Annotated in this window: 53 protein-coding genes and 2 pseudogenes; 29 read left to right on the top strand and 26 right to left on the bottom strand. The window is 42.1% G+C overall.

The genetic code is table 11. From position 1 onward, the window contains the following. Nucleotides 1–310: 310 nt before the first annotated feature. From RMY31_RS22640 to RMY31_RS22630, 3 genes are all read right to left on the bottom strand, one after another. Nucleotides 311–772, bottom strand: coding sequence for a tRNA (cytidine(34)-2'-O)-methyltransferase (locus RMY31_RS22640; protein ID WP_322660820.1), 462 nt, complete (start codon nucleotides 770–772; stop codon nucleotides 311–313). A 372-nt stretch (nucleotides 773–1,144) separates the two neighbouring features. Continuing rightward, nucleotides 1,145–2,284 (bottom strand): glutamate--cysteine ligase, encoded by a 1,140-nt coding sequence (gene gshA, locus RMY31_RS22635; RefSeq protein ID WP_322660822.1) that lies wholly within the window; start codon nucleotides 2,282–2,284, stop codon nucleotides 1,145–1,147. 204 nt (nucleotides 2,285–2,488) lie between these two features. Continuing rightward, a complete protein-coding gene (locus RMY31_RS22630) occupies nucleotides 2,489–3,406 on the bottom strand; it encodes a histone deacetylase (RefSeq protein WP_322660824.1) in 918 nt (305 codons plus the stop codon). Between the two features lie 362 nt (nucleotides 3,407–3,768). Between RMY31_RS22630 and RMY31_RS22625 the strand changes: the two genes are divergently transcribed. Beyond that, nucleotides 3,769–4,809: a mechanosensitive ion channel family protein gene (locus RMY31_RS22625; RefSeq protein WP_322660825.1), complete on the top strand. Its 1,041-nt coding sequence runs from the start codon at nucleotides 3,769–3,771 to the stop codon at nucleotides 4,807–4,809. A 287-nt stretch (nucleotides 4,810–5,096) separates the two neighbouring features. On the opposite strand, the gene RMY31_RS22620 is transcribed toward RMY31_RS22625, so the two are convergent. Beyond that, nucleotides 5,097–7,103 (bottom strand): S-layer homology domain-containing protein, encoded by a 2,007-nt coding sequence (locus RMY31_RS22620; RefSeq protein WP_322660827.1) that lies wholly within the window; start codon nucleotides 7,101–7,103, stop codon nucleotides 5,097–5,099. A gap of 274 nt (nucleotides 7,104–7,377) precedes the next feature. On the opposite strand from RMY31_RS22620, the gene RMY31_RS22615 reads away from it, so the two are divergent. Continuing rightward, nucleotides 7,378–8,262 (top strand): TIR domain-containing protein, encoded by an 885-nt coding sequence (locus RMY31_RS22615; protein WP_322660829.1) that lies wholly within the window; start codon nucleotides 7,378–7,380, stop codon nucleotides 8,260–8,262. Between the two features lie 71 nt (nucleotides 8,263–8,333). On the opposite strand, the gene RMY31_RS22610 is transcribed toward RMY31_RS22615, so the two are convergent. From RMY31_RS22610 to cysS, 4 genes are all read right to left on the bottom strand, one after another. Continuing rightward, a complete protein-coding gene (locus RMY31_RS22610) occupies nucleotides 8,334–9,680 on the bottom strand; it encodes a TldD/PmbA family protein (RefSeq protein ID WP_322660831.1) in 1,347 nt (448 codons plus the stop codon). 129 nt (nucleotides 9,681–9,809) lie between these two features. After that, nucleotides 9,810–11,249, bottom strand: a complete 1,440-nt coding sequence (locus tag RMY31_RS22605; RefSeq protein WP_322660833.1) for a TldD/PmbA family protein — start codon at nucleotides 11,247–11,249, stop codon at nucleotides 9,810–9,812. A 141-nt stretch (nucleotides 11,250–11,390) separates the two neighbouring features. Then, on the bottom strand, nucleotides 11,391–12,536 hold the full coding sequence (locus RMY31_RS22600) for an AI-2E family transporter (protein WP_322660835.1): 1,146 nt from the start codon (nucleotides 12,534–12,536) through the stop codon (nucleotides 11,391–11,393). 66 nt (nucleotides 12,537–12,602) lie between these two features. Further along, nucleotides 12,603–14,075 (bottom strand): cysteine--tRNA ligase, encoded by a 1,473-nt coding sequence (gene cysS / locus RMY31_RS22595; protein ID WP_322660838.1) that lies wholly within the window; start codon nucleotides 14,073–14,075, stop codon nucleotides 12,603–12,605. Between the two features lie 191 nt (nucleotides 14,076–14,266). Between cysS and RMY31_RS22590 the strand changes: the two genes are divergently transcribed. Then, nucleotides 14,267–15,385: a GTP-binding protein gene (locus tag RMY31_RS22590; RefSeq protein WP_322660841.1), complete on the top strand. Its 1,119-nt coding sequence runs from the start codon at nucleotides 14,267–14,269 to the stop codon at nucleotides 15,383–15,385. A 203-nt stretch (nucleotides 15,386–15,588) separates the two neighbouring features. Here the strand turns inward: RMY31_RS22590 and RMY31_RS22585 are convergent. Continuing rightward, nucleotides 15,589–15,780: pseudogene (locus RMY31_RS22585) on the bottom strand (hypothetical protein); the annotation flags it as partial. Between RMY31_RS22585 and dtd the strand changes: the two are divergent. The 3 genes from dtd (at nucleotide 15,763) to RMY31_RS22570 (ending at nucleotide 17,222) form a co-directional block, all read left to right on the top strand. Beyond that, a complete protein-coding gene (gene dtd / locus RMY31_RS22580; protein WP_322660845.1) occupies nucleotides 15,763–16,215 on the top strand; it encodes a D-aminoacyl-tRNA deacylase in 453 nt (150 codons plus the stop codon). The pseudogene RMY31_RS22585 and the gene dtd sit on opposite strands and share 18 nt — an antisense overlap. Nucleotides 16,216–16,319: 104 nt before the next feature. Next, entirely contained in the window at nucleotides 16,320–16,661 is a 342-nt protein-coding gene (gene psb28, locus RMY31_RS22575; protein ID WP_322660847.1) for a photosystem II reaction center protein Psb28, read from the top strand. A 54-nt stretch (nucleotides 16,662–16,715) separates the two neighbouring features. After that, a complete protein-coding gene (locus tag RMY31_RS22570) occupies nucleotides 16,716–17,222 on the top strand; it encodes a MogA/MoaB family molybdenum cofactor biosynthesis protein (RefSeq protein ID WP_322660849.1) in 507 nt (168 codons plus the stop codon). Between the two features lie 356 nt (nucleotides 17,223–17,578). Here the strand turns inward: RMY31_RS22570 and mraY are convergent, their stop codons facing one another. Then, nucleotides 17,579–18,682, bottom strand: coding sequence for a phospho-N-acetylmuramoyl-pentapeptide-transferase (mraY, locus tag RMY31_RS22565; protein ID WP_322660851.1), 1,104 nt, complete (start codon nucleotides 18,680–18,682; stop codon nucleotides 17,579–17,581). Between the two features lie 79 nt (nucleotides 18,683–18,761). After that, complete coding sequence (locus tag RMY31_RS22560) at nucleotides 18,762–18,998, bottom strand: DUF3134 domain-containing protein (protein WP_322660853.1); 237 nt, start codon at nucleotides 18,996–18,998, stop codon at nucleotides 18,762–18,764. Nucleotides 18,999–19,244: 246 nt separating this feature from the next. Between RMY31_RS22560 and RMY31_RS22555 the strand changes: the two genes are divergently transcribed. The 5 genes from RMY31_RS22555 to mdh all read left to right on the top strand — a co-directional run bounded on the left by RMY31_RS22555 (nucleotide 19,245) and on the right by mdh (nucleotide 23,322). Continuing rightward, entirely contained in the window at nucleotides 19,245–19,829 is a 585-nt protein-coding gene (locus RMY31_RS22555) for a PAP/fibrillin family protein (RefSeq protein ID WP_322660855.1), read from the top strand. Between the two features lie 486 nt (nucleotides 19,830–20,315). Beyond that, nucleotides 20,316–20,528, top strand: a complete 213-nt coding sequence (locus RMY31_RS22550; protein WP_322660857.1) for a photosystem I reaction center subunit IV — start codon at nucleotides 20,316–20,318, stop codon at nucleotides 20,526–20,528. A gap of 251 nt (nucleotides 20,529–20,779) precedes the next feature. Then, the gene (locus tag RMY31_RS22545) at nucleotides 20,780–21,664 is read left to right on the top strand and encodes a DNA-formamidopyrimidine glycosylase (protein WP_322660859.1); all 885 of its coding nucleotides are present in this window, start codon (nucleotides 20,780–20,782) and stop codon (nucleotides 21,662–21,664) included. 65 nt (nucleotides 21,665–21,729) lie between these two features. Next, a complete protein-coding gene (locus RMY31_RS22540; protein WP_322660861.1) occupies nucleotides 21,730–21,945 on the top strand; it encodes an NAD(P)H-quinone oxidoreductase subunit O in 216 nt (71 codons plus the stop codon). A 393-nt stretch (nucleotides 21,946–22,338) separates the two neighbouring features. Then, nucleotides 22,339–23,322 carry a malate dehydrogenase gene (gene mdh, locus RMY31_RS22535; RefSeq protein ID WP_322660863.1) on the top strand — a complete coding sequence of 328 codons (984 nt, stop codon included), beginning with the start codon at nucleotides 22,339–22,341 and terminating at the stop codon, nucleotides 23,320–23,322. 144 nt (nucleotides 23,323–23,466) lie between these two features. Here the strand turns inward: mdh and RMY31_RS22530 are convergent, their stop codons facing one another. Together RMY31_RS22530 and RMY31_RS22525 are read right to left on the bottom strand one after the other, a co-directional pair. Then, nucleotides 23,467–23,847: a translation initiation factor gene (locus tag RMY31_RS22530; RefSeq protein WP_322660865.1), complete on the bottom strand. Its 381-nt coding sequence runs from the start codon at nucleotides 23,845–23,847 to the stop codon at nucleotides 23,467–23,469. A 93-nt stretch (nucleotides 23,848–23,940) separates the two neighbouring features. After that, entirely contained in the window at nucleotides 23,941–24,438 is a 498-nt protein-coding gene (locus tag RMY31_RS22525) for a hypothetical protein (RefSeq protein ID WP_322660867.1), read from the bottom strand. A gap of 559 nt (nucleotides 24,439–24,997) precedes the next feature. Here RMY31_RS22525 and RMY31_RS22520 point away from each other — a divergent pair. From RMY31_RS22520 to RMY31_RS22505, 4 genes are all read left to right on the top strand, one after another. Beyond that, a complete protein-coding gene (locus tag RMY31_RS22520) occupies nucleotides 24,998–25,687 on the top strand; it encodes a hypothetical protein (RefSeq protein WP_322660871.1) in 690 nt (229 codons plus the stop codon). Between the two features lie 63 nt (nucleotides 25,688–25,750). Further along, entirely contained in the window at nucleotides 25,751–27,658 is a 1,908-nt protein-coding gene (locus RMY31_RS22515) for a P-loop NTPase fold protein (RefSeq protein WP_322660873.1), read from the top strand. Next, nucleotides 27,655–29,127 carry a DUF1802 family protein gene (locus tag RMY31_RS22510; protein ID WP_322660875.1) on the top strand — a complete coding sequence of 491 codons (1,473 nt, stop codon included), beginning with the start codon at nucleotides 27,655–27,657 and terminating at the stop codon, nucleotides 29,125–29,127. The genes RMY31_RS22515 and RMY31_RS22510 overlap by 4 nt, the downstream gene beginning before the upstream one ends. Before the next feature lie 744 nt (nucleotides 29,128–29,871). Beyond that, nucleotides 29,872–30,567 (top strand): Nif11-like leader peptide family natural product precursor, encoded by a 696-nt coding sequence (locus tag RMY31_RS22505; protein ID WP_322660877.1) that lies wholly within the window; start codon nucleotides 29,872–29,874, stop codon nucleotides 30,565–30,567. A 194-nt stretch (nucleotides 30,568–30,761) separates the two neighbouring features. Here the strand turns inward: RMY31_RS22505 and RMY31_RS22500 are convergent, their stop codons facing one another. The 3 genes from RMY31_RS22500 to RMY31_RS22490 all read right to left on the bottom strand — a co-directional run bounded on the left by RMY31_RS22500 (nucleotide 30,762) and on the right by RMY31_RS22490 (nucleotide 33,128). Further along, nucleotides 30,762–32,348: a glucose-6-phosphate isomerase gene (locus RMY31_RS22500; protein ID WP_322660879.1), complete on the bottom strand. Its 1,587-nt coding sequence runs from the start codon at nucleotides 32,346–32,348 to the stop codon at nucleotides 30,762–30,764. A 113-nt stretch (nucleotides 32,349–32,461) separates the two neighbouring features. Beyond that, nucleotides 32,462–32,713: a cytotoxic translational repressor of toxin-antitoxin stability system gene (locus tag RMY31_RS22495; protein WP_322660931.1), complete on the bottom strand. Its 252-nt coding sequence runs from the start codon at nucleotides 32,711–32,713 to the stop codon at nucleotides 32,462–32,464. Between the two features lie 217 nt (nucleotides 32,714–32,930). After that, on the bottom strand, nucleotides 32,931–33,128 hold the full coding sequence (locus RMY31_RS22490) for a hypothetical protein (RefSeq protein ID WP_322660881.1): 198 nt from the start codon (nucleotides 33,126–33,128) through the stop codon (nucleotides 32,931–32,933). 324 nt (nucleotides 33,129–33,452) lie between these two features. On the opposite strand from RMY31_RS22490, the gene RMY31_RS22485 reads away from it, so the two are divergent. Together RMY31_RS22485 and RMY31_RS22480 are read left to right on the top strand one after the other, a co-directional pair. Next, nucleotides 33,453–34,589 carry a branched-chain amino acid ABC transporter permease gene (locus tag RMY31_RS22485; RefSeq protein ID WP_322660883.1) on the top strand — a complete coding sequence of 379 codons (1,137 nt, stop codon included), beginning with the start codon at nucleotides 33,453–33,455 and terminating at the stop codon, nucleotides 34,587–34,589. After that, nucleotides 34,579–35,352, top strand: coding sequence for an ABC transporter ATP-binding protein (locus RMY31_RS22480; RefSeq protein ID WP_322660885.1), 774 nt, complete (start codon nucleotides 34,579–34,581; stop codon nucleotides 35,350–35,352). Before RMY31_RS22485 ends, RMY31_RS22480 begins: the two co-directional genes overlap by 11 nt. An 87-nt stretch (nucleotides 35,353–35,439) precedes the next feature. On the opposite strand, the gene RMY31_RS22475 is transcribed toward RMY31_RS22480, so the two are convergent. Together RMY31_RS22475 and RMY31_RS22470 are read right to left on the bottom strand one after the other, a co-directional pair. After that, the gene (locus RMY31_RS22475; RefSeq protein WP_322660887.1) at nucleotides 35,440–36,027 is read right to left on the bottom strand and encodes a metalloregulator ArsR/SmtB family transcription factor; all 588 of its coding nucleotides are present in this window, start codon (nucleotides 36,025–36,027) and stop codon (nucleotides 35,440–35,442) included. Nucleotides 36,028–36,323: 296 nt separating this feature from the next. After that, nucleotides 36,324–36,557 (bottom strand): hypothetical protein, encoded by a 234-nt coding sequence (locus RMY31_RS22470; RefSeq protein WP_322660892.1) that lies wholly within the window; start codon nucleotides 36,555–36,557, stop codon nucleotides 36,324–36,326. 428 nt (nucleotides 36,558–36,985) lie between these two features. On the opposite strand from RMY31_RS22470, the gene RMY31_RS22465 reads away from it, so the two are divergent. Then, nucleotides 36,986–37,600, top strand: a complete 615-nt coding sequence (locus RMY31_RS22465; RefSeq protein ID WP_322660894.1) for an alpha-ketoglutarate-dependent dioxygenase AlkB — start codon at nucleotides 36,986–36,988, stop codon at nucleotides 37,598–37,600. A gap of 250 nt (nucleotides 37,601–37,850) precedes the next feature. Here RMY31_RS22465 and RMY31_RS22460 read toward each other — a convergent pair whose 3' ends face one another. Together RMY31_RS22460 and glpX are read right to left on the bottom strand one after the other, a co-directional pair. Then, entirely contained in the window at nucleotides 37,851–39,137 is a 1,287-nt protein-coding gene (locus tag RMY31_RS22460; protein WP_322660897.1) for a glutamyl-tRNA reductase, read from the bottom strand. A 108-nt stretch (nucleotides 39,138–39,245) separates the two neighbouring features. Then, entirely contained in the window at nucleotides 39,246–40,286 is a 1,041-nt protein-coding gene (gene glpX, locus RMY31_RS22455; protein WP_322660899.1) for a class II fructose-bisphosphatase, read from the bottom strand. 281 nt (nucleotides 40,287–40,567) lie between these two features. On the opposite strand from glpX, the gene RMY31_RS22450 reads away from it, so the two are divergent. Together RMY31_RS22450 and grxC are read left to right on the top strand one after the other, a co-directional pair. Then, nucleotides 40,568–41,140 carry a DUF981 domain-containing protein gene (locus tag RMY31_RS22450; protein WP_322660901.1) on the top strand — a complete coding sequence of 191 codons (573 nt, stop codon included), beginning with the start codon at nucleotides 40,568–40,570 and terminating at the stop codon, nucleotides 41,138–41,140. A 58-nt stretch (nucleotides 41,141–41,198) separates the two neighbouring features. Continuing rightward, a complete protein-coding gene (gene grxC, locus RMY31_RS22445) occupies nucleotides 41,199–41,513 on the top strand; it encodes a glutaredoxin 3 (protein ID WP_322660903.1) in 315 nt (104 codons plus the stop codon). Nucleotides 41,514–41,655: 142 nt separating this feature from the next. Here grxC and RMY31_RS22440 read toward each other — a convergent pair whose 3' ends face one another. Then, the gene (locus RMY31_RS22440; protein ID WP_322660905.1) at nucleotides 41,656–42,114 is read right to left on the bottom strand and encodes a hypothetical protein; all 459 of its coding nucleotides are present in this window, start codon (nucleotides 42,112–42,114) and stop codon (nucleotides 41,656–41,658) included. 9 nt (nucleotides 42,115–42,123) lie between these two features. Beyond that, complete coding sequence (locus RMY31_RS22435) at nucleotides 42,124–42,750, bottom strand: hypothetical protein (protein ID WP_322660907.1); 627 nt, start codon at nucleotides 42,748–42,750, stop codon at nucleotides 42,124–42,126. Nucleotides 42,751–43,575: 825 nt separating this feature from the next. Between RMY31_RS22435 and tadA the strand changes: the two genes are divergently transcribed. Next, nucleotides 43,576–44,124, top strand: coding sequence for a tRNA adenosine(34) deaminase TadA (gene tadA / locus RMY31_RS22430; protein ID WP_322660909.1), 549 nt, complete (start codon nucleotides 43,576–43,578; stop codon nucleotides 44,122–44,124). A gap of 49 nt (nucleotides 44,125–44,173) precedes the next feature. After that, on the top strand, nucleotides 44,174–44,941 hold the full coding sequence (locus tag RMY31_RS22425; protein WP_322660911.1) for a 1-acyl-sn-glycerol-3-phosphate acyltransferase: 768 nt from the start codon (nucleotides 44,174–44,176) through the stop codon (nucleotides 44,939–44,941). 109 nt (nucleotides 44,942–45,050) lie between these two features. On the opposite strand, the gene RMY31_RS22420 is transcribed toward RMY31_RS22425, so the two are convergent. After that, complete coding sequence (locus RMY31_RS22420) at nucleotides 45,051–47,153, bottom strand: S8 family serine peptidase (protein ID WP_322660913.1); 2,103 nt, start codon at nucleotides 47,151–47,153, stop codon at nucleotides 45,051–45,053. 167 nt (nucleotides 47,154–47,320) lie between these two features. Between RMY31_RS22420 and RMY31_RS22415 the strand changes: the two genes are divergently transcribed. From RMY31_RS22415 to grxD, 3 genes are all read left to right on the top strand, one after another. Then, nucleotides 47,321–47,923: a hypothetical protein gene (locus tag RMY31_RS22415; RefSeq protein ID WP_322660917.1), complete on the top strand. Its 603-nt coding sequence runs from the start codon at nucleotides 47,321–47,323 to the stop codon at nucleotides 47,921–47,923. Between the two features lie 294 nt (nucleotides 47,924–48,217). Then, complete coding sequence (locus tag RMY31_RS22410; protein ID WP_322660919.1) at nucleotides 48,218–48,475, top strand: BolA family protein; 258 nt, start codon at nucleotides 48,218–48,220, stop codon at nucleotides 48,473–48,475. A gap of 157 nt (nucleotides 48,476–48,632) precedes the next feature. Further along, on the top strand, nucleotides 48,633–48,956 hold the full coding sequence (gene grxD / locus RMY31_RS22405) for a Grx4 family monothiol glutaredoxin (protein WP_322660921.1): 324 nt from the start codon (nucleotides 48,633–48,635) through the stop codon (nucleotides 48,954–48,956). Nucleotides 48,957–49,159: 203 nt separating this feature from the next. On the opposite strand, the gene RMY31_RS22400 is transcribed toward grxD, so the two are convergent. Together RMY31_RS22400 and ctpB are read right to left on the bottom strand one after the other, a co-directional pair. Further along, nucleotides 49,160–50,155, bottom strand: a complete 996-nt coding sequence (locus RMY31_RS22400; protein WP_322660923.1) for a glycosyltransferase — start codon at nucleotides 50,153–50,155, stop codon at nucleotides 49,160–49,162. A 107-nt stretch (nucleotides 50,156–50,262) separates the two neighbouring features. After that, a complete protein-coding gene (gene ctpB / locus RMY31_RS22395) occupies nucleotides 50,263–51,600 on the bottom strand; it encodes a carboxyl-terminal processing protease CtpB (protein WP_322660925.1) in 1,338 nt (445 codons plus the stop codon). Nucleotides 51,601–51,932: 332 nt separating this feature from the next. On the opposite strand from ctpB, the gene RMY31_RS22390 reads away from it, so the two are divergent. Together RMY31_RS22390 and RMY31_RS22385 are read left to right on the top strand one after the other, a co-directional pair. After that, nucleotides 51,933–52,631, top strand: a complete 699-nt coding sequence (locus tag RMY31_RS22390) for a YdcF family protein (RefSeq protein WP_322660927.1) — start codon at nucleotides 51,933–51,935, stop codon at nucleotides 52,629–52,631. Nucleotides 52,632–52,880: 249 nt separating this feature from the next. After that, the gene (locus RMY31_RS22385) at nucleotides 52,881–54,560 is read left to right on the top strand and encodes a tetratricopeptide repeat protein (RefSeq protein WP_409878194.1); all 1,680 of its coding nucleotides are present in this window, start codon (nucleotides 52,881–52,883) and stop codon (nucleotides 54,558–54,560) included. A 144-nt stretch (nucleotides 54,561–54,704) separates the two neighbouring features. Here RMY31_RS22385 and RMY31_RS22380 read toward each other — a convergent pair whose 3' ends face one another. After that, nucleotides 54,705–54,998 carry a hypothetical protein gene (locus tag RMY31_RS22380; RefSeq protein ID WP_409878190.1) on the bottom strand — a complete coding sequence of 98 codons (294 nt, stop codon included), beginning with the start codon at nucleotides 54,996–54,998 and terminating at the stop codon, nucleotides 54,705–54,707. A 401-nt stretch (nucleotides 54,999–55,399) separates the two neighbouring features. Between RMY31_RS22380 and RMY31_RS22375 the strand changes: the two genes are divergently transcribed. Further along, nucleotides 55,400–57,202 carry a WD40 repeat domain-containing protein gene (locus RMY31_RS22375; RefSeq protein ID WP_409878189.1) on the top strand — a complete coding sequence of 601 codons (1,803 nt, stop codon included), beginning with the start codon at nucleotides 55,400–55,402 and terminating at the stop codon, nucleotides 57,200–57,202. A gap of 51 nt (nucleotides 57,203–57,253) precedes the next feature. Further along, a pseudogene (locus RMY31_RS22370) lies at nucleotides 57,254–57,484 on the top strand (Tn3 family transposase); the annotation flags it as partial. Nucleotides 57,485–57,671 lie beyond the last annotated feature (187 nt).

Raw genomic sequence — 57,671 nt, 5'->3', positions numbered from 1 at the left:
AAAAAGCTCAAATGCTTCATAAGACTAAGTCTTAGTGTTTTTGTTCCTCCAGCCAAAACAATTCAAATTCATCAAAATCTATCATTCAAATTTGTTATACCCAGATATTCCCTATACAAATTTCTTATATCAACGCACTTTGATTAGTGAGTATTTTTCACTATAATCACAGAAAACAGTAATTTTAAAGTATAAATAACAACAATGTATTTTAGATAACAACGGAGCTAATTTCTTCAATCAATAAAGTTTTTGAATTTATATTTTAGATTTTACAGGTATTCATACTTATAAAATTTACAAATAAAGATTACAGTAAATAACCCAATTGACGACGGGCTTCAAACAAACCTACTGCTACACTTACGGAAAGATTCAAACTGCGAACCTGAGGTTGTGCCATAGGAATATGAAGAGTAGCATCACAAGCTGACAAAATTACTGGTGATAAGCCAGTGGTTTCACTACCGAAAAGCAACCAATCATCAGCTTGAAATTGGAAATCGACGTAATTAAAACTGCCCTTGACACTGAACCCCAACCATCTGCCCCCACGCACTTGATGCATGTTTTTAAAGGCTTCTAGTGTTTCGTGATAGTGCAGCTTGACGTAAGGCCAGTAATCTAAACCGGCTCTTTTAAGGTAGCGATCGCTAATTTCAAATCCTAAAGGCCCCACTAAATGTAATTCTGTACCCGTAGCAGCGCACGTACGTGCAATATTGCCTGTATTAGGGGGAATTTGCGGATTAACTAAAACTACCTGAGGCATTGTCCGTATATCTACTAGTTTGTATAAAATGATATTTTACAATTTAAAAATCTACCATAAGATAGAGGTTATATATAGGTTTTGTTAATAAATATCACGCAATTTCTATCTATTAGATTTTTAAAACAAAATTATAAATTATCCCAAAATAGGATCTAAGGTCTTTTTAACTAAAATCAGACAATATCCTTTTTTAAAAGAAAATATATTTTGTGGAGTTGCCCAGAGTTGTTGTGTCTCCAGGAAACTCTAACATTTGTATGAAGACAGGGGATGCAGTGTTAAACCACTAAGAGGGAGTGCGTAGTGGAGGAGTAGGGAAAGACTTGTAACAGATTATCCTCTGCCCCTCCATTTCTTGCCTCCGTAGTGTTAAGCCACGAGGGACGAACACAATTTGTTTTCTAGTTCCAGTTCCCGTTCTTGCGTAGCAACAATAGCCTGGGTGATGACGCGCTGACAGTCAAAACCAACTGCGTGCAGTTGCAGCCACTGTTGGGCTTCATTACCTTCGCGGAGGAGTTTTTGGAGAGGAGACAGGAAACAACTAAAGCCTTGTTGTTTAGCGATCGCCCAAACTTCTTGATACATTTGGGCAATCCAATCTCTGGCTAGGATGTTTGTGCCATCTTGCCAATGCTTTAGTTGAGCATCAAGACTAGCACTAGCCGCCGCTGCTTCGTTACTAACAGTGAGGGCAACGAGTTCTTCAGGAGAAAAATTGCTTTGGGTTAAAGGATCGAGGTGAGGGTTATCTATGACCTGCAACAACCGTGCTTCCAACAGGGCAGTAATTGCTAGTAAAGCAATCGGATCTGTAACTAAATCGCAGATTCGCAGTTCCAGACGATTTAGGTCATAAGGGCGGCGATCGCCATTTGGTCTTACCGATGCCCATAAATGTCGCACGTTTTGCATTGTGCCAGCAGCTAGCTGATTTTCCACCCACTCTATATGATGGGCATGGCTGGCAAATAAGGGCACATGGGAAGGTGTTTGTGGGAAGATACCCCAACGGGTGGAGTGATAGCCAGTAGTTTTGCTATTTAAGAAGGGAGATGAGGCGCTGAGGGCAAGAAATAAAGGCGCTTCCACACGGATGACCCTACAAGCCCGCATTAGTAATTCCGGGTCGCTGATGCCAATGTTGATATGAACGCTGGCGGTAACTACTTTTGTGCCGTAGGTATTTTCAATATAGTCGTGATAAGGATTAGTGGGGTCGGAACGAAAAAAGCGATCGCCCCCATCCAAAGACAGAGTACTCCCCGGAATTAGGGTGTAATTGCCCAAGCGTTGGAGGTAGTTTCGCAACTCCCGGCGTGGACGCAGCAAAGCGCACAAAAGATTCTCATAATTACTGGATGGGCTAGTTGTGTATTCTACGTTGCGGCTATCTGGCTCGCGCACAAATCCATCCAAAGACCCGACGATTTTGTCAGAGAGACCGACGATTTCACCTTGAGGCGTGCCGGTATACATCTCAATTTCAAAGCCTTTTGATAAGACCACTTCATTCTCCTCGGCTCTCCTAGCCTATAAATTGTATCGAATTAGACGAATGCCTGCATTAACCTTGGAGTTGATTTCAAGTGAAGAATTATGGGACTAGAGGATTAGGGATTGGGTACTGGGCATTGGGAATTGGCGACTGGGGATTGGGGAATAGAGAGTGGATACTGGAGAGTATTGCTATTGACTTCTGCCTTCTGCCTCCTATAGTCGCAAGTGTCGGTACACTTCACTAGCAGCGCGATGCAGTAGTGAGTGTCTCCAAACAAGGGATTTCATATCATCGGCATAACCGCCACCAATGACACAGGCAACGGGATAACCACTACCTACACAGGTACTTAAAACCTGCATTTCTCGGCGGAAAATACCAGCATCGGTTAAGGCTAATTTTCCCAAGCGATCGCCTACATGGGGATCGACACCAGCATCGTAAAATACTAGATCGGGCTTGACATCCGACAGTAAATCTGATAAAAAACTTGCTAAAGTTTGTAAATAAGCATCATCTTCCATTCCCACTGGTAGGGGAACATCCAAATCGCTTTTTTGCTTAGTGCCGGGAAAATTGACTTCACAGTGCATCGAGAAAGTGAAAACAGTCTCGTCGCCTTGGAAGATAAAAGCAGTCCCATCTCCCTGATGGACATCTAAGTCTACAATCAGGATTTTTTGGACAAGTCCGAGTTTTTGCAAAACGCGAGAGGCGATCGCTAAATCATTGAAAATACAAAAACCAGACCCATAACTGGGAAAGGCATGATGCGTGCCACCAGCAGTATTGCAAGCTAAACCCTGAGTTAGTGCCAACTGAGCAGTGAGTATTGTACCACCAACCGCTACACAGGTACGATTCACCAGTGCTGGACTCGAAGGCAAACCGATGCGGCGTTGTACTTTGGGATCTAGTGTGCCCTCACAGTAAGCTTGTACGTAGTCTGGGGTGTGAACTGACTCGATCAAATCTTGGGGCGGGCGTTCTGGGATATGAATTTGTTCTATTTGTGCTACGCCGTCAGCTAAAAGTAATTCATAAAGTTTTCGGAACTTGGACATTGGGAAGCGATGCCCTTCAGGTAGTGGTGCAACGTAATCCGGGTGGTAAATAATTGGCAACTCCATAGTTTTGATGCCAATGAGGGGATAAGGGGGGCAGAGGGGCGGAGGGATAGGGAAGATGAAGAATAATAACTTCTGACAACTGACAGCTCTCAAAAATAACTTGTAATTTGCGTAGGGTTACCATCTATATGCCTCTCAAACAATTTTTTGAGCAAATCTCGATTACTCATACAACCCATCTGATGAAAACTATATTCTTACTCTACAGTGTGCGACACAACGGTTAAAGGTAAAAGTGACGCTAAGTCCTGAAAATCCCAAGCAACAGCTCAGGCAACTAACAAGGTAAAATTTCCTTACAATGACATCACACCTGTGAATAGATTTAATTTTCAATTCAAACTCTAAAATTCAAAATTAATATGATGGACTGGATTTTACCTCTGGCATTGATTTTAGTTGGCTTGCTAAGTGGAATAATTGGTGAAAAATTTATCTTCAATAAGCTAAAAATATTTGCTGCTAAGAGACAAATTCCAGGAAGCGAAACAATATTTACATCGCTGCAACGTATGCCATTGATTTGGTTTGTACTTGCAGGTTTTTTAGGTGCAATTATTAGTGCCCCTCTGAAGCCAGATATTATTATTTTATTGAGAAAAATTATTACAATTATTTTTTTATATTCAGTCACGTTAGTCTTGGCAAGATTAACCGCTGGTTTTGTTAAGCTTTATACTCACAGAACAGAAATAGTTACAGCATCACTAATTTCTAACCTTGCCAAAACAGCCGTTTTAGTTTTGGGAACCTTAATTGTGTTGCAAACGATAGGTGTCGAAATTACACCAATAGTCACAACCTTAGGAATTGGTGGTCTAGCTGTAGGTTTGGCATTACAAGACACACTAGCAAATTTATTTTCTGGTTTTTACCTAATTATTTCTAAACAGGTTAGAACTGGAGATTATGTAAAATTGGATGGCGGGCATGAGGGATATATAACAGATATTACTTGGCGAAATACTACTATTAAAGAGCTTTCTAATAACGTAATTATTGTACCAAATTCTAAACTATCTTCAGCAATTTTTACTAATTATCACCTACCTGTAAAAGAAATTACCTTAACAATGAATGTGGGTGTTAGCTACGATAGTGATTTGGAAGAAGTTGAGCGAGTAACTGTAGAAGTTGCCAAAGAGGTTATGCAAGAAGTAGCGCCAAATTTAATAGAAAATGAACCTTATATCAGATTTCATACTTTTGGTGATTTTAGTATTGATTTTACACTTTATATGCGGGTCAGTGAATACTTTGACCAGCGTATTGGTAAGCATCTATTTGTTAAAAAATTGCACAAACGCTATCAACAAGCAGGAATTTCAATTCCCTTTCCTATTAGAGATGTTTATGTGCAAGAGAATATGGGTGACAGCGGAGCATTAGAGAATTTCAAATAAAAAAACAACCAATCACTGAGTGAGCAGGGAGAGAAAATTCAAGCAAATGTTTCCTCTAAATCCCCAAGTTTAGTGGTAAAGGGTCAGATCTCTGGTTAGTTGTCCTGTTTGAAGTTGTTAACAGTTGACAGTTAACTGTCAACTGTTAATAAGTAGAACGGTGTGGAAAAACAAAACTATGTTAAGAAGAATGGAATAGGCTCAAACCCTTTTCCCTTCTGCCTCCTGCCTCCTGCCTTACCCCAACCATAAATATTCACGCCGACCTACTTAATCAACAATTAGAATTACCTTCTACCACCTGGAGTTCGGCCACCTTCGTCGTTGCTACCACCGTGAGGATGAGAATTACCAGGGTCACAGCCTTCTGAGCCATTGCCAATTCCTTGGTTACAATGACGATGAATTTTTTTATCATCATCGTCATCATCGTTATTAACAGCTTGCTGCTGTGTTTGTTCTACAGCATACTCAGAAGAGATGTCCGCCACCTCACCAGTGCTAACTAATGCTTTGTATATTAAAGCACTGACTTCGGCTCTGGTTGCCACTTTATCAACATTGAGAGTCTGAATATTGGGATAATTAACTACAATACCTCTTTGTGTTAGGGCTGCGATCGCACCACGGACATCACTACGAATACTTGCAGCATCGGTGTAAGTTGCTAAAATTGACTCTGTGGAACCGCTAAAAGTGTAGTTGAGTCCTCGCGCTATGGCTAGTAAAACTTCTAAGCGAGACAGGCTTTGGGTGGGGTTGAAGTTATTTCCAGAAACTCCTAAAAAGCCTGTGGCATAAGCTTTACGAATAGCACTGTAAGCCCAATATCTAGTGGTGACATCCTTAAAGCTAATGGCATTGCGGACATTTACCTTTTCAAAAGCTTGGCTAATCATCGCTGCAAATTGGGCGCGAGTCACCTGTTCATCTGGACGGAAGGAACCATCAGGAAAACCTTGGATAACTTGTAAAGCAGCCAACTCGGCAATAAAATCTTTAGCCCAGTGGTTCATCGAGACATCGGAAAACTTAACTTGGATACCGTTAGCGACACCTACTTCTCGATAACTCATCATCATCTGGCTGACATCATAGATAGAACTATCGTCATCCCCAACTTCAATGAGTTGTACTAGGCGGCCGGGTTCAGCCTTCAAAGCTTCTGCCAAGTTGTAACTAAAGGTGCTAGTTGTCTGACGCATTAAAGCGTACTCACCTGACCTGAAGGAAGTAGGATAAAGGCTATTTGTCGCAACTGCTGACAAACCCTCTGCTTGGAATTGACTAACATTGACAGTTTGGGAACTGCTGAGGAAAGTAACTTGTTGGTCGCTAACTTGGGTGAAGTAGTCGTAGGTGGTAGTACCTGCGTCAATTGCGCCGTCTTGGTTGGCATCAACACCATAGACAGTACGAATGACTTGATATTCTGTTGGATTGGCAGACAAAATTAAGTTAACTGTTGTGTATGCCGACAACAATTCAAATTCGCTGTAGCCAAGAAAGCGGCTTTGAGTATCATACAATCGCACAACAACGCGATCGCCCGCTTTTAGTCCTTTAACAAATTTCGCCTTGTGCTTAATCTTGTATTTGTAATCGCCCAAAAACCTTTCTTTTAAGTAGCCCTTGTTCCGTTTTGCCTTCAAAGAAACCCGGGCAATTACGTCAGAAAAATTATCGGCTGGTTGCCAAATAGCGAGGTTAAAACCTGTAGTTTTGGCCTTTACCGCAGTACTAGCAGCGCTTACTTGGGTGCTGCGTTGGGCGATGACAGCTTGTTGCTGCATAGTGGTGCGACTAGTTGTTTGACGAGTGGCAGTTTCTCGGCTCATCATCGTAGCGGTAATAGCCTGGGTAGAACCTTCATCTAATTTGGCGACTGTTCCAGACTTATCAGTACGATAAACCCAAATTTGCTGTTGGTTGGCGACTATGACTTGCCAACCAGGGACTATAGCTTGAGAGCAAATTTCGTCTGTTTTTAAACCCAAACAGCCATCTGCCCAAGTTTGTTGTCTAGCCTTAACGACGCGCAAATCTGACATTTCTGAGCCTGTGCGCTCGGAGATGTCCTGTAAAACGGCTACTTTGATAGGTTCAGGTAAACTGTCTGCTTCACTGCTAGCATTGTCAGCTATGAGCTGTTGACCTGTGGAATTACCAAGTGTTTGTGTGCCGGTGGTAGAGAACCCTGAAACTGCGTATGCAGAAACTATTGGAGAGAAAATTGCTACAGAAGTTGCAGTAAAAACGACTTTGCTCAAATGAGCCAAGAAACGTGGATTCATGTATTTAATCTCACAGTGTACCAAGCGGCTAAAAAGTCAAGGGATATCAATTTCCCTTGACCTATTAATCCCTTGATGGATGTGGAACTAACATCTCAACTACTGGTATAAGCAACTTAAAAATACTGACTTTATTGTGATTAAAGTTACATTTACTAAGTCTTTTAATGGCATTGAAGACTGCTCAATGGGGTTGACGCGGAGAGATTTTAATAATCAGCGATCGCCTGGACTTCATATAAAATCAGAGCTAGACAGCATTTAGAAGAATGAAATGGAGACAGAAGTATTTTTGGAGCAAAAGGACGCTGCACCGTTAACTAGGGCAATGATACAAGTGCTAATACAAAACAATACTGCAAGCGATCGCTACAGTCTTCTAAGTAATGCTGGTATTGATTCAGCGTTAATTGGCAACTTAAGGCTTGATTCACAACCCAATGTCTTGGCTCAGGCTTTAGTTGCAGAATTTAGACGATACCGTGTTGATAGTAGACGGTTAGACTATCACCCAATGGTCAATCTCCTGGCTCACTTGTGCGAATTTGCAGAGATTTATCGCCTGTCTGACGAAGATTTCACCCTATTCAGCCGACTTGTGAGGGAAGGTCAGGAGAACTTTAAGGCATTGAAAAATCCCAGGACAGTTGAATCAACTCAAGACACTGATACTGTTTCGGTTCAAACACAACAGCCTAACTCCACAATAGAGCGCGATCGAGTCTTTATTAGTTACAGTCGTAAAGATAAAGCATGGTTGGATAGACTCCAAATTATGCTCAAACCACTGTTGCGAAAACAGGTAATCTCAGTTTGGGATGACACACGAATTACAGCAGGCTCTTTATGGAGAGATGAAATCAACGATGCCTTAGCAGCAGCAAAAGTCGCTGTTCTAATGGTGAGTGCGGATTTCTTAGCATCTGACTTTATCGCCGAGCATGAACTACCACCGCTACTCGAAGCTGCTAAACGGGGACAACTTACGCTCATTTGGATGTATTTGAGTGCTTGTGATGTGCCAACAGAAATTACCACTTATCAGGCAGCGCATAACACTTCTAAGCCACTGAAGAGCTTGAGTTCGGCAGAGCAAGATGAAGTATTGGTTAACATTTGCAAGGAAATTGAAAAAGCAGCAAAGAAACCAACTAATTAAAGTTGCGATCGCTTTATTAGACTATGTAAAAGTTCTATTTATTAATAAACTTTAATGTAATTTAGCATCAACTATAAGGTATAAGTGAAATCATTCACCAACATACCAGGAACCAAACTACCTCCTAGTTGGCGACCCTCATAAGTTCCGACTTCAGGAATAAATTCTTGAAAATTGGTGAGAGCAACTAGGTTTTCTCCCCAAAATCGGTAGAGACTTTCATCAAAACGCAAGTTTTCAATGGGAGCAATTATTTCTCCGTTTTCCACCCAAAAACAAGCATAGCGGGTCATACCTGTAATTCTACCATTGGGGCGATCGCTCCAATTCAAGTAATGCAAATTCGATACATATAATCCTGTATCCAACTTTGTAAGAATTTGCTCAGATACTAAATTACCTGGACTCACTTCTGGCGCACGTAAGCTTTCTGAACTATTAGCACCATTAGCAATTTTTTGATATTCCTTAGCAGTCCGGGAATTCACTAAAGTATTTATTAAAATTCCTTGTTCTATTACTGGTAACTCTAGTGCTGCCATTTCTCCTAATTCATTAAATCGCGGCACTAATCCTCTTTTAAAGTTTTCTTTCAAACTAAATATTGAGGAAAGCTGTTTTTCTTGGCGCGCTAGACAAGCCAAAGCACTGTTTCCTTGTTGGATATCTGCTTCACTCACAGCCCCCCAAGAAAGCATCATTAATAAATCGGCAACAGCTGCGGGTGCAAAATAAGTTCTGTAATGTCCTCGTGGCAATTCCTTAGTGGAATTAGAAAGTAATTCTAATTGTTTTTTTGCTGCATTAATTTTGGCTACATAAGCATGTTCTTCCCAATCACTACCAGCAAAAGTACCTTTAACAGCTTGTCCAGAATTAGTAAATAGAGAATAGTCTAAGGTAAAAGAATCCGTAGCAAACCAGTGTTTCTGTCCATTAGAATCACCATAGGCTTTAATAACTACTCCCCCAGCATACAAACCAGTAAAATCAAATTCTGCAACTAGTTCTAGCACTGTTGATACAACCGCTTCTGCTGCTAGCAATTTTCCAAAATGTATTTCTCTACTGGTATTAGTTTCTGATGGCAAAACTAGATATGGATCGACGGGTAACAAAGTCAGTTCGTCACGCAGTTGCTGTAAAGCCTTGTATGCTTCCTGCCAGTCTAAATCCCAATTTCCAGTAAAGGGAAACAATCGAAAACTACTGCGCCGATCTTCCATCAAAGTCAGTTCGACCCAACCATCAGCAACACAACCAGTTTGCCGCACTTTGGCATGATTAAAACGAGTAAATTGACTGCGTTCACTGCTTAGCTTCACAGTGAATTGTTCAGTCACTGTTTTTTTGAGCAGTAAGGTTTCAATCAGTTGATTAAAGCTGATTTCTAAAGCCGATAAATCGTCAATTTTCATACTTAACGCAGAATCAAAATAGAGAGCGGGGATAGCTTCGCTGAAATGGAGAAGGAGAGACACAAAGACGCGGAGAGGGTTTTTAAGTAATTCTCCGCGTCCCCCTGTCCCCGCGTCCCCCTGTCCTCTTCACCCTCCTCCACCAAAAACTTCAACGTTAGCAAATACGCAGGCAGGCGAACCATGTCCTACTGAAATGGCCTGATTTGGTTCGCCTTTACCACAATAAGCAGTGCCGTACATTTGCCAGTTGGAGGCATCTGCTACTTGGATTAAGCTGTGCCAAAATTCTGGGGTTGTGGCTCGATAGTTCGGATTACGGAGAGTTTTGGTGAGTTTACCGTTTTCAATCAATTTGGCATACTCGCAACCAAACTGAAATTTATAACGGCGATCGTCAATTGACCAAGACCGATTAGACTCCATGTAAACACCGTGTTCTATATTGGCGATCGCTTCTTCAAAGCTGACATTTCCTGGCTCTAAGTTCAAGTTTGCCATGCGATCGATCGCAGGACGATTCCACGAGCAAGCACGGGCACAGGCTACTCCTGGTACACCTGCTCTGGCTTGACTCTCCAGACTGCCCAAACCCCGCTGAAGTACACCTTCTTTAATTAAATACTCCCGTGTGGCTACAGCACCTGTATCATCAAAGCTGTAGCTGGCAAATTCTCCAGGTACGGTGGGATCGAAGGTAATATTCATCAGTGGCGAACCATATACTAGTTTGCCGAAATCACTTTTGTTAACAAAGCTGCCTCCGGCGTAGTTGCGCTCATCTCCTAAAATTCGGTCAATTTCTAGAGGATGACCTACACTTTCATGGATTTGCAGCATCATTTGGTCTGAGGCTAAAACTAAATTGGTGCGCGTAGTTGGGCATTCTTCTGCTGTCAATAGTTCGATCGCTTGTTCGCCAATTTGTTGCGCCCGATGCCATAAGTCTTTTGTTTGTAAAAGTTCTAGTCCGCCTTGATAACAATGTGCTTGCCAACCGTTGTTACTGCGTTGTTGCACAATTCCCTCGTCTTGGGCAGTAGCTCCGTAATGAGTTCCCAAAGATAGAATCTTTTGATACACCTCTGAACCATTACTGCTAACAAACCAAGTCTCCCGTTCATTGGTGCTGGCGCTGGCGTTGGTTTGCACAATCTTGTCGTTGACTTTTAAGTTCTGGCATATGCGAACCAGTAAATCGTTGATTTCCCCAGGACTTAGAGCATCCAATGGTTCCAAAAACGGAGAGTTATATTCACCCACCATTTTGGGGCGTTGACTTTCACGAAAGGGATATATCCACCACTCACTGGCTGCTAGTGCCTGTTTATATGCTGTTTGAGCAGCAGCTAAAAGAGAAGGTAGTTCTAGAGAATTGGTAGCGGCATAACCCAGACAACCATTGACCAAAACTTCTAGCATGGCTCCGACAGTGGAGGTTTTGCCGTTGACTTGCGGTAAGCCATCACGAACAAAACGAGTAGTAGAATTTTCCTTGACGGCTCTAATCCCGATCCAATCAGCGGGAATATCAAAAGTAGCGATCGCTTTTGTGAGTTCAGACCACATATTTTAGTGCTGAGTGCTGAGTGCTGAGTGAGGAGAAACGCGATTAATCGCGTCTGTACAAGAGTTAAAAAAATTTTTTATTCAAAATTGCGAACTGTTATGTTCTAGCTGAGTATATTTGTTTTAGGTAAATAAGTTAACTTAATTTTCTGGTAATTTAGCTCCACCCGCTGACAGTTTACTAGAATCTGATAATGGTTGATTATCTGAATTTATTGGCATATCGTAAATAGTGGTTTGTTCAGCCAACAATTTTGGACGTAAATAAAGATTTTCTAAAAGCACAGCTACACCTGCTACCCAAGGCGGAACAATCACAGCGCCAATAATCCCTAAAACTTGTGTGCCTCCTAGCACTGCTAAAAGTTGATACAAGGGATGAACTCGCACTGAAGAACCTACCAGCAAGGGATCGAGAACATAACTTTCCAAATTCTGGATAATCACAAATAACAGCAGTACCCAAAGAAAAGTTAATCCTCCTTGAGGAATAGCAACAATTAAAGCTGGAATTGCTCCCAATATTGGCCCGACAAACGGAATTAAATTTGTAAATCCAGCAATTACACCCAATGCTAAGGCAAACTCTGAGAGTCCTAAAATACTCAAACCTAGGGTAATGACAATACCCAAAATAGCTGAAACTACAACTCGACCTTGAATGTAACCCCCCATACGGCGAGAAATTGGTACAACTTGGGCGGCGAGACGTTCTTCCCAAGGTTGGGGAAACAGCTGTACCAGACCTCGAACTAAATTTTCGCTACCCGCAACCATGTAGCCAGAAATAACCAAAGCTAAAATCAGATTTACCACACCGCCAAGGATGCCACGAGTAAAACCGAACGACCGAATAAGTAGCTGTTGACTAGAACGAAACAACCAATTAGTAAGGGCTTGAATATCAAAGAATTGGTCTATTGACTCTATTTGAGTAATTCCCATTCGCACAGCTAAATTTTCAGCCGCTGTCCGCAAATTATCTAAATAAGTTGGAAGTCTACTGACTAAGCGTTGAGTTTGCTCAGAAACAGATGGACCAATAATTAAACCTGCGCCAATCAACCCAGCTATCAGGCTAATATACACCACAATTACGCCTAGCCAACGAGGCAGACGCAATCGTTCGGCGGCGTTAACTATCGGCGCGATCGCAGCTGCCAGAACTACCGCAACCATTAAAGTCACTAATAAACTCCGTAATTGCCACATCAATACAACCACAAAGCCAGTGGTTACAATTAGCAATAAGTCAGATATAGTAAGACTCCGATGCTTTTGTGACATATCTGAATAAAGTGTGAAGTATAAATGATGAAAGACGAAATTTATACTTCATCCTTCACCCAACCTTCAATTGCGATGCCATCGAGTGCCATCACGACTATCAATTAAGGTGATTCCCTGTGCTAGTAGTTCATTACGAATGCGATCGCTTTCAGCAAAATTTCTAGCTTGACGGGCTTGTTGCCTTTGCTGAATTTTAACCTCAATTTCCGCATCGCTTGGGCCTTCACTAGTTGTACTTTCTATTTCTAACTGAGTTTCTAAACCCAAAACTCCAGCTAAAGTAACGAGAGTTTGCCATTGACGCTGTAACTCATCAGGTGGTGTTTCGGTTTTCCCTTGATGCACGAAAATATTCCCTTCGCGGCTTAGTTCTTTGGCTAATTTAAAAAGTACTGTTAACCCACCAGGAAAATTAAAGTCATCGTTCACAACTTCTTGAAAGCGTTCAACAAAGGGATTGGGTACTGGGTATTGGGTACTGGGTATTGGGTTATTCTCAGTCCCCAACCCCCAACCAAGTTTTTCCCCGTACTGGTAGCCGAAGAGTAACCCTTCTTTGAGGGTGTGCCAACCGTTGGTAGCTGAGGCGATCGCTTCATCGGTAAAATCAATGGGCTTACGATATTGAGCCATTAGCACGAACAATCTTACTGCCATTGGGTCAACGTCTCGATCTAGCAAGTCCCGAATGGTGGTAAAGTTGCCCAAAGATTTGGACATTTTCTCGCCATCCACTTTCACCATACCGTTGTGCAGCCAGTAACGAGATAGGGGTTTTCCTGTAACTGCCTCAGATTGGGCAATTTCATTTTCATGGTGGGGGAAAACTAAGTCTTCACCGCCAGTGTGGATATCTATGGTTTCGCCGAGGCGATCGCGTACCATGGCCGAACATTCGATATGCCATCCCGGACGACCTTGACCCCAAGGTGATTCCCAAGCGGGTTCTCCCGGTTTTGCTGCTTTCCACAAAGCAAAATCGAAGGGGTCTTTCTTCTTCTGATATTCTGGATCGTCTACGTTGACGCGATCGCTTCCACCGACTTGCAAATCTTCTAGCTTGCGTCCGGAAAGCTTCCCATACTCAGAAAACTGCCGCACTGCATAATAAACATCGCCTTGAGAGGGGTAAGCAAAGCCTTTACTTTCCAACTCATGAATTAGCCGCTGAATGCCGTCCATCGTGTGGGTAGCACGGGGATACTCATCAGCTTCTTTGATTCCTAGCCGTGCCATATCCTCAAAATATGCTTTGATAAAGCGATCGGCTACAGCTTCCATCGATGAATGTTCTTGCCGCGCTCGATTGAGAATCTTGTCGTCAATATCGGTAAAATTCTGGATGTAGCGCACTTCATAGCCGATAAACTGGAGGTATCGACGTACTACATCCCAAACAATACAAGCTCTAGCATGACCCAAATGGCAATAGTCGTACACCGTCACGCCGCAGTAATACATCTTAACCTTGCCTGGTTCGACTGTTGTAAACGGTTCCTGACGACGAGTGAGGGTGTTGTAGAGGGTTAGGGTCATAACAGAGTAATGCTGAAATAGAGAGATACGCAATAATAGGGTAAAGCAGCTGGGATGACAGTCCAGCATCCCTATGCTAGTGTTTTCTGGACTAACTGCGCTACCTTTGTGAATTTCTTGTACCTTGCGGAAAGTCGCACAAGCGTCTCCAGAATTCTCTCCTAATTTTTTGATTTTTTGATCACAGCGCTATGCAATCAGCCGTTACCCCCGAATCTCAAGCAATGGATGCGCCTAAACAAGGAATGCCAGTCACAATTATTACTGGATTTCTTGGTAGTGGCAAGACTACTTTACTTAATCATATTCTGAACAATCAGCAGGGTTTGAAAACTGCTGTTTTAGTAAATGAATTTGGCGAAATTGGCATCGACAACGAGTTAATTGTTTCCACCACTGAGAACATGGTGGAGCTGAATAACGGTTGTATTTGCTGCACTATTAATAATGATTTGGTAGATGCCGTTTATAAAGTTTTAGAACGCCAAGAAAATCTAGATTATTTGGTCGTAGAAACAACCGGACTGGCTGACCCCCTACCTGTTGCCTTGACATTTCTTGGTACAGAATTACGGGATTTAACTCGTTTAGATTCGATTATCACCGTAGTAGACGCGGCAAATTACAGCTTAGATTTATTCAACTCTCAAGCAGCTTATAGTCAAATCTCCTATGGAGATATTATTCTGCTGAACAAAACGGATTTGGTTGAAGAATCCGCTTTGAAGGAGTTGGAAAGAAAAATTGGCGAAGTGAAAGAAGGAGCGAGAATTATTCGCACTACGCGATCGCAAGTGCCACTTCCCTTGATTCTCAGCGTGGGTCTGTTCGAGTCTGACAAGTATTTTGATACTGCTGATGAGCATGACCACGAACACGACCACCACGACCATGATGGTCATGACCACTCAACATGCGGTCATGACCATCATGACCATGAGCATCATCATCATGACCACGATCATCATCACCATCATTCCGATCATTTAGAAAATGATGGTTTTACCTCAATATCTTTCCAGAGTGACAAGCCTTTGTCTATTAGGAAGTTTCAATATTTCTTAGATAACCAGCTACCTACAAATATCTTCCGAGCAAAGGGAATTATGTGGTTTGATGAAAGTCCGAAGCGTCATATTTTCCACTTGTGTGGCAAGCGCTTTACCTTGGATGATGATGAGTGGAAAGGTCAACCAAAAAACCAGCTAGTGCTAATTGGTCAAAATCTGGAGCGTGAGACTTTACTCACTCAGTTGGAAAACTGCATTTGTTTACCTTCCACAAATCGCGGTAGGGGTTTTGGAAAGTAATTAAGTAAGGAATTAGGAATTAGGAGTACAGACGCGATTAATCGCGTCTGTACAAGAGTTAGAATGATAAGTTTTAACTCTTCACCCCCCTGGATTTTCAGTGTTTGCAATCTCTAACTGTTGCACTTGTTCCATTGTTAATCCGGCTGCTTTCGCTATTGCTTCAACAAAAATTCCCTCTCTTTCGCATCAGGCTGGGTTTAGAATTCCAAGTGCAGCATAAATTCAGCCGATTGCAATAAAATTAGGGCATTGGCGCGAATTTGTTCAAGAGAAAGTTCTTTTGGACTTAACTCAGTGAGAGTAATTAGTTTCCCTAATAGCCAAGTCGCAAAGTCACTTGCCAATGAGCCGCATTTTTTCCATCTGCAACTCTTATGCGTGTTGTCATCCAGCGAGTTAAATCATCACAAGTCACCGTTGGGGGTGAAATCATCGGCAAAATTGGACGGGGACTCAACTTACTCGTAGGTATTGCCGATACTGATACCGAAGTTGAACTCGACTGGATGGCGCGTAAGTGTTTAGAATTGCGGCTATTTCCCGATGAACAAGGAGACGACCGGTGGCAAAAATCCGTCCAAGAAATTGGTGGTGAGTTGTTGGTAATTAGTCAGTTCACGCTTTACGGCGACTGTCGCAAAGGTCGCCGTCCTTCCTTTGACCGTTCGGCTGCTCCCCAACTAGCAGAAGATTTGTATAACAGCTTTGTTGCCAAGCTGAGAACCAGCGGTTTGCACGTGGAAACAGGTCAATTTGGCGCGATGATGCAAGTTGCAATTGACAATGATGGCCCTGTGACTTTGTTACTAGAGCGGGAAGCAAATTAAGCATCCACAGCGAACATAGAGAATATGAGTAGCTACTGGACTACTGGGTTCTAAATAATGAGAGAATATTAAACTAACCATTACAAAACTTTAAATTCATTCTCATGGCGAAAATCCAGTTTTCTAGAGGTCTTGACGAGGAAGTACTTCCAGAGGTGCGCTTGACGCGATCGCGCAGTGGCGAACAAGGCACAGCAACATTTATTTTTACAAAACCTAAAATTTTAGATCAAAATACCACCGAAGACATCACCGGGATGTACCTGATTGACGAAGAAGGGGAAATAGTTACCCGCGAAGTTAAGGGTAAATTTATTAACGGTGTACCAGAAGCATTAGAAGCACTTCACCTCATGAAATCTAAAGATGAATGGGATCGCTTTATGCGCTTCATGGAACGCTATGCCAAAGAAAATGGCCTAGAATTCAGCAAACCTGGTGAATAGTCAGTATTTGGTTGTCAGTGGTATAAAATTGACCACTGACAGATAACAAAAAGTATGACGCAACAACCTCACCCAGACTCACCTGGAATGACAGTAACTTGTGCTGTTGTTACTGTCAGCGACACACGATCGCCCGAAACAGATAAGAGTGGTCAACTCATCCAGCAGTTACTTCTCAGTGCTAACCATGCTGTAGAAAGCTACACGATTATCAAAGATGAGCCAGCACAGATTCAAGAACAGATAGAATCGCTGGGTCAAAATTTGAATTTAGACGTTGTGATTTTCAATGGTGGCACGGGTATTGCACCGAGAGATACCACTTACGATGCCATTGAGAAACTGCTGGAAAAAACTTTGCCAGGATTTGGAGAGTTGTTTCGATTTTTAAGTTATCAAGAAATTGGTTCGCGGGCGATCGCTTCTCGCGCCGTGGCTGGTATTTATCAAAGTAAATTAATCTTCTCCCTTCCTGGTTCTAGCAATGCGGTGCGGCTGGGAATGGAAAGACTGATTTTGCCAGAACTCGCTCACTTAGTAAATCAGATGCGTAATTCTTAGAGATTGGGGATGAGAGAGCAGGGGAGATGAGGGGGATAGGGTGATAGGGAGAAGGGGGAAAGACTTGTAATAATTCTTCCCTGCTCCCCTGACCCTCTACTCCCCTGCCTCTTGACTCCTGACCTCTAATATCATGTCCGGCAAATTACTTACAATATGTCATTGCGAGTGCAACGAAGTAGAACGAAGCAATCGCAGGGGTTTTGGGATTGCTTCGTTCCACTTCGTTCGCAATGACAATTATTTAATCGGACATGATATAACCTAATCTAAAATCCAAAATGGTATAAATAGTAAAAATAACCCCCGTATATACGGGGGTTATTGGTTTATCTTAAAGTAGTTTTTGAAAAAATTTAGAATGGAGCGATCGCTAAACAAATTGCAGCGAGAAAAGCGGCGACTATATAAAATACACCAACTACTTGCAATTCTGACCAGCCAGTTAGTTCCAAATGATGGTGTAGGGGAGCCATTCTCAACAGGCGTTTGCCTTTACCATCGGGGCCTTTTGTAGCTTTGTAGTAACTCACTTGCGCCATCACAGAAAGGGTTTCTACAAAAAAGATGCCACTGAGAATAAACAGTGCTACTAAGCTGTTAGTCAGTAATGCTACAGCAGCTAAGGCTCCTCCCAATGCCAGAGAACCAGTATCACCCATGAAAACACGGGCCGGGTTGCGGTTATGAGCTAAGAAACCTAAGCAACCACCACTCAAAGCGGCACAGAAAACCATCAATCCAGGCGAAGCAGGTGCGATTAATGCTCCTAATGCTAGTAAAGCGATCGCTACGGTTCCTGCTGCTAATCCATCAATGCCATCAGTGAGATTAGTTGCATTGCTTTCTGCCACTAGGACAAAACCAGCTAAAGGCCAGAATAGGAACCCTAAAGGTAATGCAAAACTCACCCAAGGCAAAGCGATACTTGTAAGATTGGAAGGTTGATTAAACATCAGCCATAGACAAAACACTGCTGCAAAACCGATTTGCAAAGCCAGTTTCATCCGGGGAGATATACCTTTATTCGATTTCCGGCGGAGAATCTGCCAATCATCGATCCAACCAATAAATCCGTAGCTAAGTGTTAATGCAGATACAGCAAGTACTTCTTTATTAAAATTAGACCCCACACAGGCAATTATCACAGCCACGGGTACAAAAAATATACCCCCCATTGTTGGAGTCCCAGCTTTCTTTAAATGGGCTTGAGGACCATCTTCGCGGATGATTTGCCCCGTTTTGAGCGCTTGCAGCAGTGGTATTACTACAAAGCCCATGGCAGCCGAACTCACTGCACACAAGACTAGTGGTAAGCTGAGCGAAGTAACTTGCCAAGGCAATCTATTGGCCATCCAATCAAAAATTATTGCTGCCACACTTAGCGCTGCGGCTAAGCCAGAGGCTAGACCGATCCCAGAAAAGTTCAATCCTTGGTTAGGAGATAATTTAGCGTCCACAGAAATTTCCCTTCACTCCACACTTACAAATATTGAATAACAGGGACGATAGATATCACCAAGTCCCAGCCACAACAGGCTAGTCTTCGGCTATGCCGACATCATCATCGTCATCATAATCAAGGTCAATACCATCTTCTCCACCCAGAAACTCTGATATTTCTTCTTCTTCATCCGAAAAATCAGGTTCGTGAACGTCACGCGCTATGAGACGACCGTTACTTTGTAACCAATCCAACAGAGAGGATTCTTGTTTTAATGGAATTACAGCAGCCCGCTGATTGCGAGGTTCTTCACGTAAGGGAGAATTTATCATACGACAAACACACAATAACGTTCATGTAACTAGACATTAAGAAGTCTATCACTTGACACGGGGTTATTTAGTTATTCATACATTCAACTAATGGATTAATAAATCCGCAAGCTGTCAAAAATATTTTATTTAATAGTGGTAAAGCAACCAGAGATAGATTTTTAGTGATTTGCACGGCTTTAGACATAGGACATTAATATCGACTTAATGTGAATTCAATCCTGATGATTTTTGAGGTAATAGGCGATGATAGGAAAGGCGACCTTAATAGATACAATCGCTGGAACAAATCGCGGGTTACTAGCCAGCGAGCAACAGAAACAGGCTATTTTATCAGCGATCGCTCGGTTAGAAGACCTCAATCCGACACCGCGTCCAGTGGAAGCGAACAACTTGCTAGATGGCAATTGGCGATTACTATACACCACAAGCAAGGCTCTTTTAAACTTAGATCGCGTACCTTTTTATAAACTTGGTCAAATATATCAGTGTATACGGGTACAAACTAGCAGTGTTTACAACATAGCTGAGATTTATGGCTTACCTTACCTCGAAGGATTAGTTAGCGTAGCTGCTAAATTTGAGCCAGTTTCAGGTCGTCGTGTCCAAGTAAAATTTGAGCGCTCTATTATCGGGCTAAAAAACTTAATAGGGTACAGTTCTCCTGAAAATTTTATCCAGCAAATTGAAACTGGTAAAAAATTTATAGCGATTGATTTTCCCCTAAACAGCGACACACAACAAGGTTGGTTGGACATCACTTATATAGATAACGATCTCCGCATTGGCAGGGGTAACGAGGGTAGTGTGTTTGTTTTAAGTAAAGCATGAGATTTTCTTACGTGTATTTGAGTATTTGCGAATGAACTTAGTCTATTGTCTGGACTTTGTCAAGGAGGGTTTGTCACCATTTTAGATTTGAGATTTTAAGGTGGGAAAGTACCGAGAGGGGGAGATGAGGAGGCAGTGCGTTGCGGAGGCTCCCTCCGTTGTAGCAACTGCTGTGGGGACAAGGAAGACAAGGAAGATAATTCTTCATTTCTACCTTCTGCCCTACCCTTCGGGTTCTGCTTTAGCAGTACGGGTGACGCTCGTGCCTCGCGCTTCGCTGCGCTAACGCAATCGACTAAAGCGCCTTCGCGCCAGCGTCTCCCCTTTGGGAGAAGACTGCGACTGCTTCACCTCCTGTCTTCTGCCTTTTGACAACTGACCGCTGACAAATAACTTAACAAAGGCTCTAGCTGCGACCTTCAGGTTGTAGAGTGAAATCAATTAGCCCTATATATTGGCGATTGATAACTAAAAGGGAAGATACTCATGGTTCAACGTGGTTCTAAAGTACGTATTCTCCGCCCCGAATCCTACTGGTTTCAGGATCTAGGAACCGTGGCTTCTGTGGATCAAAGCGGCATCAAATACCCAGTAATTGTCCGGTTTGAAAAGGTAAATTATTCTGGTATCAATACCAATAACTTTGCCGAGGACGAATTAGTAGAGGTAGAAGCACCAAAGGCTAAGCCGAAAAAATAATCAGCAAAGGCACAAGGTGATTATTTGATGAGATGATGAAGGGAAGCTTTAAGTATGAAAATATGAAGTATGAAACTTTCGTTCTTTCATGCTTCACCCTAGCCTACTCTACTTATGAGAAGCTTGCCTGCGGGTATTTACGGTTTCTTGTAAGTAGTAAGACACCCTACCTAAGGGTGTGCGTACATACTTTCCCGTCTCGTCTGCCTTGATCCCCAAGTACATCAAAATTGCTCGCCTAATCAGCTTAAATGCCTGAACTGCCTGAAGTTGAAACAGTCCGACGGGGTCTAAGCCAATTGACCCTCAACCATGAAATTACGGGTGGAGATGTGTTGCTTGAGCGCACCATCGCCTACCCGTTTTCTGTTGGTGATTTTATTGACGGGATCAAAGGGTATGCGATCGCTACTTGGCATCGTCGCGGTAAGTATCTTTTAGCTGAACTCTCTCAATCTCCTCCTGCTTCCCCTGCTTCCTCCTCCTCCACTAGCTGGCTAGGAGTTCATCTGCGAATGACAGGTCAACTACTATGGCTGCATCGAGATGAACCATTACATAAACACACACGGGTAAGATTATTCTTTGGGGATCGGCAGGAATTGCGCTTTGTTGACCAACGCACCTTTGGGCAAATTTGGTGGGTTCCCCCTAGTGTTGCAGTAGAAAGTATTATTACTGGTTTAGCAAAACTTGCAGTAGACCCATTCTCACCGGAATTTACTGTTGAATATCTGGCTATGAAGCTGCAAAACCGCCGCCGTCCGATTAAGACTGCGCTACTGGATCAATCTGTAGTGGCGGGATTAGGCAACATCTATGCTGATGAAGCCCTGTTTAAAAGTGGAATATTACCAGAAACTTTATGTACAGATTTGCAACTAAAGCAAATTGAACGCTTGCGAACAGCCATTATTCAAGTATTACAAGCCAGTATTGAGGCTGGAGGTACAACTTTTAGTAATTTCCTCAATGTTCAGGGGGTTAATGGTAACTATGGAGGTGTTGCTTGGGTTTACAACCGTGCCGGAGAACCCTGTCGAGTTTGCAGTACTTTGATTCAACGGACTAGATTAGCTGGACGATCTAGTCACTTTTGCCCTCAGTGCCAAACGCTACGGGGAGTGGGGAGTTGAGAGTTTTTACTCAGAACTCTCTTAAAATGCAGATAAAACAATCTATAAACGTCAGAGGGGAACTCATGGCATTCAAGAAAGGAGATTTAGTTCGCGCTGTCCGCGAAAAGTTGGAAAACAGTGTAGAAGCACAAGCTAGCGATCCTCGCTTTCCTTCCTACTTGTTTGACAGTAAGGGCGAAATTGTAGACATAAAAGGTGATTATGCCTTTGTCAAGTTTGGAAAAGTGCCAACACCAAACATTTGGTTACGTTTAGATCAACTCGAAGAATTTAAATAAACCTCGTCTATCTTGAGAACTGTAGTTTTTTGCCAAAATACTGAGATTGCTTGCTTACAGCGCAATGACGCATCAGAATTATTGTCAACTCCAGGTTTCAACGTGGACGAGGTTTAACAGACATTTTTAGAGAACTCCAAGAAATGAATTATCCTGCTTGAAGTTGTTGGCTATTCACACTTAACAGGAGGCAGTGCTGTGTGGAGTTTCCCTCCGTTGTAGGCGAAACGCCTTCCCACAGGTAGCAACTGGCGTTCATCAGTCAACAATTACAATAAAGCCTTCAGACTAAAGACTGTTGCTGGCGAATTTTTGAAAAGCCAAAATTGTAGGGTGGGCACTGCCCACTTCTCCAGTGAAGTTTAATCTTCAATCAGTAGGCACACCCGAATTATGTCTTCTTCCTCCGATCCCCCAATTGTATGTAGTTTACCTCGTGTCACCATCATTGGTGCTGGTAGAGTTGGTAGCACCCTAGCCCAACGGATTGCCGAGAAAAATTTGGCAGATGTCGTATTGCTGGATATCCTTGAGGGAATGCCCCAAGGTCTAGCACTGGATTTGACAGAAGCTAGAGGAATTGAACTACATAATCGCCAGATTATTGGCACAAACAATTATATTGATACATCTGGTTCCCAAATTGTGGTGATTACCGCAGGAATTCCCCGCAAACCAGGGATGAGTCGAGATGACTTGCTGAAAACCAATGCCAAGATTGTGGTAGAAGCAGCAAAGAATGCGATCGCCCATTCTCCCAATGCTATTTTTATTGTCGTCACCAATCCTTTAGATGTGATGACTTATCTAGCTTGGCAAGCTACAGGTTTACCACGCGATCGCATTATGGGCATGGCTGGCGTGTTAGACTCGGCCCGCTTTGAAACTTTCATCGCCCTAGAATTGAGGGTGTTACCTGCTGATGTCAAAGCGATGGTACTGGGCAGTCACGGGGATTTAATGGTGCCTTTGTCTCGTTATGCTACCGTCAACGGCATTCCCGTCACAGAATTGTTGGATGCTGCCACAATTGAACGTTTGGTAGAAAGAACTCGTAACGGTGGTGCGGAAATTGTGGAATTGATGCAGACGGGTGGGGCTTTTTTTGCTCCTGCATCTGCCACAAGTGTGATGGTGGAATCAATTTTATTAAATCAGTCGCGGTTATTGCCTGTAGCGGTTTATCTTGAAGGTGAATACGGTTTAACAGATGTTGTGATTGGCGTTCCCTGTCGTTTGGGATGCGGTGGAATTGAGAGTGTATTGGAATTAAATCTCACAGATGAAGAAACAGAAGCTTTGCATACTTCGGCTGAATCTGTGCGTCAAAATATTAAGCGATCGCAAGAAATTTTAGCGACAATAATTAAAGCCTGAAGGATGAAGTATCAAAACTTCTTATTTTATTCCTTTACCCTTTACACTTCTCAACACAACAGCAAAAACAAAAGGCAGTAGATTTAAATCTCACTGCCTAACGGCTATTCTACAAATTATTGAGTCAGCAAAATTAGTTTTGGGTTAAGAACGATAATCCTCGTCTGCGGGATCGCCGTAGGGGTCTTCACTGGCAGGTCTGACGTTACCGTAATATCCTTGGTCTGCGGGGTCGCCATACGGGTCTTGGCTCGCAGGGGTGGCGTTGCCATAATATCCTTGGTCTGCGGGGTCGCCGTAAGGATCTTGGCTGGCTGGAATAGCGTTGCCGTAATAGTCAGCGGGGTCGCCATAGGGGTCTTGACTAGCTGGAATAGCGTTAAAATCTTGCTCGGCGGGGTCGCCGTAGGGATCTTCGCTGGCTGGACGTACATCGCGATCGCGATATTCAGCATCTCGGCCAGCTTGATTGTCGTCCGTTCCTATGAAAAAATCCTTCGCCTTTCGCAAAAAATCATCTACCATTATCTATCTCCTGATTTGAGTTCGTGTGTCCCACGTGCGCGATTGGCGTATTCTCCAGAAAGACAGTTGTATTTACACACACGCTTTGCTTATCTAAAGTGCTGGAGCTGAGCTTGGAGCTATGTCGCTGAGATCGCGACCTGTAGAACGCCCGTTATAACCTTGAAAGTCTCGATATTGTTGCGCCTGAGATTCGGGAACTTGAATACCTTCTGGTGGTGGAGTTACCCAGTGAGCGCGATGTTGAGCATCGCGGTAGTATACGCGTCCGTTTTTAGAAAGGTAATACTTACCTTGCGCTCCTTCAGATTGAGCATTCTTATGCTGGTTGTAGAGGTAGTAAAGTGCTGCTGCTCCTGCCAAAAGCGCTACTTTTTGACCCGTACCTAATCCCTTCTTAGCTTGGGGTTGGTTAGCGGGGGCGCGATCGCTCACTGTTCTACCAGCAGTATCATCAATAGGTGGTGGTACATTAGCATTTCGGGAACCTCCTCCGCAGCTAGCCAGCAATGGCACTGTTAGCAACGCTGAAAGCAGCACTGCCAGTAAACGCGTAGCTATTTTACTCTTAAGGTATGATGTTATGTTCATAGTATTTCCTCATCACCCTGCGTTTGCTAAAGGCTGTGCTGCTGTAAAGGCATTAGGATTCCTGCTAACTCTTTTGAAGTTAAAAACATTTGCTATTTGCCGCTTAACTCGTACAACAGCACGTGTACACTAATTCATTGAGTATGAGTTAATTTCTCAAGCATTTCGTCCTGCCTTTGAGAGACATTGCATTCATCCCAAGGAAATATATTGTTAATTAGTTAATAAGCTCTCTTCAATAATTAGACAGATTGCGTGTATATGTGCGTTTTCTACCTGTCACTGCTAGCGATGCGATCGAATTCAGAATGGATTGTAATTAAAATTCACAGATAAAGACACATATTTATGCTCAATCTATGTATATAAATATTGAGCGATCGCCAAAGTTTTTGACAGCTGTTGACGTGACTGTCTAAAACAATAATCACCTCTTTTTACTTGGATATGTAATTTTTTAAAAGACAAAAGAAATTAGTAGAACTTATTTCAGTATTTTTACGACACTTTTTAAGTAACCAATAAAACTATACTAGTTCTATTTAATGGAACTAGCTTTATGGTTTTAAAAAAGACTGACTTGAAGAGTAGAGAAGCTCAAGCTAAAACTCTTACTCTACTCGCTTTATGGGATTTAGGAGGTACGAAAAGAGAAGTTAAAAAAAGCGACCTGACAAAGCGAGTTACACGAACTAATGACAAGGCAAAAGATTATCAGGAAGTTTTTGAGGAATTACAAAAAGTTGGAGCGATCGCGATCGCAAGCAAAAACAGAGTAGCAAAAATTTCTCTTACTGATAAGGGCTTGCAAATCCTAGACGCAGGGTTGAAAAGCAATGATTTTGAGTTTGATGGTTCTCAGGTTGGAACCCCAATTGCCAATGCATTAGTGAAGTGGATTCGCCAGATGGATAGTATAGCATCCACTAAAACTAATCAAGAAAATAAATCTAATAAGGATGCGATCGCATCTTATGAAGAGTTTAAATCAGTGGCATTGGAAGTCCACGAAAAACTGAATTACAACTACAACCTAGATAATTTAGTGCCCATTTACAGAATCAGGAGAGAAATAGGCGATCGCGTCAGTCGTGAAAATTTCAACACATGGTTATTGGAAATGCAAGAAAAGGATATTTTGCAACTGCAAGGTGGCAGTGTAGAAGATAGCGCCCCAGACAAGATTGAAGATTCCATTACGACTAAAGTTAGTGGATTGCGCTGTTATGCTAAACGACTCAATTCATAAACTAAGTAACTTAGTTTTTTCAAATTTTCTTTGTTACTCATCATTTTCAGTGGTTGCACAATCATGGATAACTCTTCATCTTCATATTCAGACCTCAACAAAGCTATTACAAATCATAATCCATTTGACAGATCACTAGTAGTCAGAAGTCATGATATTTGGAATCAAAGTTTTCCTGACGTTACTTCTATAAATGCTCATGTATCAGATGCTATTTTTCAATCAATAGAGCAAATTCGTACAGGCAACCGTTCAGTTGTTGGTATAACTATCAAAGCTGAAAAAGGACTAGGAAAAAGTCACTTGATAAGTCGAATTCGCCGCCGTATTCAGTGTGAAGGTGATAGCTTTTTCGTTTACATGAGTGAAGTTGACTATGGTGACTTAAACAAAATCCATTCTAAATTTTTAACAACTTTGACAAATAGCTTAAAACAAATTGGTAATCAAGGTGTAATGCAATGGCAAGAACTAGCAACTATTTTATTAAATGAAGTATACAAGTCAAACCACACACCTCAACAGTTAATAAAGAGATTTCCTGGAGTTTTAGCTCAGAATCCCAAGATAGTTGATGCCTTAACAACCAATGTGCTTAAACTCAAGCCAAATATCCAAAACCCTTACTTGATACAGGCTATTTTATGGACACTTTCTTCAGATAAAATTGCATTTGCAGTTAACTGGCTTAGTGGCAGAGACTTAGCACAAGCACAAGCTGATGCAATGGGCTTACCAAATACTAATTCAGAAGATACAGAATCTGAAGCTTTCCAGATTGTATGCCAAATTTTAGACTTAATTGGTGATTACCGAACAGTAGTCATCTGCTTTGATGAATTGGAAGGCGTAAATTGTAGTAATGAGGGTTTTACAAGATCACAGGTGGTTGCTGTCTTGGCAAAAGACTTATATAGCAAAATTAAACGTGGAGTTTTAATTTTAGCTATGTTCGATGAGACTTGGGTTAAAGAAGTAAAAATTGTGCCGCAAGCAGATTCTGTAATAGATAGAATTGGTGAAAAAAAGTTCGATTTAAGGTATCTTAACAGTGATGATGTAGTAACTGTTGTGTCTCACTGGTTGAAAGATTTTTATGATACCAATAACTTAACTCCTCCTCATCTTGTATATCCTTTTGATGAAGTTAGATTGAGAGAGCTTGGTAAAGAAAAACCAATAGTTAGAAGGGTTTTACAATGGTGTGAAAGTAACTGGAATTTACCTGGCGAACTACCACAACCAGTAGATCCACTACATAAAGTTAAAACAGCCTTCAACAAAGAACTTGCAGCACTTGATAACACAATAGACAACTACTTTGAAGAAAGTAATATTATCGCTGAGGCTATACGTTTTGCTTTACTAACAATTAAAGGTGAAACTGTAGAACGAGTAAAAATCGAAGATATTGAGGAAGTTCGCGTCAAAAGTGTAGACAAAGGATTCCTAAACTTTAGAATTGTTGGTAAAGAAGATGGGAGAGTTGTCAAAATAGTACTTGCAGTTATTCAGGAATCTACCACTAAATTTGTGAGTGCTGCTTTAAAAAGATTAATTGATTATAAAACATTTGATATGACTCGTGGTTGCTTAGTTCGCGCTAAGGATGTGAAATCTAATACTAGAGGTAAAGAGTATTTAGATAAACTACTTTCTAAAGATTTAGGAGGAGAATTTATTAAGCTTAATATTGAGGATATTAAGCCTCTTTTAGCTATCTTATTCGTTAAACAAGCTTGTTTGGATTATGAAGTTAGCTTAGAAGAAATTAACCAGTTTATAAGTCAGAATAACATAGCAAAGGATAACTATATAATACGTGAAATTCTCAGCGATCCATCTGGTCAAATTCCTAGTGGCTTAATTGACGAAGAACGCGTGACTGAACCTCAACCCGTACTACATAAAAATACAAATGAAGAATTAGATACTATGCTCGATAATTTACTTCTTAAACTTGGTTTATGAGCGATTTAATTTTTATCAACACTGCATTATGTTTACCTTTTCCAGACGTTGAGGCTTTACTACAAGGTCGAACGATAGCAGCTATACCGCAAACATTTATTCAGCCTGGGCGTTCCTTTGCTCTTTATCCATCTGCAACTTCAATCAACTTGTTGACCGATGAACAACATTACAAGTCAAATTTTTTGATAGTTATCCAAAATGTTTATACTCAACTAAGTTCTGAAACAGTCTGGATTAAGGCTTGGGCTAAGTGTGAACTGTGCCAAATCCTAGATAACTCTGAATCCTTAGAGGCTTTGTCACAATTAACTATTTGGCAAAAAAAAGCACTACAACAAATTCTGTTGCAAAGACAATATATATTTATTGCACATTTGCGGGTATATTTGTTGTCCAACCCAATTGGAATACCTGTAAATCCTCAAGGTCAATTTATGGGTTTACCCAATCCTGTGAGAGCATCTACTACTTTACCAGTTTTAGGCGATCGCATCTTCGCTCAACGCAAGCATCAACTAGAAAATCGACAGCCACCACTGCATCCTGAATTAGAAGAATTGCAGAGTGCATTAGCCTCTCTTGGCATTACCAATCCAGCTGCTAAAGAGTTAGATGATGATATCAAAATATTTTTCGGTTGGAGTAGCAATAAGCTGATTAATGAACCAGATCCAGATTTAGCTTGGATAAAGGATATAGCAAAGTTGGGTAATCGTAGTAAACAAGAAGATGAGGGCAAAAATAACTATCAGGCTGGGACAGACTTTGAAAATGTGGTGCGTGATAGTCTAGATTTTCTAGGCTTTACCGTTGATCGTACTCATAAAGGTGGTGCTGGTGGACTAGATTTATTTTGTTCTCAACCATATCCACTTTTTGGAGAGTGTAAAGCAGGGAAAAAAATTCCCAACGATACAGCAGTACAGCTATTAAACTTGGGAAGTTTACATCGTTTAGATGTATTCAATCAAGCTGTTAAATTAATCATTGGCCCTGGCGAACCGACAAACCAACTTAAAGATGCTGCTACAGTACATCGTATGGCTATTATTAACCCAGAAACACTCGAAAAACTTGTCAAACTACAAAAGAACTATCGCAACTCAGTAGACTTATTTAAACTCAAAGAATATTTAAAACCTGGTCAATCTGATGAGGAAGTTGAAAAATATATCGACCAAATTTATGCCAGTATAAATTTGCGATCGCAGATTATCAAAACAGTCAAAGAACTCTCTGAACAAGACAACCAAAGTTTAGAATCTATACTTCAGCGTTTCACAGTTACAGAAATTCGTGTTCATTATAATGTCACCCATAACCCTAAGCTAACTGATGAAGGAGTTCATGATTTACTGATAGAACTTTCTTCACCCTTAACAGGTTACTTAGGACGAATTAAAGGTAATGATTGGAGAAGCGATCACTTTTACTTTCTACACGACTTGTTAATTAGCCCAAGATAATGCAATATTTCTTATCTTTGCGCTCTTTGTGTCCTTTGCAGTTCGTGAAAAAGTGCGATCGCAGTTATCCAAAAGTCAAGATACCAGTTTGATGATTAACACTTCACTTTACGCTCTGTCATTACAATTTTAGCGACAATAAGATGATATTTAAAATACATAATTTAGATTATAAACCTCGTCCATTTTGAAACCTGGAGTTGACAATAATTCAGATGCGTCATTGCGACGTAAGGAAGCAATCTCAGTATCTTGGCAAAAAACTACAGTTCTCAAGGTAGACAAGGTTTAGAAGTATTTTTTTCTTTACTATAAGTTATTTATAAATATTTAGTTCTTTTAAACACATACTACAATGCGATCGCTTTTACTTTCTACGGGATTCACAATTAGCCAAGTCAGTAAAATATGTATTTTTTATTACTTTATTCTTTCTGTGCCTCTATGGTTCGCTTCACACTAATTGAGGCTTAAGCAGTCTTAATCTATCGGTGAATACTCTCTCTACACTATGTTACGGGAAGTAACGAAGTGGGGCGTGCGATCGCTATCCTTCATCTTCTATTCAGTATGTTCTTGGTTTACGCTATAAATGACACAAAAATTTTATACTTAAATACCATGTGCTTTAATTGGCGAATTTTTGTATATTAAATACTGTCGAATACTCTCTGTATACTGAGTACACTGATATTTATTAATAGTGATGCTCTGCCGAATTGGAGATTACAAGAGAGATGAATTATGTATTATCAGCTTTGGAATTTTTTCCTTAGAGAAGAACAATATTTTTTCTGGAAAGAAAAGATAAAAATTAACAAAGAATTTGATAGATTGACATGGCAAAAGATAATTAATTTTTTGTCATTAATAGAGCAGAGTTTTCTATTAAAAAGTCAACTAGGTGAGACTGATAGCGTTGAGCGGTTTATCAATTTAGCAACAGAAAATGGTTATAGCTTAACCGCCGAGGAACTAGCTTGGTTTCTAACTACAAGGAAACAAATTTGGGATCTTTTTGATTTGGCACAAAAAACGCCATCTCTCAAAGAGCAACTACTAACAGCTAAAAATCCGCAGGAGTTTATCAAAATAGCTGCCGAAAACGGCTACTACTTTTCCGTAGAGGAACTAGCTTGGCTTTTGACTGAAATCAAGTCATCTTCTGAATTAGTATCCATTAACAATAGTGTTGGGGAGATTCTTACAGTCTCTAACTACGGCAGAATAGAAACAGGATACTGGATTTGGCTAGCAGAAGACTGGGGAATTGTGCCACCATTCTGTCATCGGGATCAGCCTGTTACTTCCTTGTCTCAATATATGCACAATCCTTTTTTACCCGATCGCTGTTTCTTACCCAAGAGTTACTTTAATCAACGCCTCTTGAGTCGGGTGGAAGTAGAAGGCAGGAGGCAGGAGGCAGGAAGCAGAAGGTAAAAGTCAACAGTAGGGGGTTTCTCTGGTTGACATATTATGTCAACTTATTACTATTTGGGATACCTCAAGCGTTGGCAGCAATTAGATATATAACAGCAAAGCATCCTGGAAATTGAAGCTGGATGTTCAATCTAGGATGCTTCACAGTAAAAAATTGTTGCATAGGCAACAATACTTCAGCAAATTGTGATGTGTTAGCTAGCAGAAACCTTCAAACTGCTGGGTTGTCCAAGATTACCTTGCAAAACTATACCTCGCTGATTGGCATATAGATGACGCAGAATCTTGTAGATTGACTCTACTTGTTCAGCAGCACCTGCTTTCTCGGCGATTTGTTCTAAGGAAAGGGCAGTTTTTTCTTTTTGTAGCACTGCTAATACTCGTGATTGCAGGTCGAGAATAGCGGCGGCAGCTTTTTTACCAGCCTCTACCCCTGGTTGATGGTAGGCGTTAATGTTGACTAAGCTGGCATACAAACCAACAGCGCGTTCATACAAAGCAATTAGCGCCCCTACAGTGCGGGGGTTCACTTGGGGAATAGTAACTGTAACCGAATCGCGCTGATTTTCATAAAGCGCTTGTCGAGTTCCTTGGAGAAAACCGGAAAGATAATCGCCTACTGTGACTCCAGGATCTATTTCTGGGGACGATCCCTTACGATCTTCTAAAACTTCAATAAAGGTAGCAAAGAAATTCGGCACACCTTCACGCAACTGCTGAACATAAGCGTGTTGATCTGTTGAACCTTTGTTGCCATAAACGGCGATGCCTTGATAGACAGTCTTTCCGTCTAAGTCTTTTTCCTTACCCAAAGATTCCATCACCAGCTGTTGCAGATAGCGACTAAACAACAGCAAGCTGTCCTTGTATGGTAGGACAACCATATCTTTTTCACCCCGTCCATTACCAGAAAAATACCAAGATAAAGCCAACAATGCGGCTGGGTTATTTTTCACATCTGGGACGCGGGTAGCATCATCCATTTCTTTTGCACCCTCTAGCATGGCGCGAATATCGATGCCCTGTAATGCTGCTGGTACTAGACCGACAGTAGACATTTCTGAGGTGCGTCCTCCCACCCAGTCATACATGGGAAACCTTGCTAACCAGCCTTCAGATTTTGCCACTTTATCTAAGTTGCTATCTGGGCTAGTAATCGCTACAGCATACTGAGCAAAGTCCAAATTGTGCCCAGCATAAGCTTTTTTGACTTCAATCATACCGTTGCGGGGTTCTGGCGTTCCCCCAGATTTGGAGATGACTAAAACCAAAGTGCTAGCAAGGTTGTTTCGCAGATGATTGAGAGTGCGGTCAATACCTGCGGGATCGCTGTTGTCGATAAAGTGAATTTTTAGGGGTGGGAAATCGGGGGCGAGGGCTTCAGCAACAAATTGAGGTCCAAGGGCAGAACCACCAATACCAATGGAGATAATATCAGTAAAGCGGTTTGCTCTCGGAGGATGAATAGCACCTGTTTGGACTTTTTCAGCAAAGGCTTCGATTTGTTCTAGGGTTTGGACAATTTCTTGTGTAAGTTCCGGAGTAGGTGCTAGATCGGGATTTCGCAGCCAATAGTGTCCGACCATGCGGTTTTCGTCCGGATTAGCGATCGCACCCTTCTCCAATTCCGCCATATCCGCAAACGCTTTGTCAAACTTCGGCTGCAACGACTCCACAAAAGCGTCATCAAAACGCATCCGACTTACATCTAGGTAAAGTCCTAATCCCTCGTGGAAATATAACCAATTTTGGTATCGTTGCCAAAGTGCCTTTGCATCCATAAGGGAAATCTCAAGTAAAGTGTTTTTCCAAAACAAGTTTAATGTAAGGTTAGAGCCATCCCTGCCTAGCCTTATACAGTTTACAGTTTTAAGTGTTGGTCTAACTCTTCACCCTAAACATCTGGCATAGGGATGACCCGTAAAAATTTTACAATTTCACCCCTAATTTCTATACCAATTAAATAATTATCTACAGTAAAACGATGAAAAATGCCCTCACTGTCAAGCTGCCGCAGTTGTGGGAGACAATGCAGAGGGCCATTTTCGGCAAACTCCAAAAACACAAAATCATATACCCGCTGGTAGGCAGCTGGTTCTAAACTCTTCAGGTCTACCAAAAAAGACCTGGCGTAGCGCATTTCCAGACTCACTATGCGTCACCTTTACTGGGAATTGGGGATTAGGGATTGGAGATTGGGGGTTGGGGGTTGGGGATTGGGAATTATAAGAATTAGACCTCTTGGATAAATCTTTTTCTGCCTCACGCAGAGGCGCAGAGAAGAGAACACAAAGAACAACTTTTACAAGAAGTCTATTCTTTCCCAGTACCCAGTCCCCAGTACCCAGTACCCAGTCCCCAATTCAGACAAACATCAACATACGTGTTGCTTCTTCACTGGTTAAGATGTCCCACGGTTGCTGCGATTGTTTTACTTGTTGTATCGCTTTTAGCATGTAAAAGTCGCAATGCAAAGAGTGGAGAGCATTCCAACCGCTTTCTAGTTCTTCATCGGTTAACTGCTCAATTAAGTGATGAATTCTAATTCGTAGCAAATTCATATATCAATCAAATATTACCCAAAACACAAAGGTATTGTTCCCAAAAATTTGTCATAGTTAACGACAAGGTAATATTATCCTCAAGCTACACTACAATCTATTAACTCGGTATAGGGATATGAGGGGGATGAGTGGACGCGGGGATGTGGCAATGCGGGGACAAAGAGAATAACTCCTAACTCTTGTACAGACGCGATTAATCGCGTCTCTACTCCTAACTCTTGTACAGACGCGTAGACGCTCGTAAGAGCGGCTTCTCGTAAGAGTATAATCGCGTCTCTACTCCTAACTCCTGCCCTCTGCCTTTTGACAACTAACTAAATAATGGTTGACTATCTTATCTTTTTAACGATTTCTACAGCAGTTTTAGCCCTGTTCAGCTTGGGACTCAATTTACAGTGGGGCTTTACGGGATTAATTAACTTTGGTCATATTGCTTTTATGACCCTAGGTGCTTATACAACAGTATTATTAAGCTTAAAGGGTGTTCCCCTGTTTGTGTCGATAGTAATTGGGGCAATAGTAGCAGCCTTTCTGGGCTTAGTAATTGGTTTCGCAACTCTACGCTTACGCGAAGATTATCTAGCAATTGTCACTATTGGTACGGGGGAATTGATTCGTTTGGTTTTGAATAACCAAGAGTTACCTGTAGGTGACACTTGGGTATCTGGGGCATTTGGGATACAAAGTTATCCAATACCCCTATCCACAATGCCTAATTCGTTTTTCCAATTCTTGATGATTGGACTGCTAACACTGCTGGCCGCTGTGACTTTGTTTGGGTTGTGGCGGTGGATTCGCTATGCCCAAAAATCTCAAGTTGCCGATTCATCCCAAAAAACAGCTAGCAAGCAAGAATTAGCAACGCGTTTGGGTGTAGGAATTATACTCGCCCTGTTGACAATAGCGATTTATATTTCTGGAGTCATCAGCCTGTATAACTACAACCCGAAAGCAGGTTTGATGGTGTTGGCACTGTTGGTATTAGCATTTGTCTTTTGGCGGTTGGAAGTTTTGGTGCGATCGCCTTGGGGTCGAGTCCTAAAAGCTATCCGTGAAGATGAAGAAGTGCCTAGGGCAATGGGAAAAAATGTCTTTTGGTATAAAGTGCAATCGCTCATACTTGGAGGTGCGATCGCAGGTATCGCTGGTGCTTTCTACGCATGGCAACTCAGCGCTATTTACCCCGATAAAACTTTTGAGCCGCAGGTAACTTTTGATGCTTGGATTATGGTAATTCTGGGCGGTTCTGGTAATAATATCGGCACAATCTTAGGTGCGGTGATTTTTATTGCTTATGATGCCATCACTAGGGAAGTTTTACCAAGATTCGTTCCTCTTGATGAAGCGCGTCTGGGTGCATTTCGCATCATGGTTATAGGTTTAATTTTGATGGTACTGATGATTTGGCGACCTCAAGGTATCTTAGGTAAAAAGGAGGAACTCACCCTTGGTAAATAACTCAGTTCCTTTATTGGTAGCCACTGGACTTTGTAAAAGCTTTGGTGGGATCAAGGCAGTCTACGAGGCGAACATTGAAGTTACCAAAGGCAGCATCACTGGCTTAATTGGCCCTAATGGTGCTGGTAAAACTACTTTATTTAACTTACTCTCAAACTTCATTCGTCCAGACAAGGGACGAGTGATTTTTGATGGCGAACCGATTCAGCATTTGCAATCATACCAAATCGCCCAGCAGGGACTAGTACGCACTTTTCAAGTTGCCCGGACTCTCTCGCGGTTGTCAGTATTAGATAATATGCTGCTAGCGGCCCAAAAACAAACCGGTGAGAACTTTTGGCAGGTGCAACTGCAACCACACATCGTTGCTAAAGAAGAAAAGCAACTGCAAGAGCGAGCGATGTTTTTGTTAGAATCCGTGGGATTGGCCAAAAAAGCATACGATTATGCTGGTAGTTTATCAGGCGGACAACGCAAGCTGCTGGAAATGGGACGAGCGTTGATGACTAATCCCAAGTTAATTTTGTTGGATGAACCAGCAGCTGGGGTAAATCCGAGACTAATTGACGATATATGCGATCGCATTGTCACCTGGAACCGCCAGGAAGGTATGACATTTTTGATTATTGAACACAATATGGATGTCATTATGTCCTTGTGCGATCGCGTTTGGGTAATGGCAGAAGGGCAGAATTTGGCTGATGGCCCCCCAGCCGAAATTCAGACTAATCAAAAGGTTCTCGAAGCTTACTTGGGAAAATAACTGGTTAATTGTCAGAAGGTGAAAGGCAGAAGTTAGGAGTTATTATCTTTGTCCCCACATCCCCGCATCTCCCCCACTCCCCACTCCCTACTCTGTCATCCGCCAATAAACTCCATTCTCTCGCTGCATTAGCTGGTAGCCAATCAACTCCCGTCGTAAAGTAGCGCAGTCAGGATGATAGCACTTGAGAATTTCATTCACTGTGAGTTCGGGGTATTGAACCCCCGGATCGAACTTGCTTGTTAACCACTTAAGAATTACTAAGCGCTTTTTACGGCTAGCGGGAATTTCTTTGAGGCGTTGGACTCCATTCAAGCTATTAATATCATCTTCTAGATAGTTTTTTAGAACTTTACTCTCCCAAGCTTCAGTATCCACATCTTCTATCAAAGATGCTATTTTCTCAGGTGTAAAAATTTCCTTACTGATGTTTTGCAAAGCTTCACTATCCAACTGATACAAACGGCTATTGCCTTCAGGGCGCATAGTTACTAAATTAAGTTCCTTAAGTTTCGCCAGATGGTGAGACACTGTCGGCTCTTTGAGTTGCATGAGTGCCGCCAATTCTTCGACGCTGCACTCCTGATTTGCCAGGATACCCACAATCTTTAATCGGCTTTCGTCAGCCAAAGCTTTGAAAAATTGCAGCAGGGTCTGAAACTGTTCTCTTTTCATAATTTTTTATATTTAATTCGACCTCAATCTAATTAGAAAGAAATCAAATTAGTCGTGCTGTTCTTATCCGATACAGCAAAAGTTTGATCTCGGTTAATTGTGAATTAATGTTAATTTTGAGATTTGTTGTGTAAACTATTGAGATTTCTTAATTTGTTCTTTACATTTCCCCATATCAATACCCTTATCTATAAGCAATTTATTGATTGGATATTAAAAATTCAAAATAGTTTTACCTCTAAATATCAACTCTTGACCTAAATAAATACTGTTGACAGATGACAGATGATAGATAACTAGGAAACAGATATTTTCATGCTCTCGTTGTGGGCAATTGCCAGTGGGTGTCTGTCTTGAAAAGGGAGTAGGGAGGGGTGCAAGGCCGTGCGTTGGGCAAGTTCCCCTAAAGCAACTACCGTTAGCGCAGCAAAGCGCGAGTCCTCGCCCAAGGGGAGCCACTGCGGTGAGGCAGTCCGGTGAAGCACTTGCTGTCTTGGCGGTGAGGCAGTCCGGTCTTGGGGTCTCCCCAAGTAGAGGAACTGCCAAACCCGTAAGGGTTTCCGTCGATAGCAAAGTGCTGTTAGCGCAGCGTTAGCGACGTTAGGAGCGTCACCCGAAGGGTCGTGGTGGTTCCCCCAAAGAGGAACTGCCGTTAGCGACGCAGGCGCGTCACCCTTTGTAGGTCTTGGGGTCTCCCCCGTTGTAACAACTGCCGTTGCAAGACAACAGTCCTCATCTCTGGCTTTGAGGTCTAGGTTGTGTACCTCCCTCAGTTACAAACTACTGTATGTAGGACTGGTTAATTAGGCGATGAATCAAACTTACCTAGTCTTTATTTATAAGTATTGATGTTAGACAAAAATAGAAAACACATATACCTAACCTGTTAGAGAAATCAAGGATATTGTTTTTCACGAATGAATTAGAATGACTATACACACTTAGGAATTAAACACCTATGTATGATAATTTAACGTGTCATCAACTAGACGAAAATCATCAATTTTGGATAGGAAATCTACCTGATGATTTACATTTAACTCCAGCAGGATTTGATATTTTATGGGATATGCATCCATGCAAGTTTCATGAAATTAAAATATATGGACGTTTGGTCAAAACACCACGTTGGCAGCAAGCTTATGGAATAAATTATCAGTATACAGGTCGAATCAACAAAGCTTTACCTATTCCATTATTACTTGAACCTCTCTTCCAATGGAGCAAAGCAAATATAGATAACCGCCTCAATGGTATTTTATTAAATTGGTATGATGGTAAGTTACATCACTGTATAGGAAAACATCGCGATAGTACTATAAATATTCTCAACGGCGCACCCATTGTTACTATTTCATTTGGAGAAGAACGCATTTTTAGATTACGTCCTTGGAAAGAGGAAGGCTATCAAGACTTTATGACAAAACATGGTTGCGTGTTTGTTATGCCTTATGAAACTAATAAAGCTTGGACACACGAAGTACCGTTATTAAAAAAGTATCAAAGACAAAGAATTTCTATTACACTGCGAGCTTTTAATGTTACAAGTCACGATCTGGCTAGTTCAAGCTGAATCAGCATCACAGTACGTATGATAATTTTATATGCGACAAATAAAAATTTATGCTGTCAGAAGTGAAGCTGAATCAGCTAGCCACACTCCTAACAGCAACTGCGCTAAATTTCGGATTTTAAATTTATCTTCCTCTCAAATCCAAAATTTCACATCGATTTAGGGAACTTCCAGAAATAAAGTTTCGTGCTCCATCGGTTCTTGACTGTCAACAGTCAATAGTTATAATTTTTTATTATTTAGAAATCCCTTAACTATATTGCTCACCTGCATCTAAGTTAAACAACATTTGTAGGGTTTGCATACATCGCCGCCTAGCATCAACATCCTGCTGCGATCGCAATTGCACCATCGGGTCGTGTAAAATTTTGTTAACTATTCCTCGTGTTAAAGCTTCAATCACTTCTTGATGTTTTTCGCCGAATTCTGAACCCAAACGCGACAAAGCTTTTTCTAATTCTTGTTCGCGGATGGTCTCGATTTTATTCCGCAGACAACTGATAGTGGAGACAGTTTCTAGACTGCGCCACCAAACATCAAAAGCTTCCACTTCTTCCTCTAAAAGTCTCTCTGCTTCTTGCGCCATCTTACGGCGGCTTTCGTAGTTTTGCGCCACTACTGCCTTCAAATCATCCACGTTAAACGCTTGCACGTTTTCGAGTTCATTCACGTCCGCATGAACGTTACGCGGCACGGAAATATCAAATAACATGAGAGGGCGATTAGGCTCTAAAACTATTTCTAACTTAGCGCGGTCAAGTATCGGTTCAGTTGCCGAAGTGCTGGTAAACACTAAATCGCTTTCAGCAATTACTGTCATCATTTCCGAGAGCGGATGCGTGTAGATTGGCTGTTCGGGAAACTGCTGTGCTAATTCTTGGGCGCGATCGCGAGAGCGATTGACAATACTAATTTGTGCAGCACCTTTAGAAATTAAATGTTGTACCAGCAACCGCGACATTTTGCCAGCACCCAGAATTACGACGCGGCAAGCGGCTAAATTTGCTGCTTTAATCTGCGCCAACTCTACAGCGGCCGAACTGATAGAAACAGCACCAGTACCAATGCTAGTTTCTGTCCTAACCCGCTTACCAGCTGTAATTGCTTGTTTAAATAATCGATTCAAAATTGTTTTTATACTGTTGTATTGCTGCCCTAGTTTGTGAGTAGTCTTTACCTGAGCGAGAATTTGACCTTCACCCAGTACTAGACTGTCTAAGCCAGCAGCCACTCGCATGATATGCATTACGGCATCATCATGCAGCAACATAAATAGGTGTTGTCGTAAAGAATGCACAGGCAGTTTACTGTATTCCGAAAGAAACTGAGTAACTTCCCGGATACCATACTCAGTTTCGCTGGTAACAATGTAAATTTCTAGGCGGTTACAGGTGCTAACTATTGCCACTTCGTCAATATGGGGATAGCTCCCTAGGTGAGCGATCGCAGTTTCTGTCTGTGGTTCTGGAATACTTAGCTTTTCCCGGATTTCAACTGGGGCTGTTTTATGGCTTAACCCCACCACTGCAATATTCATTTCTTATCGGTAATTGGTAATGGGTTTTTGGGATTAGGTACTGGGTACTGGGGATTGGGAAGAATGAAGAAGATTGCCTAGTCCCCAGTCCCCAGCCCTAGTCCCTAATTAAGAATGCAATTGCACGATTTTAGGCTGCTCAAACATATGTATGGTATCCACAAAACGAGCAGTTTTTGATTGGCTGGAAATAACCAAGCTTTGAGTTCTTGCACCGCCGCTGAAGAAGCGTACACCTTGCATGAGATTACCAGTGGTAATCCCGCTAGCTGCAAACAAAACTGTGTTACCAGATGCCAGTTCATGAGCATCGTAGACCTTATCGGGGTCATTGATACCCATAGACTTCAAACGGTCAAGGTTGGCTTCTTTACTTTCTCCAATCAAACCTGTTTTCACTACTTCTGGATCGTAGATCAGTTGACCTTGGAAGTGCCCACCCAAAGCACGCATTGCGGCTGCGGATATTACACCTTCAGGTGCAGCACCGATACCCATCAGCGCGTGGATATTAGTACCAGCAAAACCACAGGATATGGCTGCACCCACGTCACCATCCGAAATCAATTGCACTCTTGCTCCAGCAGAGCGGATTTCTTTGATTAAATCGTTGTGGCGATCGCGCTTCATAACTACTACCACAAGTTCATCAATACCGCGGTCTAGAGCCTCGGAGAGAATCTTGAGGTTTTCTGTAGCTGATTTGTTGATGTCTACCTTGCCCTTAGCTGCTGGTGGTGCAGCTAATTTCTTCATGTAGAAGTCAGGCGCAGCGAATAATCCACCTTTTTCCGAAATTGCCAAGACAGCCATAGAACCAGGCTGACCATATGCTACTAAGTTTGTACCTTCGCAAGGGTCAACGGCAATGTCAATTTCGATTAGTTCATCAGGGTTACAGAAGCTTTTGGCATCTGGTTGGGTACAGATCCCGACTTCTTCTCCGATGTACAGCATAGGAGCGTCATCACGTTCACCTTCCCCAATCACGATGCGACCGCGCATGTAAATTTTATTCATCCGCTCCCGCATAGCTTCCACTGCTACTTGGTCAGCAGTGTTTTTTTCGCCTTTCCCCATCCACTTTGCGGATGCGATCGCGGCTTGCTCTACTACCTCAATAATCTCTAACCCAAGTGTATTTTCCACAGAGTCGCCCTCTCAACTGCTTGACTTTGCGTCGTTTTATCTGGCTATTTCAGTCTTTAAGTCTACCAGAAGGGCGTACACCCATGGGAATATAGTCTCTAGTAGCAATTGTGTTAAGTTTTGCTGCTAATAAATAAATTCAATTGTTGCAGATTTTACTAATACTATTGTATTACTGTACTTTTTATACGCTAATTTTAGTTAAATCAGCCGTTATAAACCTTATTTCACAAACAAAACCTGATAATTTAGATAAACCCAGAAATAGAAAGAGGGAAATCATGTTTATCGACTACATCACATTAATGTTGATCAATATGGTCGCTGGGTTATTTATACTAGCTGATTACGTTTATCGAGGCTTAGATAGCTCTCATCAGAAACAGTGGATTCCTGGATTTGGGATTACAGGGGCGATCGCCTTAACAACTGGTTTGCATACAATCTTCACTTGGCCAATTCGTGGTAGCTTTAACATCGCTTTCGGTGAAACAACCGTTTTATTCGGAATCTTGTTTATCGCTGCGGCGATCGCACTTTCCCTAGGATGGGAACTTTTGACAGTAGCAATTTATGCTTTCTTTGCGGGTTTAGTAGCGATCGTGGTGGGAATACGCATTCTTAACCTGAATATGACACAACAACCTTTGCTGTCAGGAATCGGCTTTATTCTTACTGGATTGGCAGGTATTTGTGCCGCACCAACTCTCTATTGGAAAACTAACCGCACTTGGCGGTTAATTGGTGCAGTCGTATTGATAGTTGCCGCTTTAATTTGGGCATTTACTGGTTATCTAGCTTACTGGAATCATCTAGAAAGTTTCCAGAAATGGGTTCCAGCCCCAATGCGGTGATTCATGCCAGAAACGATCTAGGCTAGAGATAATTCACAAAAACCCATAAGATTAAAATATGTTGGACTTCCTTAACCCCCTGCTCGGTCGCCATCCAGAACGCGTCAAAGCCAACGTTGAAATCTACACTTGGCAAACTTGTCCTTTCTGCATCCGTGCCAAGATACTACTGTGGTGGAAAGGTGTAAACTTCACTGAGTATAAAATCGACGGTGACGAAGCAGCCAGAGCGAAAATGGCAGAACGCGCCAATGGCCGCCGCACAGTACCGCAGATTTTTATTAATAATCAACACATTGGCGGTTGTGATGACCTTTATCAACTAGATACAAAAGCTCAACTCGATCCACTTTTATCGCAAGCAACTGCTTAGAATCCCCACTTCCTAGCTTAATATTCTAGAGACATACGCATCACGTGATATATTATCGCCCTCAGGTTTCCCAAATAAAACACCACCCAAATGGGTGATGTTTTAGGGGAATTTGGACAGGTAAGAATAATATTGCGATCGCCTAAGTTCGTAATTCATAAAGCTCAATTTCCCAACCCTGTTGCTTTATTCTCTCAGTTGCAAGTCGTGCTAGTTTTTCTGCAACTTTTTTAAAAGTTGTTTTATTACTGTAATCAGGAGATGGCTCAATTTGTGCGTGAGCTAGATTTTCATCTGTTGGTCTTGGACAGACATCAATTTTGTAATCAAAAAGTGGGTTACCTTTTTGATCGTTTTGAGAAATATTTATCATCCGAACTTCGGCAGTAATTAGACTCCCTACACCATCATCTGGGTTTTTCTGCGTGCATTTCGGGTCATAACCACAAAGCTTTGCTCTGTCAACAGAAGGAGCTTGATTTCTATCTGTAAACGCCTGTGAGCTAAGTTCTAATCCAAATTCTCCAATGCGGTAATATTTATCTAATCCACGAAAAACGCATCGATATAATAGCTCGTCATCTGTAACCACATCACTCACTGCAAACCTCTATGAAACTAACCATTTCCAGAGATCGGTAAGTTCAGCAGGTGATGTTGCCGAGCCGTCTTCCATTTCAGAATCAATATCAGCCCCCCAAACCTTGATATATTCTGCGTTATTACCCAGAATATAAACAGTTAATTTATTGTTCTTGTACCACCATTCAAAAACTATTTCTGAGTCAAAGCTCAGATTTACTAGTGGTTCACACCACCACATTTGGTTAGCCGCAACAAGGCTACGTAGTCTATCTAACCATTCTAGGGTGTATTTATAAGTTTCATTATCGGTTCCTAGTTCAGCAATTCTTCTGTGAGTTTTGTGAGCTAGTGAATAGCTCCGACTTAAAAATTCCAGGGCTGCATAATTATCAGATTGCTCAAAGATAGCTTTGGCCCTTTGAAGTAAAGAGATGTCTATCTTAGGCTGATATTTCCAACTTCCCACAGTTGATATTTTGTTTGTCGTTAAAACAACAAGATTGACGTTTTGCCCAATTGATGCACTTTGCAAGCCCTCTACTGATTGAGACAGTGAAAGTTGGGTTAATTTGCTGGGTATCTGAAATAGCAATGTTGTCTCTATATTGCGACCATCATCCTTCGCAGAATAGTGAACTTTACTTAACGACATCGAACAACTCCCTTGTACGACCGGTAATCAAATTCTCAAAGGCTTGCCCTTCTCTCTGTTTTAATACATATAAACTAGAAAGTGCTTCTTGAAGATGTAGAGATTTTTCTACCCACTCTTGAAAAATTTACAAATCAAAGACCGCTTCTTCTATGGGTGGGTTAGGATACTGGCGGCGTGTCATAGATTACCTAAATTCGGCATAACCTCACATTTTTATTCAACTACAAGTTCAATACGAAAAATAACGAATCCTGTTCACCTAAATCTTAGGATATCCAAGTCTGGCTTTCTGAAAAGTTTTTTAGAAACTTATAATTCCTTCTCTTTTTGCTTGGAGCGATACGTGGTGTTTATTATCTAATTACATCATCGACTAAAAACACCACCCAAACTGGTGGTGTGTGAGATGAGTATGAACAAACTTAGTTATAAAGCTCTAATTTATGCCTAAGAGGTAATTTATAAAGTAAACCTTAAATTGTCGGGTGCGTGATAGCAACGCTTAACGCACCGAGAAAAGGAGTGCGTTACGGCTAATTCTTACTCTCTTAAACTCTCAAATCCTTGCACAGCTGTAACACAACCCCAGTTGCTTTATGCCGGGAAACCCGTCCACCGCACTGGCTCCCCTACCTTAATATTTACTTTATAAATAGGCTAGGCTCTAATGTGAATTAAAAATGCATCTTGTCCGATAAGGGTTTCAATACTTGTTAAAAATCTTGGTTTTGTAACTACTTACGAAATTACAAGCATTTCATCAATCAATTCACATTACACGTAATTTAAAATCCAAAACTTGATACAAGTAGCGATAAAATTATGTCAATAGAATATCCAGAATATCTTATACATAAACAATGGATGGGCCGGGCCCTAGAATTGGCACAAGCCGCTGGGAATGCGGGTGAAGTGCCAGTGGGTGCTGTTATTATCGATGCTAGCGGAAATTTGATTGCAGAAGGTGAAAATAGAAAAGAACGCGACAAAGACCCCACAGCACATGCGGAAATTCTTGCCATTAGGTCAGCTGCTCAAACTTTACACAATTGGCATCTGAATCAATGCACCTTATACGTAACTTTAGAACCTTGTCCGATGTGTGCGGGTGCTATTGTGCAAGCGCGTATAGGAATGCTTGTATATGGAGCTGATGATACAAAAACTGGAGCAATTCGTACTGTAACCAACATTCCTGATAGTGCTGCTTCTAATCACCGTCTGCGTGTTGTTGGAGGTATTCTAGAATCAGCCTGTCGTCAGCAGTTGCAAGCTTGGTTTGCTACTCGGCGGCATCAGAAAAAGTCACAGACAGAGGCGAAACTGTCCAACACCTACGACACAACTCTTGAAAGAAAATCTACGGTGTAACTAATAAACATTTTTTTATTCTTCCGGACAACCAGCAGCTACCATCATCATGCAATTTTACTCTTCTGACCATACTTGCCAGGAAACACTAGCACCTACCCAAGTAAATTATCAGGTGGCTGATACTACATCGCGGGTTTCTCCGTGGTTAAGCCCTCTGGCATATCTATTAGGTCGTCATCTCCTTTTACCATTATTCTTTGGACAAATTAGAATTACCGGACAAAAAAATATCCCTTCTACAGGTCCTCTGATTCTGGCTCCTACTCATAGAGCGCGTTGGGATGCATTACTAGTACCGTATACTGCTACTACTTGCGCGATCGGCAAAGATTTGCGTTTTATGGTAACTATTGATGAATGCCAAGGACTGCAAGGCTGGTTTGTTCGACGTTTAGGAGGTTTTCCTGTAAATTCTAAACACCCGTCAATCACTACCCTGCGGCATGGAGTTCAATTACTTCAACAAGGAAAAACCCTGGTCATTTTTCCAGAAGGTAATATCTATCGTGATGGTGAAGTTCACCCTCTAAAGCCAGGAATTGCTCGTCTGTCTTTGAATGCTGAATTTAGTCAACCAGGGCTGGGAGTTAAAATCCTACCCATTGGTATCAATTACAGTCAACCTTATCCTAACTGGGGTACAGACGTTAACATTCACATTGGAAATGCAATCAATGTGGCAGATTACACAAATGGCAGTGTGAAACAAAATGCCAAACGCCTCACAGAAGATTTAGCCAAGGTGCTGCAACAATTAAGCAATCAAGAATTAGTAATTAGCACTCACGCATTTGCAGAAATTTCCAACACTTAATTTTGTCAGTTGTTCCTAGTTAACTGGAGTTTAAACTTATTGCATAAAGATTCGGCAACTCAAATCGACCGAACTTTAGATAAGATAATGCAAAATCCAAAATTGAGGACTAAATACCCAAAGTTAATTCCCAGTTATTCAATCTCCCCACATCTTGCAGGGCGTAATCGATTATCCACAACTGCCAGCGTCCTTGGGTTGAGACAGATAACAACTGCTTGAGGATTGGGTGCGATCGCACTGTGTAAATTATTTGTAATTTAGTACTGCGTCCGAGAGTCCGATTTTGTAACAATACCTGTTGATTGTTAGGGGCTATTAAATAAATTTCTAAATCGCCTAAATAATCATGAGTGATATTTACTGCGATCTGAATATCTTTAACTGTACCAGATTCAGAAATGGCGAGCGCACTCTTTATTCCCTGTTTTTCATTATCTGGAATCGCTAGTTGAGTGTTATTCTTTCCTGTTACTTGTTTGGTGGCAGTTGATGTTACTCCTCGTAGTTGCAGTGCTGCTTGTACAGCCCTGGCAGCATTGACTTTACCATAACCAAACCACTGAGAATGTCCGTCACCATCGTAAGTACCTGCGCGCAAACCCAGTTGGGGGTCGGGGTCAGAGTCCACTATTTTATCAGCGGTTTCTTGCAAAATACGCTTGACTTGTTGGGCTGTCAAGTCAGGATTTGCTGATAAAACTAGCGCTGCTACGCCTGCAACCACAGGTGTAGCACTGGAAGTACCGCCGAAGTTGCTGGTAAAGTTACCTGGATCGTAGCCTGCGGTTCCCAATTGGTCAGTGGTGAACATTCCCAGTCCCGTAAGAGAAGTGGCGATCGCAGGTTGTGTAAAAACATAGCCTTTTTCCTGAAACGACATTCCTGGTGGGGCATTGTTACTAGGGGCACACAGCGAAATACTAGCTCCCCAATTACTGTAAGCAGCTTTCTTATTTAAGCTAGTAGAAGCGGCGATCGCCATTACATCTGGATGTACCGAAAAACCACTTAACCAATCTACATTTCCTTTTAAGATGTTTTCTGGCCAATTCTGCTCATTAATAGTACCGTTAACTGGGCGGTTGGCATTGCCCGCAGCAAATACAATTACGCATCCTTTCCCATTGCGCCCTTTGGTGGCGGCGCGGGTAATAGCAGCCTTTTGGCGCAAGGACAGAGGAAAATAAACAGCTGAAGCCCCCCAACTACAAGAAATCACACTGGCTTTCTTTTCTATAGTCCAGTTAAAAATCTCCTCTATGGATTCATCATCCAAAAATCCAGTACTGCGAATGGGCATCAATGCACAACCAGGGGCAACACCAATAATTCCCGTACCATTTTCTTCTGCCACAGCTAGCCCCGCACAAGCTGTTCCGTGACTAGTTTCGTTTTCATCAGGCAAGGGTAAGAAGTCTTTTTGTTTTAAGTCTCTAGGGGCAACAACTTTGCCGCTACCTTGAAAATCTGGATGATTCAAATCAAAGGAATCATCTACTACTGCCACAACCACAGAACGCACACCGCGAGTAACATCCCAAGCTTGTTCCACAGAGATATGGGAACCCACTATCAACTGATTCCCGCCGTTGTGGTTGAGATACCATTGCTGGGCATAGAGAGAATCGCGGGGTTTGTAATGTGACTCAGTTTGTACGAGAATATTAGGCTCAGCGGCTAACACTTCTTTGAGTCCTTGTAACTGGTTAGTAATTTTGATGGGATTTTCGGTTGCTTGTTTGCTAACTAGAAACACGAAAGTATTAGGAATATCAAGAACAAATTTATTTGGGGCTAAGCTGAATGCGGTTGATATGGAATTAATCGTAGCAGCGTCTACCTCAGAGGCAAATTGAATCGTGATTTGGTCATTTAGGTAAACGAAAGTCCCAGGATTATCTTTGATTGTGTAAACGTGACTGGCGAAAGCAACATTGCGCGCAGCGCGTGCTTGGGCCATCGCCTCCTCTAATTGGGTGGGTGCAACCGTGAAAAGTTCTAGTTTTGCTTGGGGAATACTCCGCTGCCAAATGCCCCAAGTAACCTGAGATAATTGTTGGGGAGGAAAATCGGTAGCTGGGCGGATGGTGAAACGATCTAAAGCTTTTTTTAAAATCAATTCTTCACCACCGCGTTGTAAAACTACTCCCAAGCTGCTTGCTGGTACACCTGTGGTTGAGAAATCAGAGGAATTAACGCGATCGTTCATAAGGGCGATTTAGTAGTATGCAGAACAATGGGAACTCAATTTAACCGATTTTCAGTCTAAATCACAGAAACTTAACTAGGTAGCTTTGTTTTGTTAAAGACAAAAACAGAGTTAAGATACCCGAAGTTTCCATCCCTTTTTTATATACTTGTCACACTAATTTACCCATGAACTTTGCTGCTGTCGGTTCCTTGATTCGCTGCACTTCCTTATCACTCATAGCAGTCCTCAGCCTGCTATCATCTGCTAATGCTCAAGTACCACAGCTACCAGGTACTAATCAACCACAACCTATTGACCCCAACAATCCCAATAACCTACGTCCTACAACTCAAAATAATAGCTTGTTGAGCATTGAGGGTGGCGATCGCCTCATGAAAGAAGCCAATCAAGCTGTTTCTGGCCAAAACTACACCCTAGCTGCCAAGAAACTACAAGAAGCACGTCAGGTTTATAACCAGCTATCTAATTTTTATCAAGAGTTAAACGCTAGCTTTTCGGGAATTGACAATAGAGTTTCCGATTCCCAGCGTCAAAAGGCTCTATTAACCGCCCAAAAGCGAGATGAAGCTACCTATCAGCTAGCACTGGTACATCGAGCACAAAATCAGTCAGAGTTAGCCGTACCGTTGTTAATTCAAATTATCAAAAGTCAAAATCCGACACGAGATTTAGGCAAGAAAGCTTATCAACAGTTATTTGAGCTAGGTTTTGTTGACTCTCCCTATCCCAGACAAGGTAGTGGTTCATCTTCCTCATCCCAAAAATAAGCAGTTGTCAGGAGGCAGAAGGCAGAAGGCAGAAGTGAAAGATTATCTCCCTTGTCTCTCCGAAGTTCGCCCAGAGGGAAACCACGCCACTTGCTACCCTGCGGGAAGCCGCGCAGAGCGCGTCTACAAGCTGGGGAACCCATCCAACGCAGTGGCTCCTCCTTGCGACTTCTCTGCCTTGTCTTCGTTATCTTTCTTGTCCCCGCGTCCCTGCGTCCTCCCAACTCCCCTCAAACAAATTTGTCTGCTCTATATTTGTTAATAATAGAAAAGTAAGTTTTTTCAGGAATTGCGATGATTAGTCCGCAGCAGGTTGAGGCAATGATCAAAGCGGGACTGCCAGATGCCCAAGTTCAGGTGCAGGACTTGACTGGTGGCGGTGACCACTATCAGGTGACAGTAGTGTCATCGCAGTTTGCAGGTAAAAGACTGGTGCAACAACACCAGTTAGTTTATGGTGCGTTGCAGCAAGCCATGTCAACTGAAGCGATTCATGCCTTGGCTGTAAAAACCTATACTCCCGAAGCATGGCAAGCAACAACTGCCTCCTAAAGTTAAGAGTTATGAGTTAGGAGTTTAATTTTATAACTCCTCGCTCTTAACTACTAACTTTCTACTCCCCAACGCCACTTATCTCACTTGGTGTTTCCCCAAGTGAAGCAAATGGCTCCTCCTCACTCTTGAATGCAGAATAGGAACTAAAAAGACTATGACACCAGAACTCAAAGAAAAAATTGATAACTTGGTACAACAAAACAAGATTTTTGTTTTCATGAAGGGAAACAAATTGATGCCTCAATGTGGTTTCTCCAACAACGTCGTGCAGATTCTCAATACGTTAGGAGTTCCCTTTGAGACGTTTGACGTTCTCTCAGACTCTGAAATTCGTCAGGGCATTAAAGAATATTCCAGCTGGCCAACAATTCCTCAAGTGTATATTGATGGTGAATTCATTGGCGGTTCGGATGTCTTGATTGAACTGTACCAGAAAGGTGAATTGCAGCAATTGGTGGAAGTGGCACTAGCTTCTTAATATACTTCCAGTAGCAAAGCAGAAACATATTGCTGAATTAGTGGTTTATTGTAGAAATAAATTTTGTTTTTACTGCCCTTGAAAATTAGGAAGATAACGATATTTACCTATTTTCAAGGGTTTTTTCTTAGTATTATAGCAAGCCCGTTTGAGTACTTCTAATAAAAGTAGAATTGATGTAATGACGATTTATCGAGTAAATCTCACTTGTCGATGTGGTTCTCTGTTGTAGTTAGCCGCTCAATTATTTTGGCTTTTTCTGGCAATTTAGCGTCGCGTTGCCCAGTGTAACGCATTCTGGCAGTGAACAAACCAATGGGAGTATTTAATAAATCTAAAACTGTTGCTTTACCTGCGATCGCCTTTACACTGTTTCTTGGTACTTCTTTTAATAACCAACGTACCAAGCGATAGCCGCATTCGGTAGGTGTGATTTCTCGCATCAACTCTACACCGTGCAATTCATGTAGATAGCGATTTGAGCGTCCATAACGCCGCCATTGACTTTCTAATTCTTTGAGTGTAGTGCGGTGGTGGTGCTGGACAATTGCCTCTGGGGCAAATTCCAAACGCCCGATGTTTTGCCGCAGAATCCGCCAGCAAATGTCTGCATCACCGCCAGTTGTCAGATGAGGGCGAAATAAACCTGCTTTTTCTAAGGCGATGCGACGAATCGCTAAATTAGCAGTTTGACCATAGGCACAAAAAGAATGGGCAAGAGTATGCTTTTGCGATAAAGTTTCTTGACTATTTGCGTATTGTTCTAGCAGAGTATTGCCCGGTAGTGCAACAATTTCACCAGCGACAATTACCACATTTGGCTGGGCAAAAGGCTGGATTAATGAGGTTAACCATTGTGGTTGCGGACGGCAATCAGCATCGGTAAAAACGATAATTTCGCTTGTAGCGGCGCGAATACCAGTATTACGAGCAGCGTAGGAACTTTGAATTTGATTTTCGCTCAAAGGACGAATTGTAATTGGGCAATTTTCGGCAGTTGTTTTGAGAACGGTGAGAGTGCGATCGCTACTGTTATTATCCACAAGTAAGTACTCCACCCGATCTTTTGGATAAGTTTGAGACAATAGACAACTAATTAACTCTGGTAAGTCTGCCTCACCGTTATAAATAGGAACAACCACCGATACCATTGGCAAGAAGCTGGTGTCGGTGGTTGTATTAACTGGCTGATAATTCATAGAAGTGTTAAGGACGAAGTATAAAATTTCATCTTTTAGCCTTCATCCTTTTTAACACTGATACACGAACACCTGGTAATAAATTACTGGTACACGCTAGCGTCAATTTAAAATTTCAAGTCACTGGCGCTAACACTCATGGATTGGCTGGGTTGATTTACTAGAGACTGGGCGAAGTTGTTATTCGATAGAACTGCAATCGCGCGGGCATATTGTGGATCGCTTCGAGTGCCGAGTAGATCTGGATTAGATGCCAGTTGGCGTTCTTGTGCCTCTGTCAAATCTATCTTGATATTTGGAGTGATTCCCTTATGGTTAATATCTGTGCCAGCGGGGGTGAAGTAGTGGGCAATGGTGACGGCTAAACCTGACCCATCTGACAGTTCATGAACTGACTGTACCAGAGCTTTACCAAATGTTTGACCACCAATGACTACTGCCCGCTTATTATCCTTGAGGGCCCCTGTGAGAATTTCGCTAGCACTAGCTGAATTACCATCAACCAGTACTGCTAAGGGAAGTTTCGTGAGGGCAGTGCGATTGGCTTTACTATCTTCACTGTCTCCCCTACGGTTCACCGTGCGGACAATCCCACCATCATCCAACCACATACGGGCAATTTCAATGCTCGCTTGCAACAAACCACCAGGATTTCCACGCAAATCTAGCACAAAAGCATCAACTTTCTTGCCACTCAAATCCCGGATAGCTCGGCGCATTTGTTCCGAAGCATGGGCACTAAACTCGCGCAAACGAATATAGCCAACGCGTCGATTTCCTTCTTGTTTAAGGGTATAACGTACTGTTGGTACTTCAATGGTCGCCCGTGTTAGCCTCAGATTAAAAGTATTTTTCCCCATCCGTGATAGTCGCAAAGATATGGGAGTACCCGCTTTGCCGCGAATCAGTTTGGAGGCATCGTCCACTTTCATCGCCAGAGTGGATTTACCATCAATTGCCACAATTTCATCGCCTGCTTTGATTCCAGCTTTCAATGCTGGAGAATTCTCTATGGCTTCGACAACAGTGAGCCGCTTGGTTTTTTCGTTCACTTCCATGCGAATACCAATTCCAGAGACTTCTCCAGATGTTTGACTTGTCAGGGCTTGATATTGGTTGGGATCCATGAACCGAGTGTAAGGGTCTCCCAACTTTTGTAAAGCTTCGCGAATAGCTACATAAGCTTCTTCATTAGAAGAATAGTTTTTGCTTAACAGGCTTTGCCGAGTTGCTTGCCAATCTTGTTGATTAAAACTGCCGTCAACATATTCACGATTTACCACTTGCCAGACTTGATCGACTAAGGCCTTCGGACTATCTTGTAGGGCAGCACGAACGCAGCGAGTCCAAGCTGGACCAAATACAGACATGGTGGCGGTCGTGGCGATCGCTCCACCAATCAAGGCTATTTGGAGCGGCGAATAACGTTTCGCAGATTGGTTCATGTATATCAGCTGGGTTAATTTGTATTGTTGACAGTTTAGGCGATCGGGCTTTTAAGAGATTTTTAAGTTTTTATACTCAATTCTCAGCTATGTTCCCTTCATTTTTTCCCCTTTTAATTATTTTGAAATTTTGCAGTAATTTATTAACAATTATTGCTGCAATTGCCAGTTTTTTGGCAGTCTAATATGTCACTATGAATTGACTGTAACGATAATGTGACACTTTTGTCAGTGTCATCTTTGCACCCAATATTATTTTTATAAGATAGCATTTCACTGACTTAATTGCAGGTCTTTTCGCCATAATTTAACCAAGCCTTTTCTACCATGTCATGAGACATAAATTTACCAAAACTTCATCAATTCCTAACAGTGGAAACTTCCGTAAACAGTGGCAATTGTTACAAAAAGTAGGTTGTGGTTTATGCCTGATCTTTGGCATCTGGCTGATTTGCACCACTATAGCCCTAGTTTTTGCTTTTTCCCAGCCGATAGATGCTTTTTTTGTGCTTGGTGGTAGTATTCGCCGAGAAATTTATGTTGCCCAAAAAGCAAAACAATATCCGCAAACACCAATTTTAATTTCTCATGGTTCTCAAGCTCCCTGTATGTGGCTAATTTTTCAGCGGGAAGCAGCAGAGATGGAAAATGTTTGGTTAGAAAATTGCGCGAATTCTACCTTTGATAATTTTTACTACGGGATTCCGATTCTGCGGCGTTGGGGAGTACATAAGGTAAAGTTGATTACTTCACTAACTCATTTACCACGAGCCAAATGGATGGCACAGATTCTCTTGGGCGCTCATGGCATTTGGGTAGAGGTAGATATTGTTGAAGAGCAAGGCGTTCCTGGTAATCGTGAATCTCGTCTGAAAACTGGACTGGATATAACGCGCAGCTTGTTTTGGGCTGGTTTAAGTCAATTTATTCAGCCACAATGCTCAAATGTAACAAGACTTGCTGAGGTGAATATGCAAGCTTGGCAGCATCGAGGTTTTAAGTGTGAACGCCAAGGGGGGGTGGGGAGATGAGGGAGCAAGGGAGGATTTTACAGCTATTAATAATGAATAATTAACCGCTGATAAACGCGATCGCTGTTAAGTATTGTGGAAAAAAGCCTGAATTAGACATAACTTGCAGGTAAACTATGGTAGAAATTCGGTTGGCGATTGAGGTGAAGATGCAATTGCTGCAACAGAGGCGCTTTTGGAAATTCCTGGTTTATCAGGTAACTATAAAGTTAGTTCAGATGCACCACTAAGAGAGGGAGTAGTTGCAACCTGAGTCAATCAACCAATGAAGTTGGGGTGTTGATTCATGGCATGGGCGGTTTGGGTAAAAGTAGTTTAGCAGCTAGACTGTGCGATCGCCTCCCAAATTTTGAGCGTGTTGTTTGGGTGGGGAGAATTGATGAAGCTAGTTTAGTGAGTCGCTTAACAGAAAAGTTGGATGACAACGAACAACGCAAAAGCCTACAAAATTACGATGAAGAATTGAGATTTCGGCTACGGCGAGTTTTTCAGCAGTTGCATGAGGAAGCAAAGCCGTTTTTATTGGTGCTGGATGATTTTGAAGTGAATTTAGAACCCCGCAATGAAAGTTATGTGCTGCAAGCGGAAGCAGCAGAGGTAATGAAGGGTTTAGTTTGGGCAATTAGAGAAAATTCCACTTCCCACCGCATCATTATTACCTGCTGTTACGATTTTGAATTTACCCAGTTGCAGCATTTCCACAAGCAGCCGTTGGATGCACTGCAAGGCGCAGATTTGCAAAAAAAGTTTAATCGCCTCCCTGCCTTTAGTGCTAAATCTCAGGTGGATGAGGCGTTAAAATTCCAGGCGCAGAAATTAGCAGATGGTAATCCCCGCTTGCTGGAATGGTTGGATAAGATTCTGCAAAATATAACTGTTGACCAAGCGATAATTCTCAATAGCTTGGAAGCAGATCGACGAGTGGAGTTGCGAGAGCAAGTTTTGGCAGAAGCGCTGCTGCAACAAATGGATGCAACCATGCGGGAGATGTTGTCACGGGGAATGGTGTTTGAGTTACCAGTACCGAGGTCAGCTTTAGCCGCAGTTTGTGACACTATCCCCAATTTGGAACATTATATTAATCGGGTGGTGGCGTTGGGACTGTGGGAAGTGAGCCACAATCGGGCGTTACGAGTGCCACGTATTTTGCCTGTGCAGTTACCAGTAAATGGGGAAGCTTTGCATAAGCAAGCGGCTGAGGTGTTGTATCGCCTTTGGTGGCAAGAGGTGATAACGGCAATTGAGGAACAACAGTTAGAAATTCATCGGTTGGCGTTGTTGGCAAAGGTAGACAAGATAGTGGTGAAAATAGCAGGTAAATTGGCACAAAGTTGGGACAGTCAAAGCCGATTCCGGGAAGCTTTTCAATTATGCAAATCTACTTTAGAACTTGTTGAAGATTATTTGGTCTTACATGAATTAGCCCGCTGCGAACACGAATTAGGTGATATCAGCAAAGCCCAAGAGCATTATCAACAAGCCCTAAATATCTGTTCAGCAGAAGATGAAGAAGAAAAAGCAGCAATTATTCACAACTTGGGACAACTCAAAGCCAATACCGGAGAAATCACCGGAGCGATCGCCCTTTATCAACAATCCCTGGCTATCACAAAACAAATCGGCAATGTCCACGGCAAGGCGGCAACCTTGCATGAAATGGGGAAACTCAAAGCCAATACCGGAGAAATCACCGAAGCGATCGCCCTTTATCAACAATCCCTGGCTATCACAAAACAAATCGGCAATGTCCACGGCAAGGCGGCAACCTTGTACGAAATGGGGAAACTCAAAGCCAATACCGGAGAAATCACCGAAGCGATCGCCCTTTATCAACAATCCCTAGCTATCACTGAAAAAATCGGCGATGTCCAAACTCAAGCTATGACATTGTGCTGCTTAGGGCAAATACAGCGTTTTTCAGGTAAATGAAGTACACAAGTAGGGGCGAACGGCCGTTCGCCCTTACAATTATCTGTACCTCACCAACTTGAAATCTGCTGTAGTAGAACAACAGGGCGATTACAATCAAGCACTAGATTATTTGCAGCCAGCCTTGGAAATATTGCAGCGTATCTAATCGCCTGATGCTGAGGAATTGAGGCAAATAGTAGCGAGAGTACAAGGTTTAATTCGTAATTCGTAATTCGTAATTCGTAGTTCGTAATTAAGAAAGTCAAAATTTAATCTGGTTTGCCAGGTTGGCAGCTGTCGGCTATTTTGAAGAATTGGTACGAGCAATCCGCCTATTTTGCATGAAGCTGACTCATCGACGAGTCTTTGATACTCGCAGGAGAGTCTTTGATACTCGTTCACCAGTTTTTTAGGCTTGTGCCTTAGTTGTCGTAGCTGGCGATCGCCATCATTCACTCAGAAGCACATTCTAAACTAAAGAATTTGGATCTACACCGAGAGATTTTAGATGTTCTGCCAGGATTTGAGCGCGTAGTTCTGCTCGTTGAACTCTTTCGTTAGCGAGTTAGCGAGGCGGTAGCGGCAAAGAACCATCACCCGGAGGGTAATTCGCTGATAGAACTGTTTCTGGGGAAACAGTATCTCCTTCTCTAGGTTAGTTAGAATTGACTGACATCAGTTAATTCTCTATACCTCAATCAGACGATTCAATAAACTGTTTGAATGCTGTATAGTTGAATGCTGACCATGAATACAGTTTCTTAAATGTGTTCTATTAGACTGCGATTATCACTGAATTTTTAATTAACTATAGATTATAAACTTGAGTAATTACGTTGGTATAGCTTACCGTAGGTATGCAAGATTGTGCCGCTGGAATGCAGATGGATTGGATTAGCTTACTCAAAGCTCAACAAGCTGACTTCCTTCAACGTGTAAAAAAACCTAAGACTTACGACCTCTCTTTGCTGGAAAGTCAAGTTAAAGGTTGCCACAGTGAAATTATGGGATTTTGGGGCGAGCCTTTGGCAAGAATCCTCGATTATTCTCGCCAACAAGCTGCAATTCTCGCTAAAAATCCGCCGCCGATACCACCTGAATATCCAGAACCTCCTGACTGGGTAATCCCTTTTCCCAAATATTTCCAGCAGCAAGCAGAAGATTATTTGTTGCGAGAACAAATTGTTGAGCGAGTCATGGCTGAACGTTTGGGCAAGTTGGTGAAAAAGTTGCCACAAGACACGTTGCAAAACATTGTTTTAGATGACGAGGGCAATTTGCGAGGCGAAAGTAAATTTACTTATTTGCTTGTAGACGATCCAAAGGTAAGTATTCAAGTTTATGTGGCTGATGGAGAAAGTTTTAATGGTATTAAGAAAGATAAAATTAGGTGGTCAATTACTCAAGAAGATTTGAGAAATCACCAAGTATTAATTTTTTTATGTTTGTTTTATCCATCTAATGGCAAGTTAGGATACGAAAAACATGCAGTAATTACTGGATTTTTACCAACTAATCAAATTGAATCGCTCGAGCCAAAACTGTATGTCAGCCCAAGTAACTTGTTATATGCAGGGGGATTAAGTTGGTATTTAGAATCATTTAGTACTAAAAAAATTGCTAAAAAAGATGCATTGCTATTAGTTGATGAGAAAATGATGGCAGAGACGATTCAGACTTTGCCACCAGAACATCCCCGCAAGGAAATAATCGGTGATTGGGAATGTTGGCAGACTTTGAAAGGTCACACTAGAGGAATTAATTGCCTTGCCTTTAGTTCCAGGTATCAGAATGGCAAAACATCGCCCATATTGGCAAGTGGCAGTCGTGGAGAAACGAAGCTATGGGATTTAACTAAGGGTGAATTAATCGATACATTGTCAGAGTATCCTTGGGTAGTCTCCGGGCTAGTAGATGAAGTTAATTCTCTAGCTTTTAGTGCAGATGGACAGACTTTAGTCAGTGCTGGTGCAGACTCAACAATTAAAATTTGGCACGTAGGCGCACTAGACTTGATAGATATCCTGCACAAGCATAATGGTATGGTGCGTTGCGTTGCGTTCACCCCAGATGGACGGATGATCGCAACTGGTGGAGATGACAGAAAAATTCTATTTTGGGATTTGATGCGCCGTCAGGTAGCGATCGCTCTTTCCCTAGATGATACAGCTGCTCATTCCCTAGTTTTGAGTCGAAATGGCCAAACTTTGGTGACAGGTAGTTACCGCAAAATCAAAGTCTGGCATAATCCTCCCCAGACAAAGACCAAAAATTTAAAGGATGCCCAACCACTGCATACCCTCATGGGTCATTCTCACATTGTTAGTTCGCTGGCGATGAGTGCAGACGATCAACTGCTAGTTAGTGGTAGCTGGGATTGCACAATTAAAATTTGGTATTTGGGAACTGGGAGATTAATTCGCACTCTCAAGGGACATACAGATAGAGTATATGCGATCGCCCTAAGTCCCGATGAGCAAGTTATCGCCAGTGCCAGTGCTGATAAAACTATTAAATTGTGGCATTTAGAGACAGGAGAACTGCTGGCTACCTTTACAGGTCATAGTAACATAGTCACAGCATTAGCCTTCACAGCTTCAGGCGAGATGTTGGTAAGTGGCAGTTTGGATAAAACGATTAAAATTTGGCAGAGGAGTTAAGAGTTAAAAGCAGCCCCAATGAAAAAAACTCCCGCAAAACGAATTGCATCCAGGTGTAGGGCCACGGCGGAACTGAATAAGGGAAAATTAAAACATTCTTTGTCGAGGGCAGTCTTCTTTCACCGTTTGGGTGAAGTGCGCGACCGTTTCTTTAAAGACGAATGTCTCCGAGCCAGTGGGTTAAATTTAGCGATCGCCGGAATTGTGCTGTGGAATACGGTGTATTTGGAGAATGCAGTCAATTGGCTTAAATCCCAAGGTGTGATCTTTCCAGAGGAATACTTCACCAGCTGCTACAGAGATTGTTTCTTCCTTGATGGCTGTTACTTTAACCTGAGTTCGGGATAAGGAAAGGGACAGGTAGTAAGCTGAAAATAGCGTTAAATCCAGCAACCTGCCCTATGTTCAGTTTAGATGCTTTGTTTTGCCATGTAGATGATTTCTGTAAAGCATTTGAAACCCAATGGTA

The sequence above is a fragment of the Dendronalium sp. ChiSLP03b genome (assembly GCF_034531165.2).
Lineage (GTDB): Bacteria > Cyanobacteriota > Cyanobacteriia > Cyanobacteriales > Nostocaceae > Dendronalium > Dendronalium minutum.
This window is presented reverse-complemented; position numbering and strand designations above follow the sequence as displayed.

Excerpts from the sequence above, each read along its gene's own strand:
- mdh (WP_322660863.1), top strand. The coding sequence starts at position 22,339 with ATGTCTTCTTCCTCCGATCCCCCAATTGTATGTAGTTTACCTCGTGTC.
- RMY31_RS22465 (WP_322660894.1), top strand. The coding sequence starts at position 36,986 with ATGTATGATAATTTAACGTGTCATCAACTAGACGAAAATCATCAATTT.
- RMY31_RS22400 (WP_322660923.1), bottom strand. The coding sequence starts at position 50,155 with ATGAATTATCAGCCAGTTAATACAACCACCGACACCAGCTTCTTGCCA.
- dtd (WP_322660845.1), top strand. The coding sequence starts at position 15,763 with ATGCGTGTTGTCATCCAGCGAGTTAAATCATCACAAGTCACCGTTGGG.
- RMY31_RS22540 (WP_322660861.1), top strand. The coding sequence starts at position 21,730 with ATGGCATTCAAGAAAGGAGATTTAGTTCGCGCTGTCCGCGAAAAGTTG.
- RMY31_RS22520 (WP_322660871.1), top strand. The coding sequence starts at position 24,998 with ATGGTTTTAAAAAAGACTGACTTGAAGAGTAGAGAAGCTCAAGCTAAA.
- RMY31_RS22570 (WP_322660849.1), top strand. The coding sequence starts at position 16,716 with ATGACGCAACAACCTCACCCAGACTCACCTGGAATGACAGTAACTTGT.
- RMY31_RS22490 (WP_322660881.1), bottom strand. The coding sequence starts at position 33,128 with ATGAATTTGCTACGAATTAGAATTCATCACTTAATTGAGCAGTTAACC.
- RMY31_RS22630 (WP_322660824.1), bottom strand. The coding sequence starts at position 3,406 with ATGGAGTTGCCAATTATTTACCACCCGGATTACGTTGCACCACTACCT.
- RMY31_RS22550 (WP_322660857.1), top strand. The coding sequence starts at position 20,316 with ATGGTTCAACGTGGTTCTAAAGTACGTATTCTCCGCCCCGAATCCTAC.
- RMY31_RS22515 (WP_322660873.1), top strand. The coding sequence starts at position 25,751 with ATGGATAACTCTTCATCTTCATATTCAGACCTCAACAAAGCTATTACA.
- RMY31_RS22615 (WP_322660829.1), top strand. The coding sequence starts at position 7,378 with ATGGAGACAGAAGTATTTTTGGAGCAAAAGGACGCTGCACCGTTAACT.
- RMY31_RS22545 (WP_322660859.1), top strand. The coding sequence starts at position 20,780 with ATGCCTGAACTGCCTGAAGTTGAAACAGTCCGACGGGGTCTAAGCCAA.
- grxD (WP_322660921.1), top strand. The coding sequence starts at position 48,633 with ATGACACCAGAACTCAAAGAAAAAATTGATAACTTGGTACAACAAAAC.
- RMY31_RS22425 (WP_322660911.1), top strand. The coding sequence starts at position 44,174 with ATGCAATTTTACTCTTCTGACCATACTTGCCAGGAAACACTAGCACCT.
- RMY31_RS22590 (WP_322660841.1), top strand. The coding sequence starts at position 14,267 with ATGCAATCAGCCGTTACCCCCGAATCTCAAGCAATGGATGCGCCTAAA.
- ctpB (WP_322660925.1), bottom strand. The coding sequence starts at position 51,600 with ATGAACCAATCTGCGAAACGTTATTCGCCGCTCCAAATAGCCTTGATT.
- RMY31_RS22620 (WP_322660827.1), bottom strand. The coding sequence starts at position 7,103 with ATGAATCCACGTTTCTTGGCTCATTTGAGCAAAGTCGTTTTTACTGCA.
- RMY31_RS22410 (WP_322660919.1), top strand. The coding sequence starts at position 48,218 with ATGATTAGTCCGCAGCAGGTTGAGGCAATGATCAAAGCGGGACTGCCA.
- RMY31_RS22460 (WP_322660897.1), bottom strand. The coding sequence starts at position 39,137 with ATGAATATTGCAGTGGTGGGGTTAAGCCATAAAACAGCCCCAGTTGAA.
- RMY31_RS22560 (WP_322660853.1), bottom strand. The coding sequence starts at position 18,998 with ATGATAAATTCTCCCTTACGTGAAGAACCTCGCAATCAGCGGGCTGCT.
- tadA (WP_322660909.1), top strand. The coding sequence starts at position 43,576 with ATGTCAATAGAATATCCAGAATATCTTATACATAAACAATGGATGGGC.
- cysS (WP_322660838.1), bottom strand. The coding sequence starts at position 14,075 with ATGACCCTAACCCTCTACAACACCCTCACTCGTCGTCAGGAACCGTTT.
- RMY31_RS22390 (WP_322660927.1), top strand. The coding sequence starts at position 51,933 with ATGAGACATAAATTTACCAAAACTTCATCAATTCCTAACAGTGGAAAC.
- RMY31_RS22485 (WP_322660883.1), top strand. The coding sequence starts at position 33,453 with ATGGTTGACTATCTTATCTTTTTAACGATTTCTACAGCAGTTTTAGCC.
- RMY31_RS22640 (WP_322660820.1), bottom strand. The coding sequence starts at position 772 with ATGCCTCAGGTAGTTTTAGTTAATCCGCAAATTCCCCCTAATACAGGC.
- RMY31_RS22415 (WP_322660917.1), top strand. The coding sequence starts at position 47,321 with ATGAACTTTGCTGCTGTCGGTTCCTTGATTCGCTGCACTTCCTTATCA.
- RMY31_RS22500 (WP_322660879.1), bottom strand. The coding sequence starts at position 32,348 with ATGGATGCAAAGGCACTTTGGCAACGATACCAAAATTGGTTATATTTC.
- RMY31_RS22605 (WP_322660833.1), bottom strand. The coding sequence starts at position 11,249 with ATGTGGTCTGAACTCACAAAAGCGATCGCTACTTTTGATATTCCCGCT.
- RMY31_RS22510 (WP_322660875.1), top strand. The coding sequence starts at position 27,655 with ATGAGCGATTTAATTTTTATCAACACTGCATTATGTTTACCTTTTCCA.
- RMY31_RS22555 (WP_322660855.1), top strand. The coding sequence starts at position 19,245 with ATGATAGGAAAGGCGACCTTAATAGATACAATCGCTGGAACAAATCGC.
- RMY31_RS22625 (WP_322660825.1), top strand. The coding sequence starts at position 3,769 with ATGATGGACTGGATTTTACCTCTGGCATTGATTTTAGTTGGCTTGCTA.
- RMY31_RS22600 (WP_322660835.1), bottom strand. The coding sequence starts at position 12,536 with ATGTCACAAAAGCATCGGAGTCTTACTATATCTGACTTATTGCTAATT.
- RMY31_RS22375 (WP_409878189.1), top strand. The coding sequence starts at position 55,400 with ATGCAAGATTGTGCCGCTGGAATGCAGATGGATTGGATTAGCTTACTC.
- RMY31_RS22475 (WP_322660887.1), bottom strand. The coding sequence starts at position 36,027 with ATGAAAAGAGAACAGTTTCAGACCCTGCTGCAATTTTTCAAAGCTTTG.
- RMY31_RS22530 (WP_322660865.1), bottom strand. The coding sequence starts at position 23,847 with ATGGTAGATGATTTTTTGCGAAAGGCGAAGGATTTTTTCATAGGAACG.
- RMY31_RS22435 (WP_322660907.1), bottom strand. The coding sequence starts at position 42,750 with ATGTCGTTAAGTAAAGTTCACTATTCTGCGAAGGATGATGGTCGCAAT.
- RMY31_RS22525 (WP_322660867.1), bottom strand. The coding sequence starts at position 24,438 with ATGAACATAACATCATACCTTAAGAGTAAAATAGCTACGCGTTTACTG.
- RMY31_RS22505 (WP_322660877.1), top strand. The coding sequence starts at position 29,872 with ATGTATTATCAGCTTTGGAATTTTTTCCTTAGAGAAGAACAATATTTT.
- RMY31_RS22450 (WP_322660901.1), top strand. The coding sequence starts at position 40,568 with ATGTTTATCGACTACATCACATTAATGTTGATCAATATGGTCGCTGGG.
- grxC (WP_322660903.1), top strand. The coding sequence starts at position 41,199 with ATGTTGGACTTCCTTAACCCCCTGCTCGGTCGCCATCCAGAACGCGTC.
- RMY31_RS22420 (WP_322660913.1), bottom strand. The coding sequence starts at position 47,153 with ATGAACGATCGCGTTAATTCCTCTGATTTCTCAACCACAGGTGTACCA.
- psb28 (WP_322660847.1), top strand. The coding sequence starts at position 16,320 with ATGGCGAAAATCCAGTTTTCTAGAGGTCTTGACGAGGAAGTACTTCCA.
- RMY31_RS22610 (WP_322660831.1), bottom strand. The coding sequence starts at position 9,680 with ATGAAAATTGACGATTTATCGGCTTTAGAAATCAGCTTTAATCAACTG.